Consider the following 57,671-nt stretch of genomic DNA (forward strand, 5'->3'; position numbering starts at 1 on the left):
AGCCTAGAGCCTCGGATGAATCCCAAAAGTGGACACCACTTTTGGGATTCATCCGAGGCTCCCTCTCTTGATTTGCGCATCGGAAGAGGCGGAAAACCGGGTCCACTTTTCCGTCCGATGCGCTAGGCCTCTCTGGGCAAAACGGGCTGCCACCCTTGACAGCGTGCGTCAAAACGGCGACCAATTCCTAAATTTGTATGATATATGGCTTTTGCGCCGCGAGGCGCAGGGAGAGGAACGAGAATGGCCAAGCGATCGCCTGAGCAATTGAGGAGCCACCGTTGGTTCGGCGTCACCGATCTGCGTTCCTTCGGGCATCGGTCCCGGACCCTCCAGATGGGCTATGCGCGCGAGGACTTCATGGGTAAGCCCGTGATCGCGATCATCAACACCTGGAGCGACATCAATCCCTGCCACTCCCACTTCCGCGCGCGGGTCGAGGACGTGAAGCGCGGCGTGTGGCAGGCGGGCGGCTTCCCCATCGAGCTGCCGGCGCTGTCGCTGTCGGAAAACTTCGTCAAGCCGACCACGATGCTCTACCGCAACCTCCTCGCTCTGGAGGTGGAGGAACTCCTGCGCTCGCATCCGATCGACGGCGCGGTGCTCATGGGCGGCTGCGACAAGACGACACCCGCGACCGTCATGGGTGCGATCAGCATGAACCTGCCGATGATCTTCATGCCGGCCGGCCCCATGATCCGCGGCCACCACGGCGGCACGATCCTCGGCTCGGGCTCGGACATCTGGAAGTACTGGGCCGAGAAGGAGGCCGGCACCATCACGAACCAGCAATGGAACGACATGGAGGCGGGCATCGCGCGCTCGCCCGGCACATGCATGACCATGGGCACGGCCTCCACCATGACGTCCATCGTCGAGACGCTCGGCCTGAGCCTGCCCGGCGCCGCCTCCATTCCGGCCGTCGACGCCGCGCATCCGCGCATGGCGAGCCTCACCGGCCGGAAGATCGTCGAGATGGTCTGGGACGATCTCAAGCCCAGCGACATTCTCACCCGGCGCTCGTTCGAAAACGCCCTGATGGTCCACAACGCCCTTGCCGGCTCGACGAATGCGATGATCCATCTCGTGGCGATGGCCGGGCGCGCGGGCGTCGAGGTCACGCTCCAGGATTTCGACGATTTCGCCCAGAAGGTTCCGGTGATCGCCAATCTTCGCCCCTCGGGCGAGTGGCTGATGGAGGACTTCCACATCGCCGGCGGCATTCGCGGCCTTCTCTCGCGGCTCGCCCCGATGCTCCATCTCGACGAGCGCACCGTGGCCGGAACCCTGCGGGACGCGCTCGAAGGCGCGGCCGTCTACAACGACGACGTGATCCGGCCACTCGACAAGCCGATCGCCGCCTCCGGGGGCACGGCCATCCTGCGCGGCAACCTGGCCCCGAAAGGCTGTGTGATCAAGCCGCCGGCCGCGGAAGCGCGGCTGCTGCAGCACACGGGGCCGGCCATCGTGTTCGACACCTATGACGAGATGACGAAGGCCGTGAACGACCTCGACCTCGACGTCACGCCCGATCACATCATGGTGCTGCGCAATGCGGGTCCCATCGGGGGGCCGGGAATGCCGGAATGGGGCATGCTGCCGATCCCGAAGAAGCTCCTCAAGCAGGGCGTGCGCGACATGCTGCGCATCTCCGACGCCCGCATGAGCGGCACGAGCTACGGCGCCTGCATCCTGCACGTCTCCCCGGAAGCGCACATCGGCGGCCCGCTCGCGGCCGTGCGCACGGGCGACCTCATCACGGTCGACGTGCCGAATCGCTCGATCCATCTGCACGTGAGCGACGAGCAGATCAAGGACCGCCTGCGCACCTGGTCGCCGCCGCCGCGCGACTACCCGCGCGGCTACAACAAGCTCTTCGCGCAGCACATCCGCCAGGCGGACGAAGGCTGCGACTTCGACTTCCTCGAAGGGGCCGGCGGCGTGCCGGAACCCGAGATCCACTGATCCTCCCCCTGCCGACGGTCCTGCCTCCCGGTGGTGCCGTCGGCTTTTTCGTGTCCGCCCATGAGCATTCAAAAAACCGCCTTCGGGGCCATCGAGGGCCAGCCGGTCGAGGCCTTCGACATCGAAACCGGCCCTGTCCGCGCGACGATCATCACCTATGCGGCCGCGTTGAGCCGCCTGTTCGTTCCCGACCGCGAAGGAAAAGCCGCCGACATCGTTCTGGGCTACGACGATCCGGCGGCCTACGTGCAGAACCGCGGCTCGGCGGGAGCGATCTGCGGGCGCTTCGCCAACCGCATCGCGGATGCGCGTTTCACGCTCGACGGCAAGACCTATGGCCTGTCGCCGAACGAGCCGCCGAACCACATCCATGGCGGCTTCGGCGGCTTCAGCAAGCGGATCTGGACGGGTGAGCCCGATACGGCCGGCAACGCCGTCAGGCTGACGCTGCACCGGCCCGACGGCGACGAGGGCTATCCCGGCGCCGTGACCACGTCGGTGACCTATCGTCTGACCGATGAACCGGCGCTCGAGATCGTCATGGAAGCGACGACCGACCGCCCGACGGTGGTGAACCTCGCCTATCACGGCTACTGGAATCTCGCCGGCCACGATTCCGGCCATGTCCGCGACCAGCACCTGCTGATCGAGGCCGACCGTTATACGCCGGTCGGACCCGGCAAGATTCCCACCGGCGCGTTTGCGCCCGTGGCCGGCACGGCGTTCGATTTCAGATCGTCACGGCCCATCGGCGCGATGATCGACGACACGACCCAGCTTCCCGAGGCCGGCTACGACCACAATTTCTGCCTCAACGACCGGGGAGCCCCCCTGCGCCGCGCGGCGCGCGCCCTGGATCCCGTCTCACGCCGGGGCCTGGAGATCTGGACCGATCAGCCCGGTGTTCAGTTCTACACGGCCAACCATTTCGGCAAGGTTCCGGCGGTGGGCAAGGGCGGCGCCGTGTACGAGAAGCATGCGGGCTTCGCGCTCGAGACGCAGAACTTTCCGAACGCTCCGAACATCCCGCATTTCCCCTCGGCGGTGCTGCGCCCCGGCGAGACCTATCGCCACGTGATGCGCATTCCGTTCTTCGTCGCGCCCGTCTGATCAGATCCCGGAGGCGAGATAGCCTCCGTCCACGTTGAGCACGGTGCCGGTGACGAACCCCGCGGCCGGAGAGGCCAGATAGATTGCCGCGCCCACGAGCTCTTCAAGCTGCCCGAAGCGGCCTGCGGGCGTTCTCAGGAGCGCATTGTCCTTGCGCGTCTGGCTCATCTTGGCCTGATTCAGCTCGGTCATGAAGAACCCCGGCGAGATCGCGTTGACGCGCACGCCCCGGTCGGCCCATTCGGCGGCCAGCGTCTTGGTCACGCCGACGACGCCGTGCTTGCTGGCGGCATAGACCGACGCCAGCGGCCAGCCGCGATGGGCGGCCAGCGACGCGATGGTGACGATCGATCCCGAGCCGCGCGCGAGCATGTGCCGGCCGAAGCGCGTGCAGGTGAAGAACACGCTGCGCAGGTTCGTCTGCATGATCCCGTCGTACTCCTCCGGCGTGACCTCCTCGGCGGGCTTGAGGATCGTCGTGCCCTGGCATGCGACGAGAATGTCCACCGGCCCGAACTCCGCGAGAACGGATGCCACGAGCCTGTCGATCTCTTCTGGGTGCGCCGCGTCGACCACGTAGCCGCGCGCCGCCGGATCGGTCTCCTGCAGGCGCTCTGTCGCCTCCTGCACTTTCGTAGCGGTTCGCGCCGCGATCGCCACCCTGGCGCCGCTCTCCTGAAAGCCGTGCGCGATGGCGTTGCCGATCCCGCTCGACCCTCCGACGATGACGGCCGTCTTGCCCCGCAGCGCTGGTGTCGATCCTGCCATCGTCACGGTCCTTCGATGCTCAACCAAGTTTCTTCCCCTCGAGACGTTGCGGCTGCACGGACGGGTCCGGCCGCGCCGTGGCGCTTCTGCGCAGGTGCGCCATCCTGCTCTCGGCCCGCCGCCCCTGTGCGAGCAGGTACAAGACCGATCCGATCACCACGAGGGCTCCGGCGAGCACATGCGGCTTCGGCTCGTCGCCGAACACGAACAGGCCGATCGGCAGGGCCCAGACGAGCTTGGTGTACTGCATGGGGGCGACGCTGGACGCGGGCGCCCGGCGCAGGGCTTCAAGCATCAGGAACTGCGCCGACACCATCACGAACCCGGACAAAGTCACCAGTCCCAGGTCGCTCCATGCGGGCGCGTGGCTCAGGTACACGCCCGCCAGGCTCGCGGTCAGCTGCCCGGCCATCACGGCGGCCACCATGACGGCGCGGTTCTCCTGCGAGCCGATCGTGCGCATGATCAGAATGACCCCGGCACCGACGAAGACGTTGAGGAATGCCGCCAGATGCCCGAGGGACAGGGCGGCATGGCCCGGCTGCACCATGATCAGAATGCCGGAGAAGCCCACGAGGATCGCGGCCCATCGCGCCGGCCCCGTGCGCTCGCCGAGAAGCCACGCGGCCGCCACCGTGACGACGAGCGGCGAGCCGAAGGTGATGGCGTAAACGTCGGCGAGCGGCAGGAGCGAGAAGGCATAGAAGCCCGAGACCGTGCCGATCCCGGCCAGGAAGCCGCGCCCGATCAGCATCTTCGGGTTGCGGACGGCCGAGAGCCTGTAGGCCTTGTCGCGCCAGATGACGATGCCCACGACCATGCACGCGACGCCCGCCTGCATGGCGATGATCTGGAAGATGGGATAGCGCAGGGAGAGGAGCTTCACCAGGGTGTCGCTGGTCGCAAACAGACCGTTTGCGGCGATCGCAAAGAGCACACCTGTCAGACGGGGCAAGGGCGTATCCCACCGGGTTCGAGCCCGCCGGCAGCGAACTCATTTTATTTGCATGTCATCATACATGTTTTCGGCTGCCCCGGAATGCCCGGGACGCATAGGTGGGAAGCGCTGCCGGCGCACCGTCCGCTGCTCTGCGCGCCCGGCCGTCGAAGGCCCGGCGGCTATTTTCACGGCTCCGGCCGGGCCATGAAAAAAGGCGGCCCATGGGCCGCCTTCCGGAAGGATGGGATCGAGACCCCTCAGGCCGCGATCGAGGTCTGCGGGGCGGCGGAGCGGACGTCCGAATCCACATGGCCCTCGAAGCGCTTGAAGTTCTCGTTGAACATGTCGATCAGGCGCTTGGCGGTCTCGGCGAACTCCGCCTTGTTCTGCCAGGTCTTCACCGGGTAGAGGATGTGCGGCTCGACACCGGGCACCGAGGTCGGAACCGCGAAGCCGAAATAGGGATCGCGGCGGAAATCGGCCCGGGAGAGCGAACCGTCGAGGGCCGCGGTGAGCAGGCGGCGGGTGACGCGGATCGGCATGCGCCGGCCGACGCCGTACTTGCCGCCCGTCCAGCCGGTATTGACCAGCCAGCAATCCACCGAGTGCTTGGCGATGAGATCGCGCAGCAGGTTGCCGTATTCGGACGGATGACGCGGCATGAACGGCGCGCCGAAACAGGTCGAGAAGGTCGCCTCCGGGTCCTTCACGCCCTTCTCCGTGCCGGCCACCTTGGCCGTGTAGCCGGACAGGAAGTGGTACATGGCCTCGGCCGGGGTCAGCTTCGCGATGGGGGGCAGCACGCCGAAGGCGTCGCAGGTGAGCATCACGATGTTCTTCGGGATGCCCGCGCGGCCCGTGGCGCTCGCATTGGGAATGAAGTCGAGCGGGTAGGCGCAGCGCGTATTCTCGGTCTTGGACGCGTCGTCGAAATCGGGAATGCGGGTGATCGGGTCGATGGTCACGTTCTCCAGCACCGTGCCGAAACGCTCGGTGGTGGAGAAGATCTCGGGCTCCGCCTCGCGGGACAGGCGGATGGTCTTGGCGTAGCAGCCGCCCTCGAAGTTGAACACGCCGTTCGGCCCCCAGCCATGCTCGTCGTCGCCGAGCAGGATGCGGTTCGGATCGGCCGAAAGCGTCGTCTTGCCGGTGCCCGAGAGGCCGAAGAACACGGCCACGTCGCCCCGGTCGCCCACATTGGCCGAGCAATGCATGGGCATGACCTTCTGGGCGGGCAGCACGTAGTTCAGGTAGGTGAAGACCGACTTCTTCATCTCGCCCGCATAGGACGTGCCCCCGATGAGCACGATCCTGCGCTTGAAGTCGCAGGCGATGACCGTCTCCGTGCGGCAGCCGTGACGGGCCGGGTCCGCCTTGAAGGACGGCAGGTCGATGATCGTCAGCCCGGGCACGTAATCGGCGAGCTCGCCGCGATCCGGACGGATCAGCAGGTTGCGGATGAAGAGCGAGTGCCAGGCATATTCCGTGAACACGCGGGCCTTGACCCGATAGGCCGGATCGGCGCCGCCGTAGAGATCCTGGGCGAACAGCTCCTTGCCTTCCGCATGGGACAGGAAGTCGGCCAGCAGGGTGTCGAAATGGCCCGGCGTGATGGCGCCGTTGTTGTCCCACCAGACGGTGCTTTCCGTGGTCTCGTCGCGCACCACGAACTTGTCCTTGGGCGAGCGGCCCGTATGCACGCCGGTATCCGCCAGGAGCGCCCCGCCCTGCACGAGCCGGGTCTCACCGCGGGTCAGGGACTGCTCGTAGAGCGCGGGCGCCTCGAGGTTCCAGTAGACCCGTTTGAGATTGCGGAGGCCGGAGACCTCAGCCCCCTGTGCGCTGTTGAACACGCCGATATTTTCCACGGAAGACTTCTCCTGGTTGGCGGTCGCCGCGCAGCCGGAACAGCCGCCGTCCGATGACCGTCACATGGGGTGGGTCAAACGATCCGGGCAAAACTTTGCCGTCCCGCTTGAACATGGAACCTTCTTTAGGTCAGCTGACGGTGCCGTCAACTCAGGTTGTTTCATCGCATTCTATTTTTCCGGGAACCAGACCTCCATCCGTCGTAATCCCTCGAATTTCCAAGCAATTCTGGAATTCTTTCGTATGATGAGCGGGCTTTCTTACCCGGCTCCGGACCCTTGCCGCGCCGATGCGGGGACGGCCTGGCCAACCTGTCCAAATCGTAACCGGGCGCTCATCGACGGTTGAACCCACGGCTCTTAAGCACCACTCTCTGGACCGCCCCTGGTCACAGACGGGGCGAAAACCATATTTATGCCACGAGAAAGGCGCAGTTGGGACGTTTTAGAGCCCTCTGCGTTGTCAGACGAGTCAGAATGCTGACAATCGTCCGTGCCAAGCTAAGGAAGAGTTCATGCCAACGATCGCCCTTGTCGATGACGATCGCAACATCCTGACCTCTGTTTCCATCGCCCTCGAAGCGGAGGGCTACCGCATTCAGACCTATACGGACGGGGCCTCGGCCCTCGACGGGCTCAAGCATGCCCCACCCGATCTGGCGATCTTCGACATCAAGATGCCGCGCATGGACGGCATGGAGCTTCTGCGCCGCCTGCGCCAGAAATCGGACCTGCCGGTGATCTTCCTGACCTCGAAGGACGAGGAGATCGACGAGCTGTTCGGCCTCAAGATGGGCGCCGACGACTTCATCCGGAAGCCGTTCTCGCAGCGTCTCCTCGTGGAGCGTGTGAAGGCCGTCCTGCGGCGCTTCGCGCCCAAGGACCAGACCGTCCCCAAGGAGGCCGACCCGAAGGCCCTGGAGCGGGGCCAGCTGAAGATGGACCCGGAGCGTCACGCCTGCACCTGGAAGGGCGAGCCGGTCACCCTCACGGTGACGGAATTCCTGATCCTGCAGGCGCTCGCCACGCGCCCCGGAGTGGTGAAAAGCCGCAACGCCCTGATGGATGCGGCCTATGACGATCAGGTCTATGTGGACGACAGGACCATCGACAGCCACATCAAGCGCCTGCGCAAGAAGTTCAAGTCGGTTGACCAGAGTTTCGAAATGATCGAGACCCTCTACGGCGTGGGCTACCGCTTCAAGGAAGCCTGACGCCTTGACGCGCAAGCAACCTGGCAAGGAACCTGGCAAGGAACCTGGCAAGCAACCTGGCAGGCAACCTGGAAAGACGACCATGGTCCGGTGGTCGGAAGCCCGGACCATGCCTTGAACGAGTGGCATGAAGGCTGACCCCATCCACGCCGAGGCGGCATTCGACGATCCGCCCGCTCCTCAGGGGGCCCTGGCCCGGCTGAAGCATTTCGGCCGCATGATCGTGCAGCGCGGCTCGTCGAGCCTCACGCGCCGGATCGTCGTGCTCAATCTGGCCGGGCTCGTGGCCCTGCTGATCGGCTTCCTCTATCTCAACCAGTTCCGCGAGGGCCTCATCGAAGCCCGGGTCCAGAGCCTTCTCACCCAGGGGGAGATCATCGCCGGGGCGATCGCAAGCTCCGCGACGGTGGAGACCAACACGATCACCATCGATCCGGATCAGCTCCTGCAGATGCAGGCCGGCGAGACCGAGCGGTTCACCGACGAGTCCTTCTCGGCCCTGGAATTCTCCATCAATCCGGAGCGCGTCGCTCCCCTGCTGCGCCGGCTGGTGACGCCGACCAAGACCCGCGCCCGCATCTTCGACCGGGAAGGCATGCTGCTGCTCGATTCCCGGTCGTTCTATTCCCGCGGCGACATCCTGCGCATGGATCTTCCGCCGGTCGCCAATGTGGAGAACACGACGAGCTTCATCGAGCGAACCTGGAACAGCCTCCGCAAGATGTTCCGGCGCACGGTGCGGCCCGTCCAGGAGGAGGTCGGCCCCGCCAACGGCAAGTCCCTTCCGGAAGTCCAGCAGGCCTTCGCCGGCCAGCAATCGAGCGTGGTTCGCGTCAACAACCGCGGCGAGACTATCGTGTCCGTGGCCGTGCCGATCCAGCGCTTCCGGACGGTCCAGGGCGCGCTCCTCCTCTCGACCCAGGAAGGCGACATCGACGCCATCATCGCGTCCGAGCGCTTCGCGCTGCTCCAGGTATTCCTGGTGGCGGCCGTGGTGATGATCGTGCTGTCGCTCTTCCTCGCCGGCGCCATCGCGGGGCCGGTCCGGCGGCTGGCGGAAGCCGCCGAGCGGGTGCGCTGGGGCACGAAGTCCCGCCAGGAGATCCCCGACTTCACCGGCCGGGCGGATGAGATCGGCCACCTCTCGGGCGCCCTGCGGGACATGACCAAGGCGCTCTACAACCGCATCGACGCCATCGAGAGCTTCGCGGCGGACGTGGCGCACGAGCTGAAGAACCCGCTGACCTCCCTGCGCAGCGCCGTGGAGACCCTGCCGCTCGCCCGCAGCGACGAGTCCCGCCAGCGTCTCCTGTCGATCATCCAGCACGACGTGAAGCGTCTCGACCGGCTGATCAGCGACATCTCGGACGCCTCGCGCCTCGATGCGGAGCTCGCCCGCGCCGATGCGGAGCCGGTGGACATGGTCCGCCTCCTGGACGCGGTGGTGTCGGTCGCCAACGAGCGCCGGCAGGGCCACGACCCGCTGATCACCCTGAGCATCGACCGGCAGGCTCAGGGACGCGACGCCTTCCTGGTCCTCGGTCACGACAGCCGCCTGGGCCAGGTCTTCAACAACCTGATCGACAACGCCCGCTCCTTCTCGCCGCCCGACGAGCCCGTGAAGGTCTCCATGCGCCGCCGCAGGAACCAGGTGGAAATCCTCGTGGAGGACAGCGGACCCGGCATCGAGCCCGATGCCCTCGACCGGATCTTCGAGCGCTTCTACACGGACCGGCCCGAGCAGGGCTTCGGCCAGAATTCCGGACTCGGCCTGTCTATCTCGCGTCAGATCATCGAAGCCCATCGCGGGACCATCCGGGCCGAGAACCGGCTCGGCCCACCCGACGAGGACGGCGAGCCCGAGCGCCTGGGCGCCCGCTTCGTCATCCGTCTTCCGATCGAAGGCGTGAAGGCCAAGAAGGAGCAGGACCGGAAGGACCGGGCAAGGCGCGATCCGGGAAAGAAGGCCCCGTGAGCGACGCGCAGACGATCCACGGCGGCTGCGTACTGGTCGGCGAGGCCGGACTTCTGATCCGGGGCCCGTCGGGATCGGGCAAGTCGACGCTGGCCCGCGAGGTGGTATCGCTCGCCCTCAGGGCCGGCCGGTTCGGTCGGCTGGTCAGCGACGACCGCACCCGTCTCGAGGCGCTCCATGGCCGGCTTCTGGCGCGGCCCGTGGATCCACTCGGCGGCAGCATCGAGGTCTTCGGCCTGGGCATCGTCCGCCAGGCCTTCGAGCCCGCGGCCGTCATTCGCCTGGTGGTCGATCTCTCGGAGCATCCGGCCCGCTATCCCGACGCCCAGGACGGGCATGTCGTCCTGTGCGGCGTCATGGTCCCTCGCATCCGGATGCAGGCCGGGGCAATCTCCGCGGACGTCGCCCTGGGCTGCCTGAGTGGTCTGCGCGACACGGTCGTGACACTGTGATGAACTTTTCCTCTCAATGCTCTTGCGCTTGGCTTCGCGGTGCACAAAATAGCGGCTCCGCTCTCGGAGCGTTCGGACTTGTAACATTATGATTGGAATGGTGCTCGTCACCCACGGGCAGCTCGCGACGGAATTCAAAGCGGCGCTTGAGCATGTCGTGGGGCCCCAAGAGCAGCTCGAAACGATCACGATCGGCCCCGACGACGACATGGAGACACGGCGCAAGGACATCATGGCCGCCGTGTGCCGGGTCAACTCGGGACAGGGAGTCGTGGTTCTGACGGACATGTTCGGCGGCACGCCGTCGAACCTGGCCCTGTCCTGCATGAACGGGGGCTCCGTCGAGGTGGTGGCGGGCATCAACCTGCCCATGCTGATCAAACTGGCTTCCGTCCGGGACGAGGAACCCTTGTCCGACGCGGTCTCCCATGCCCAGGAGGCGGGGCGCAAGTACATCAACATCGCCTCGCGCGTCCTCTCCGGAAAGTAAGCCTCATGGACCGGCCCTTCGACCAGGACTGCCCGCCTGCCGCCGTGCCGGATGGAGCCGAAGTCCGGGAGCTTCCCATCATCAACCGCCGGGGCCTGCACGCCCGCGCCTCGGCCAAGTTCGTTCAGACCGTCGAACGCTTCAATTCCGACGTCACCGTGACCCGCTGCGGCGAGACCGTGGGCGGACGCTCGATCATGGGACTCCTGACCCTGGCGGCCGCCCAGGGCACCTCGATCACCGTCACGGCCAAGGGGGAGGATGCGGCCCTCTGCCTCCAGGCCATCGACGACCTCCTCGCCAACCGGTTCGGCGAGGACGAGTGATCGAAGTGGACATATAAAGACATCTTTATATCTTGATTGCCTCTTCCCGCGGGCTCTGATAGAGACGGCACCAATTCAACCGAACAGGTGCAAGAGAGAGGCCATCATGGCGCAGGATTACATCGTCAAAGACATCAGCCTTGCCGATTTCGGCCGCAAGGAGATCTCGATCGCCGAGACCGAGATGCCGGGCCTGATGGCCGTTCGCGAGGAATACGGCCCGAAGCAGCCCCTGAAGGGCGCTCGCATCGCCGGCTCTCTCCACATGACCATCCAGACCGCCGTGCTGATCGAGACCCTGAAGGCTCTCGGCGCGGATATCCGCTGGGTGTCCTGCAACATCTATTCGACCCAGGACCACGCCGCCGCCGCCATCGCGGCCGCCGGCATCCCGGTCTTCGCCTACAAGGGCGAGACCCTGAAGGAATACTGGGACTACACCGCCAAGCTGTTCGACTGGCACGGCGGCGGCGTCCCGAACATGATCCTCGACGACGGCGGCGATGCCACCATGCTGGTCCATCTCGGCCTGCGCGCCGAGCAGGGCGACACCGCCTTCCTCGACAAGCCGGGCTCCGAGGAGGAAGAGGTGTTCTTCGCGCTCATCCGGCGCCTCCTCGCCGAGAAGCCGAAGGGCTGGTTCGCCGAGATCGCCAATTCGATCAAGGGCGTGTCGGAGGAGACCACCACGGGCGTCCACCGCCTCTACATCATGGAGAAGGAGGGCAAGCTCCTCTTCCCGGCGATCAACGTCAACGACTCGGTGACCAAGTCCAAGTTCGACAACCTCTACGGCTGCCGCGAGTCGCTGGTCGACGGCATCCGCCGCGGCACGGACGTGATGATGGCCGGCAAGGTCGCCATGGTGGCGGGCTTCGGCGACGTGGGCAAGGGCTCCGCCGCCTCCTTGCGCCAGGCCGGCTGCCGCGTGCTGGTGTCGGAAGTGGACCCGATCTGCGCTCTCCAGGCCGCCATGGAAGGCTATGAGGTCACGACCATGGAGGACGCGGCTCCGCGCGCCGACATCTTCGTCACCGCCACCGGCAACAAGGACGTCATCACCCTCGATCACATGCGGGCGATGAAGGACCGGGCCATCGTCTGCAACATCGGCCACTTCGACAACGAGATTCAGGTGGCCGGCCTGAAGAACCTCACCTGGACCAACATCAAGCCGCAGGTCGACGAGATCACGTTCCCCGACGGGCACCGCATCATCCTGCTCTCGGAAGGCCGCCTCGTGAACCTCGGCAACGCCATGGGGCACCCGTCCTTCGTGATGTCGGCCTCGTTCACCAACCAGACGCTGGCCCAGATCGAACTCTTTGGCCAGCAGGGCAAGTACGAGAAGAAGGTCTACACCCTGCCGAAGCACCTGGACGAGAAGGTCGCATCGCTGCACCTGGAGAAGATCGGCGTGAAGCTCACCAAGCTGCGCCCCGACCAGGCAGCCTATATCGGCGTCTCCGAGAAGGGCCCGTTCAAGCCGGATCACTACCGCTACTGATCGGCCCTCTCCCGGACCACGATCGAAAGCCCGGCCTCGGCCGGGCTTTTTCTTTGTCCGGCGGCCGACGAATCGACAAAGTGTCGCACCGGCATGTGTGTGTCTCAAATGCAATATGGTTCGACGAATTGCGCACAGGTTCTCCAAAGGAAGTTTAAGCCGGTGTTAACCCCCTTCCTGGCGGAGTCAGGGCTAGTCTAGAGTGAACGCGAATCGACCGGCTGTGCTGTGGCTTCGAACCTGCGCCGGCAGTTCCGTTCATGCGTAGACGGTTGACCTCTGCGGCGCGGGAAAGCGCGGCCGGGGCTCGATCCAACTTGGCCTGAATGTCGGGCCGCCAATGAAGAAAGGGCAGCGCGGCATGGCCGGCCAACGGGAGCGTCACGACGGCGGGAAGGACGGGAGGGGCTCTCTCGTCGGTGCCGCCCGCGTTCCCCTGTCCCTGGCGCTCCTGGCAGGCACCGCCCCGGCGGCCCTTGCCAACGGCCTGCTGCTCCCCATCGCGGAAGGCGCCTCGGATCTTCTGGGCTTTCTCCACAGCTTCGACCTGCACAACGCCGCCTATTTCGGCCTCTTCATGGGCCTTGTCGCCTTCTCGACCACCACGGCCCTGCTGCTCATGCGCGAGCAGAAGCGCTCCGCCCGGATGGAGCGGCGTCTCCGGAACGAGCTCGACGCCCTTCGGGGCGCGGACGATCTCGCGGCGCTCCTCATGGGGTCGGAACGTCAGCTCCTGGTGAGCTGGCACGGCCGGGACGGCGAGCCGCGCTTCCAGGGCGATCCCTCCATCGTGGGCGAGAATGCTCCGGCCCAGCGCGCTCTGGCGTTCGGCACCTGGCTCGCGCCTGCCGATGCGGCTGCCGTGGACAGCGCCCTCGAGCAGCTCAAGCAGCGCGGCCAGGGCTTCCGCCTCACCGGCCGGTGCACGGCCGGCCGCCGCTTCGTCGACGTGGAAGGCCGCACCATCGGCGGGCGGGCGATCCTGCGCCTGCGGGACGTGACGGGCGACCGGGCCGAACTCATGACGGCTCAGAACCAACTGGCGACCGCACGCAGCGATCTGCGGGCCATGACGATGCTTCTCGACGACGTCGCCTACCCGCTCTGGATCCGCGACCAGGACGACAAGCTCCTCTGGGCCAATCAGGCCTATCTGCGTTCGGTGGAGGCCAAGGACCTCGACGACGCCATCGCACGCTCCCTCGAACTCCTCGGGGCGATCACCCGGGACGAGGCGCGGCGCCAGCGCCAGTCGGGCACCACCTTCTCGGGCCGCGTGACGGCCGTGGTGGCGGGCCACCGCGCCGTTCTCGACGTGATCGAGCGCCCGACGTCCGGCGGCAGCGCGGGCATCGCCGTGGACGTATCGGAACTCGAAGCGGTCCGCACCGATCTGCAGCGCCAGATGGATGCCCATGTGCGCACCCTGGATCAGCTGCCGACGGCCGTCGCGATCTTCGATGGAACGCAGACCCTGATCTTCAGCAACGCGGCCTATCAGCAGCTCTGGGGCCTCGATGCGGCCTTTCTCGCGTCCCGGCCGACGGACGGCGAGGTGCTCGACCGCCTGCGCGCCGGCCGCAAGCTGCCCGAGCAGGCGGATTTCCGCGCCTGGAAGGCCGACTTCCTGCAGGGCTACCGCTCGGTCGAGCAGCAGGAGACCTGGTGGCACCTGCCCGACCGGCGGACCCTGCGCGTGGTCATCAATCCCAATCCGCAGGGCGGGGTGACCTATCTCTTCGACGACGTCAGCGAGCGCTTCGAGCTGGCCTCCCAGGTGCATTCGCTGACCCGCGTGCAGTCCGAGACTCTCGACACGCTCAAGGAGGGCGTCGCGGTGTTCGGGTCCGACGGGCGCCTCAAGCTGCACAACCGCGCCTTCGCCGAAATGTGGAACCTGCCGCCCGAGATGACGGGCGAGAACCCGCATATCGATACGATCATCAAGACCTGCCGCCTCCTGACATCGCAGGACGAGCCGTGGATCGACATCCGCGGCGCGGTGGCGGGCCTTGCCGACATGCGCATGGGCCTTACCTGCCGCATCGAGCGCCATGACGGCACGGCGCTCGACTGCACCGCGCAGCCCCTGCCCGACGGCGCCACGTTGCTCAGCTTCACCGACGTGACCGCGAGCGTGAACGTGGAGCGTGCGCTCACCGAACGCAACGACGCGCTCGAACGCGCCTCGCGCCTGCGCGACGAGTTCGTGCATCACGTGTCCTACGAACTGCGCTCGCCCCTCACCAACATCATCGGCTTCACGCAGCTTCTCGGCGACGAGACGGTGGGCGCGCTCAATCCGCGTCAGCGCGACTACGCCGACCACATCATGCGCTCCTCGGCGGCGCTGCTCGCGATTCTCAACGACATTCTCGATCTCGCGTCCATCGACACCGGCTCCCTCGAGCTCAGCCCTGAGATCGTCGACATCCGGTCCACCATCGAGGCCGCCATGCGCGGGCTGGAGGACCGGCTTGCGGAATCCTCGCTCACCGTGGTGGTCGATACGCCCGATGACATCGGCACCTTCGTGGCCGACGGCAAGCGCGTGCGGCAGATCCTGTTCAACCTGCTCTCCAACGCGGTCGGCTTCTCGTCGCCCGGGCAGACGATCCGAGTTTCGGCGCGCAAGCGTGGCGGCGAGGTGATCTTCGACGTGAAGGATCAGGGCCGCGGCATCCCGCCCGAGATCAAGGCGCGCATCTTCGAGCGGTTCGAGAGCCACACCCTGGGAACGCGCCACCGCGGCGTGGGCCTGGGCCTGTCGATCGTGCGCTCCTTCGTGGAGCTGCATGGCGGGCGCATCGAGGTGTCGTCCGCCCCGGGCATCGGCACCACCATCACGTGCATCTTCCCGAACGACCGCCACGAGACGCCGTCCGATGGCCGATCCGCGCAATCTGCGCTAACACCGATCGCAGCCGAGTAGGAACAGCGATGGCGAATGGACTGGCTCTCATGCCCGAACAGGATGTTTTGCAGGCCGCATGGATCGTGACGCTTCCCGACCACGAGTCGACGGAGCGCTTCGCGCGGATCCTGGCCGAAGAGCTCAAGCCTGGCGATCTGGTGACCCTCTCGGGAGGGCTCGGCGCCGGCAAGACCACGCTGGCCCGCGCCCTGGTGCGCATCCTGGCCGGTGAGCCGGAGCTCGAGGTCCCGAGCCCCACCTTCACCCTGATGCAGGTCTATGACGGCCCGCGCTGCCCGATCGTGCACGCGGATTTCTACCGCCTCTCCGGCGGCTACGAGCTGACGGAGCTGGGCTGGGACGAGATGACGGAGAACGCCATCGCGCTCGTGGAATGGCCGGAGCGCGCCGCGGATGCGCTCAAGCCCGAGCATCTCGACATCCGTCTCGATTTCATGCCCGGCGGTCAGGGCCGCGGCAGGCTCGCCATGCTGACCGGAACCGGCGCCTTCGCGTCCCGGCTCCAGCGCATGAAGGCCTATCGCAACCTGGTGGAGCGCTGCGGCTGGGGCGATGCCGTGCGCCATCCGATGACCGCCGACGCCTCGGTGATCCGCTCCTACGAGCGCCTGGTGAAGCCTGACGGCTCGACCGCGCTGCTGATGATCTCTCCCCCGCGCCCGGTCGGGCCGGCCGTGCGGCGGGGCAAGCCCTACACCACCATCGCGAAGCTCGCCGAGACCGTGAACGCCTTCGTGGCCATCGACAAGGGCCTGCGGGCCCTGGGCTTCAGCGCGCCCTACATCTACGGCGAGGACCTGGAGGCGGGCCTGCTCCTCATCGAGGATCTCGGGGCCGAGCCCGTCACCAACGAGAACGGGCCGATCCCGGAGCGCTACGCGGAGGCGACGCGGATTCTGGCGCAGCTCCATGGCCAGACCCTGCCGCAGGTGCTGCCCGTGGCGGACGGGATCGATCACCCGATCCCGCCCTACGATCTCGAAGCGCTCCTGATCGAGGTGGAGCTGCTGCTCGACTGGTACGTGCCGCACATCATCGGCACCCAGCTCTCGGGATCGGCGCGGGCCGAGTTCGTCAATCTCTGGACCGAGACCCTGGGCGAGGTCCTCTCCGCCCCGGTCACCTGGACCCTGCGCGACTACCATTCGCCCAACCTGATCTGGCTTCCCGAACGCGAAGGCCTCCAGCGCGTCGGCCTGATCGACTTCCAGGACGCGGTCCTGGGCTCGCCCGCCTACGATGTCGCGTCGCTCCTGCAGGATGCGCGCGTGACGGTGCCGCCGGAACTGGAGCTGAAGCTCATCGGCCTCTATGCCCGGGACCGGAAGGCCGCCGATCGGGCCTTCGACGTGTCCGCCTTCGCCCGCGCCTATGCCATCATGGCGGGCCAGCGCGCGACCAAGATCCTCGGCATCTTCGCCCGCCTCGACCGGCGCGACGGCAAGCCGCATTACCTGAAGCACCTGCCGCGGATCGAGGCCTACCTGGTCCGCAACCTCGCCCATCCGGCCCTGGGAAAGCTCAAGGGCTGGTATGAAAACTATCTGCCGCGGCTCGTCCCCTACGGGGATGACATCCCGCCCGAAGCCTGAGTCATTTCCTTGTCCCAGACCCCTCGCGCGCCCCACACAGCCATCGTCCTTGCCGCAGGCCTCGGCAAGCGCATGCTGCCGATCACCGCCACCCTGCCCAAGCCCCTCGTGAAGGTGGCGGGACAGAGCCTGATCGACTTCGCCCTCGACCGGCTGCACGAGGCGGGAATGAACACCGTGGTGGTGAACGTGCACCATTTCGCCGACATGCTCGAGGCGCATGTCGGCACCCGCGCGGCACCGCGCATCCTCATCTCGGACGAGCGCGCGGCCCTTCTGGAGACCGGCGGCGGCGTGAAGAAGGCCCTGCCGCTTCTGGGCGACGCGCCGTTCATCACGTTCAACTCCGATTCGCTCTGGATCGAGGGGGACGAGCCGAATCTGAAGCGTCTCGTGAAGGCCTGGGATCCGGACAGGATGGACATCCTGATGCTCGTGGCGCCGTTATCCACAAGCATTGGATTCGACGGCCCCGGCGATTTTCACATGGACGAGGACGGCCGCCTGCGCCGCCGCGGAAGGGATCCGGGCGCGCCTTTCGCCTATGCGGGCGTGGCCATCGTGAAGCCAGAACTCGTCCACGGAACGCCCGACGGGGCATTCTCGGCCAACGCCTTCTACGACCGCGCCATCGCCAAGGACCGCCTCTACGGCTTGTGCATGGAGGGGCAATGGCTGCATGTTGGAGAGCCTCAGGCGATTATCGAGGCCGAAAGGTGCCTTGCCGCCAGCAAGCGATGAGGTTTCCGCGTGTCGAGCGTACCGCGCGTCTTTTCCATTCCCCCGGGTTGCGCCTTCCTGCCGACCCTGGTGGATGCGCTGGTCGACGGGCGGCTTGTCGGGCCGCTGCCTGACGACCCTGCCGCCCTTGCGGACATCACGATCTACGTTCCCAACCGCCGCGCCACCCGGGCGCTGATCGCGCTGCTCGCCGAGCGCGGCGACGGCAGGGCGCAGCTTCTGCCGCACATCGTGCCGTTGGGCGAAACGGACGAGGCCGAGTTCGAGCTGACGGGGCTCGAGGGCACGCCCCTGCAGGAGGCCGCGAGCCTCAAGCCGCCGATCCCTCCCCTGGAGCGCCGGCTCATCCTCACGCGCCTTGTGCAGCGCTGGTCGGCCGAGGTGGACCGCGCGTTGCTGCAACTCGGCCCGGAAGTGCCCTTCATGGTGCCGGCCTCGCCGGCCGATGCGGTGAACCTCGCGGGCGACCTCGAGACCCTGATGGATGCCTTCACCACGGAGGGCATCGACTGGCACGCCCTCGAACTGGCGGTGGATTCCGACTATTCGAAGTATTTCGAGATCACCCGCCATTTCGTGCAGATCGCGAGCGAGAACTGGCCCAGGATCCTCGCCGAGCGCCAAGCGAGCGACCCGGCGCAGCGGCGCAACGCGCTGCTCGACGCCGAGGCGCGGCGCCTCACCCGCGAGCGGCCGGAACATCCCATCATCGTGGCCGGCTCGACCGGTTCGGTGCCGGCGACCGCGCATCTGATGGGCGTGATCGCGCGCCTGCCCAAGGGAGCCATCGTGCTGCCCGGCCTCGACACCGATCTCGACGAGGAGAGCTGGGCGACCATCGGGGGCACCGGCGATGACGAGACCGACCCGGTCCATGGGCATCCGCAAGCGTCGCTCCGCCGTCTCCTCGACCGGCATCTGCGCGTTCCGCGCGCCGCCGTCACGGTTCTCGGCGAGGTTCCGGAGGCGGCAAGAGCCCGCAACCATCTGCTCTCGGAAGTCCTGCGCCCGGCCGACACCACGGACCGCTGGTCGCTGATCGACCCCGAGGCGCGCGTCGCCCTGAGCGCGGGCGGCTGCGAGGGCCTCGCCATCATCGAGGCCATGGACGAGCGCGAGGAAGCGCTCGCCATCGCGATCGCGCTGCGCGAGACCATGGCCCACCCGCACAGGACGGCCGCCCTCGTGACGCCCGATCGCGCGCTCGCCGCGCGCGTCACCGCGGAGCTCGCCCGCTGGGGCCTGAGCGTGGAGGATTCCGCCGGCATTCCGCTGTCCGACACGCCCGCGGGACGCCTCGCCCGTCTGGCCGCGGAAGCGGCCGCCGACGACCTGCGGCCCGTGCGCCTTCTGGCGCTGCTCGCCCATCCGATGGTGCGCCTCGGTCTGCCGCGCGAGGCGGTCGAACGGGCCGCCAGCGTGCTCGAGATCGGCGTACTGCGCGGGCCCGCCCCGGCGCTCGGCATCGAGGGCCTGCGCGCGGCCCTCGCCAGCCGCCGCGCCGAGAGCGATCATCGCGCACCGCGTCCGCGCAAGCGCCTCACGGACGCCGATTGGGACCTCGCGGACGATCTGCTGCAGCGCCTCGGCGTCGCCTTCGACGCCTTCACGCCCGCCACCCATGGCGAGGGCCAGCTCGACCTCATGTCCCTGGTGGAGCATCACCGGCGGGCCGTCGAACTGCTCTGGACCGGGCCGGACGACGCGCCCGACGAACAGGACGACGACATCTCCAAGGAGGCGCTCGCCGCCCTCTTCGACGATCTGGAGCATTCCGACATCCGCGCCGAGGAGGGCCATCCGCTCGGCGGGCGCTTCGTGGATTATCCGACCTTCTTCACGGCGCTCGCCAAGCAGCGCTCGCTGAGCCCCTCGCCCCGCGCCACCCATCGCCGCCTGAAGATTCTAGGCCTTCTCGAAGCGCGGCTTCTCGCCGTCGACCGCGTGGTGCTCGGCGGATTGGACGAGGGCTCCTGGCCGCCGCGCACGGTGACCGACGCGTTCCTCAACCGTCCCATGCGCTCGCGCGTCGGCCTGATGCCGCCGGAGCGGCGCATCGGTCAGACGGCGCACGATTTCGTGCAGGCGCTCGGCACGCACGACGTGGTGATCACGCGCGCCCACAAGCGCGACGGCTCGCCCATGGTGCCCTCGCGCTTCCTGCAGCGGCTCAAGGCCTTCAGCGGCAGGGACGTGTGGGATCGCATGATCAAGGCCGGCGAGTCCTACCGCCGGCTCGCGCGCACCCTCGACACGCCGGAGCCCGCCCCACCCCTGCCCCGCCCGCGGCCCAGGCCCGACCCGGCCCTGTTCCCGCGCGCCTTGAGCGTCACCGAGATCGAGACCCTGGTGCGCGATCCCTATTCGATCTTCGCGCGCCACATCCTCAAGCTCGACGCCCTGGACGCGATCGCCGTCACGCCGAGCGCGGCGGAGCGCGGCACGATCATTCACGAGGTGCTCGGGCAGTTCGCCGAGAGATATCCGAAAACCGTTCCCGCGCACGCGCTCGAGGATCTGCTCGCCCTCGGCACGAATGCCTTTGCCGACATCGCCGAGGCCTACCCCGAGCTCTATGCGGAATGGTGGCCGCGATTCACGCGGCTCGCCACGGAGTTCGTGGTGTGGGAGCAGGCGCGCCGCCCGGCTCTTGCCGACGTCTACGCGGAGCGCTCGGGACGGCTGTCGATCCCGCTGCCGGACGGCACGATCTTCAGCCTGCGCGCCCGTGCCGACCGCATCGAGCACCGCCGCGACGGCGGCTTCACCATCGTCGACTTCAAGACCGGCCAGCCGCCCGGCGTGAAGGAGGTCTATGCCGGCTTCTCGCCGCAGCTGACGCTCGAGGCCATGATGCTGATGAAGGGAGCCTTCAAGGGGCTACCCATGGCCAAGGAAGCGCCCGATCTCGTCTACATCCACACGACGGGAGGACGCGAGCCGATCAAGCCGCGCGAGATCGGCCCGACGGGCAAGGAAACGCGAACCGTTGCGGAGATCGTCGAGGAGCATCGCCGCCGGTTCGAGGGCATGATCGTGCGCTACGCCAAGGGCGAGGCGGCCTACGTCTCGCGGCCCTTCCCCAAATACGCCCGCCGCTTCTCCGACTACGACCATCTGGCGCGCGTCAAGGAATGGTCGCTGGCGAGCGCGGGCGGCGGTGAGGGATCCGAATGAGCACCGATCTCGTCATCCCGGACTACACCAAGGACGCGCAGCGCCGCGCCGCCAACCCCCGCGCGTCCGCCTGGGTGTCGGCCAATGCGGGCGCGGGCAAGACCAAGGTGCTCACGGATCGCGTCGTGCGCCTGCTGCTCGCCGGTTCGCTGCCGGGCCGGATCCTGTGCCTCACCTTCACCAAGGCGGCCGCCGCCAACATGGCGATCCGCGTGTTCGAACGCCTCGGGCGCTGGGTGACGCTCGACGAGGAGAGCCTCGTCCGGGAGCTGACGGAACTGGAGGGCGAGAAGCCGACGCGTCAGCAGATCAGGCTCGCGCGCACGCTCTTCGCCCGCGCGGTCGAAACGCCGGGCGGCCTCAAGATCGACACCATCCATGCCTTCTGCGAGCGGCTCCTGCATCTCGTGCCCTTCGAGGCCAACGTGCCGGCCCGCTTCGCCGTGCTCGACGAGAGCCAGACCGACGAGATGCTGGCGCAGGCCACCGCCAACGTGATGGCGGACGCGGCGAGCGGCAACTTCCCGGAGCTCGCCGAAGCTCTCGACATCATCAGCGTCGATGCGGTGGGCGACGCGCTCGCCTCAGCGATCAACGCGGCCCTGAAGTGCAAGGCCTTCCTGCACGATGCGAAGGGCCCCGCGCGCCTGCGCGACGCGCTCGATCTGAGTCCGGACGAGACGCTCGCATCCATCGAGCGCAGGATGCTCGAAGGCGGCCTGAAGCCCGAGGACTGGCCGGCCATTGCACAGGAACTGCGCGCCGGCAAGGCGACCGATCAGAAGCGGGCCGACGCCCTCATGGCCGCCGCCGGGGCCAAGGATGTCCCGGAAAAGCTCGAGAAGTATCTGTCGGTCTTCCTCACCAACGAGGGAACGCCGCGCAAGGGCTCGGCCTTCCTCACCAAGGAGGTCGGCGAGAGCCTGAAGGACGCGCTGCTCGCCGAGCAGGAGCGGGTGTGCTCGCTGATCGACAAGCGCAAGGCCGCACGCGCGGTCGAGCGGACCGCCGCCCTGTTCACGCTCGCGGCCGAGATCCATGCGCGCGTCGAGCAGGCGAAGATGCGCCTCGGCGCCCTCGACTTCCAGGATCTCATCGACAAGACGCTGGCGCTGCTCTCCCGCGGCGACACCGCCTGGGTGCTCTACAAGCTCGATCGCGGCATCGATCACGTGTTGATCGACGAGGCCCAGGACACGAACCCGGAGCAATGGGAGATCCTGCGCCGCATCACCGAGGATTTCACCGCAGGCGCGGGTGCCGCGGGCCACCGCGTGCGCACGCTCTTCGCCGTGGGCGATCCGAAGCAGTCGATCTACGGCTTCCAGGGCGCCGCCCCGCAGGAATTCGAAACCACGCGCCGGAGCTGGTCCCAGAAGGTCAAGCAGGCCGAGCTCCATTTCGAGGACGTGTCGCTCACCATGTCGTTCCGCTCGGCCAGGGCCGTGCTGTCGGCGGTCGACGCCACCTTTGCGGTCGAGCGGCATTTCAAGGGCCTGTCCTTCGAGGACCGGGCGGTCGGCACCGTGCACGAGAGCGCGCGCCCGCATGCGCCGGGTCTCGTGGAGCTGTGGCCGGTCGAGACGCCGGCCGAGGAGGAGGAGCCCGAGGCCTGGGTGCTTCCCGTGGACGAGCCGGAGCAGCAATCGCCGCCCGTCGTCGTCGCGCGCCGCATCGCCCAGGCGGTGAAGTGCTGGACCACCAAGGGCGACGAGACGGGCCGCGTCTGGACCGCGGGGGACGTTCTCGTGCTGGTGAGGAAGCGCGGCGCCGCCTTCGAGGCGGTGATCCGCGCCCTGAAGGAGGCGGGGGTGCCGGTGGCGGGCGCGGACCGGCTCAACATCGGCGAGCACATCGCCGTGCTCGATCTCGTGGCCGCGGGTCGGGCCGCGCTCCTGCCCGACGACGACCTCACCCTCGCCACCGCGCTGAAATCGCCCCTCGTCGGGCTGACCGACGACGACCTCATCCGCATTGCCGCCGACCGCGCCGACGGGGAATCGCTCCACGCCGCCCTGGAGCGCCACGGGGAGGCCGGCGACGGAAAAGCACGGCGCGGCTGCGAGGCGCTCGCCGCATGGCGCGGACTCGCGCGCATCCACGGGCCCTTCGGCTTCTTCGCCACCCTGCTCGGCCCGCGCGGCGGCCGCTCCCTCCTCGTGGCGCGCCTGGGCAGCGAGGCGGGCGACGCCATCGACGCCTTCCTGTGCTTCGCGCATCAGTCGGAGATGACGGAGACGCCCTCGCTCACCGTGTTCCTCAACCGGTTCGAATCCGCCTCCCACACCATCAAGCGCGACCTCGATTCCGTGAACAACGAAGTGCGCGTGATGACCGTTCACGGCGCGAAGGGATTGGAAGCCCCCATCGTGGTGCTCATCGACGGCTGCGAGGTCCTGGGCCGGGATCCGGCGCTGCTGCAGCTCCAGACCCGGTCGGGCGACAGGATCCCGGTCTGGTCGCCGGGCAAGGGGTCCGATTCGAGCACGATGGCTCAGGCGCGCGACGTGCTGCACGCCAAAGGCCGCGAGGAGCACAACCGCCTTCTCTACGTGGCCATGACCCGCGCCAAGGACCGGCTGGTGATCGCCCCCTATCTGACGGGCAAGAAGGAATCGCCGCAGGAAGCCTGGTGCGAGATGATCCGCCACGGCCTCGTCGAAAAGGCCGGCGGCCTGGAGCTGGACGAGGCGCCCTACGGGCCGATCTCGGTGTGGCGGGAGGGCTCGCCGCTGGCCCGCACCCTCGCGGCCGAATCGGACGTCCCGCCGCTCGATCCCGTCGCCGTGCCGGATTGGCTGGTCGCCGCGGCCGCGCCGGAGCCGGAGGCGCTGCCGCCCATCCGCCCCTCCAGCGCGCTCGGCGCCGCCGACCGCATGACGCGGCCGGGGGACGGCCCCTATGCGCCTGAAGCCCGCCTGCGCGGGACCCTGGTGCATGCCCTGCTGGAACGCCTGCCCGGCCTCGCGCCGGAGCACCGGGAGAGCATGGCGCGGGCTTACGTGAAGGCCCGCGCCCCGCGCCTCTCGCCCAATCTGCGCGACTCGATCCTGTCCAACGCCCTCGCGGTGCTCGAGCATCCCGACCTCGAGCCCCTGTTCGGCAAGGGCTCGCGCGCCGAGGCGCCGATTGCCGGACGGGTGGCGACGCCCGCGGGCGACATCCTGGTGTCGGGGCAGATCGACCGGCTCGCCGTCCTCGACACGGAGGTGCTGGTGGCCGATTTCAAGACCACGGCGCGGCCGCCGAAGGCCGGCCAGCCGCCGCCGCAATCCTACGTGGCGCAGCTCGCCCTCTACCGGACGCTGCTCGCCGCCATCTATCCGGGCCGGCGCATCCGCACCTTCCTGGTCTGGACCGCAGGGCCGGTCGTCCATGAGCTCATGGAACCCGACCTGGAATCGGCACTTACCCTCATCAAAGCGGCGTGAGGGCCCTGGCCCTTGCTTGATTCCCTCAGGCCGGGTTCTTACCTTGGCCCCATAGCCGAGCGGCTCGGATCCCGAGTCGCGTTCAACGTCAAAGGTGATGGTATGGCGACCGTAAAGGTGACCGACTCAAGCTTCGCGCAGGACGTCCTGCAATCCTCCGAGCCCGTGGTGGTCGATTTCTGGGCGGAATGGTGCGGTCCCTGCCGCATGATCGGCCCGGCCCTGGAGGAGATTTCCGACGAGATGGCCGGCAAGGTCAAGATCGCCAAGCTCAACGTGGACGAGAACCCGCAGATCTCCTCCCAGCTCGGAATCCGGTCGATCCCCGCTCTGATGCTGTTCAAGGACGGCAAGGTCGTCGCCCAGAAGGTCGGCGCCGCCCCCAAGGGCGAGCTCTCCCGCTGGATCCAGGCCTCGGCCTAAGTCCGACCGGGTTTCGACAACGACGCGAAGGGGCCGAAAGGCCCCTTTTCTTGTGCGCCGGTGATGACCGGGAGGCCTATTCCGGCAGCGTGCCGTTCGCCGCCAGCACCTCGCCGGCCAGGTACAGCGAGCCGCAGATCAGCACCCGGGGCGGGTGGTCCCAGACGTAGTTGTGGAGCGAGGCGAGCGCCGATTCGACGCTCGGCGCCGTCGAGGTGGTGAGCCCGACGCTGCCCGCGATGGCCGCGACCTCGTCGGCCGGGCGCGCGGCGATCTGGCCGGCGATCGGCACGGCGATCACCTCGCGGGCGAGGCCGGAGAAATTCTTGAAGAAGGCTTGGCTGTCCTTCGTGCCGAGCATGCCGGTGATCAGGACGAGCGGCGCGTCCGAGCGCTCGCTCCGGTCCGCCATGGCGGCGGCGAGCACCCGGCCGCCGTCGGGATTGTGGCCCCCGTCGAGCCAGAGCTCGCAGCCCGGCGGGGCGATCGCCGGCAGGCGCCCCCGGTTGAGCCGCTGAAGGCGGCCCGGCCATTCGGCCCGGGTGAGCCCCGCCTCGAAGGCCTGCGTCTCGAACTGCTCGAAGCCGGCCGCCCGCAAGGCCGCGATGGCCGTGCCGGCATTGGTGAACTGGTGGCGTCCGATGAGTTTCGGTCGCGGCAGGTCCAGAAGGCCCTTCTCGTCCTGGTAGACGAGCCGGCCGCCCTCCTCGTGCACCGAGAAATCCTGCTGGCCGACGAGAAGCGGGGACGCCCCGACGCGCTCGGCCGCATCGCGCAGGGTCTGGTCGGCCTCCAGATAATCCTGAGGGGCGATGACCGCCGGGCAGCCGCGCTTGAAGATGCCGGCCTTCTCCCCGGCGATGGCCTGGAGCGTCGTGCCGAGATATTCCGCATGGTCGTGCCCAATGGGCGTGACCACGGCGGCGGCCGGCCGGTCGATGACGTTGGTGGCGTCGAAGCGGCCGCCGAGACCGACCTCCAGCAGGAGCACGTCGGCGGGCTCCTCCGAGAAGATCAGCAGGGCCGCCGCGGTCGTGATCTCGAACACCGTGATGGGCTCGCCCGCATTCACCGCCTCGCAGCGGCGGAAGGCTTCCACGAGCCGCTCCTCGCTCACGTAGCGCCCGCCTCCGAACCGGCCCAGGCGGATGCGCTCGTGGAAGCGCACGAGATGGGGGGAGGTATAGACATGGACCGCGAGCCCGGCGCTCTCCAGGATCGCCCGCATGAACGCGATGGTCGAGCCCTTGCCGTTGGTGCCCGCCACATGGATCACCGGGGGCAGCCGGCGCTCCGGATGGCCGAGCTGGGCCAGGAGCCGCTGGATGCGCCCGAGGGAGAGATCGATGGTCTTCGGGTGCAGGGCGAGAAAGCGCGCGATCAGCGCATCGGAGGATTCCATCGCCCGGGTCTCACTTATTCGGCGGCCACGGCCACGGCCGCGGTCTCGGGCGCGGAAGCCGGCGCCTTGGTGAAGAGCCGCGACAGGCGCGCGACGGTGGCCTTGAGGTCGTGCCGGTGCACGACCGCGTCCACCATGCCGTGCTCCTTCAGATATTCGGAGCGCTGGAAGCCGTCGGGCAGCTTCTCGCGGATGGTCTGCTCGATCACGCGCGGGCCGGCGAAGCCGATGAGCGCGCCCGGCTCGGCCAGATGCACGTCGCCGAGCATGGCGTAGGAGGCGGTCACGCCGCCGGTGGTCGGGTTGGTGAGCACGACGATGTAGGGCAGCTTCGCGTCGCGCAGGCGGCGGATCGCCACCGTGGTGCGCGGCATCTGCATGAGGGACAGGATGCCCTCCTGCATGCGCGCGCCGCCGGAGCCGGCGAAGAGCACGTAAGGGGTCTTCTTGTCGAGGGCCGTCTCGGCCCCCTTGATGAAGGCCTCGCCGGCCGCCATGCCGAGCGAGCCGCCCATGAAGCCGAAATCCTGGACCGCAATGGTCATCGGCAGCTCGTCGACCCGGCCGAAGCCGACCTTGAACGCGTCCTGCTGGCCGGTCTTGGCGCGGGCGTCCTTCAGGCGGTCGACATAGCGCTTCTCGTCACGGAACTTGAGCGGATCGACCGGCACCTCCGGTACGGCCACGTCGAGCCAGGTAGCCCCGTCGAACATGAGCTGCAGGCGCTGGGTGGCCGAGATGCGCATGTGGTGGTTGGAGCCCGGGATCACCCACTGGTTCGCCTCCACGTCCTTGTGGAACACCACCTGCCCGGTCTCCGGGCACTTGATCCAGAGATTGTCCGGCGTCTCGCGCTTGAAGAGCGTCTTGATCTTCGGACGGACGACTTCGGAAATCCAGTTCATTGCTGATCCTTCTCTGTCAGGAGCTTCCTGAACGCCCTCGCCCCGAGGAGGCCACGACGGTGACCGTCTCGAAGGATCAGAGCGTCTCCAGAGCTCTCCGGCCCCTGCTTCGGGAGGCAGCTGCGCCGCTCCCCGGGACGAGGACCGTCTCTCTATGTATTAGGCCGCCGCGCGCTTTGCCACCGAGCGCACGCCGTCGCTCAGTTCCTTCACCAGCTTCGTGACCGCCTCGATGCTGCCTGCCGTTGCGCGACCCTCGGAATCCAGGGTGCCCTTCAGGGCGTCGATGAGGGCCGAGCCCACCACGACGCCGTCGGCCCCCTGGGCGACCGCGGCCGCATGCGCCCCGCTCTTGACGCCGAAGCCCACCACCACCGGCAGGGGCGTATGGCGCTTGATCCGCTCCACGGCCGTGGCGACCTTGCCGAAATCCGGGGTCGCCGCGCCGGTGATGCCGGTGATCGAGACGTAATAGACGAACCCGGCCGTGTTCCGGAGAACCGCCGGCAGGCGCCTGTCGTCGGTGGTCGGGGTGGCGAGCCGGATGAAGGCGAGCCCGGCCTTGAGCGCCGGCAGGCACAGCTCGTCGTCCTCTTCCGGCGGCAGGTCGACGACGATCAGGCCGTCGACGCCGGCCGCCTTCGCGTCGGCCAGGAAGCGGTCGACGCCGTAGACGAAGATCGGGTTGAAATAACCCATGAGGATCACGGGGGTGTCCTGGTCGTCGGCCCGGAAGCGCCGGACGAGGTCGAGGGTCTTGACCGTGTCCTGCCCGACCTTGAGCGCCCGCAGGCCCGCCGCCTGGATGGCCGGACCGTCGGCCATGGGATCGGTGAAGGGCAGCCCGAACTCGACGATGTCGGCGCCGGCCTTCGGCAGGCTCTTGAGGATCGCGAGCGAGGTCTCGGGATCCGGGTCGCCGGCCATCACATAGGTGACGAGGGCGGCGCGGCCCTCCTGGCGGCATTGTTCGAAACGGGCTTCGATGCGTTGGGTCATGGGCGGGTCTTTAGCATGGGAGGGAGACAGGGCAAACCAATAGCATGCACGGTTTCCCCGCCCCCGGGGACGGGGCTCGGACCGCGCCCCCGTCAGACGATCTGGTTGCCGAGATGCTCGGCGATCTGGAACAGGTCCTTGTCGCCCCGGCCGCTGATGTTGACCACCATCAGGTGATCCTTGGGCTTCTGCGGCGCCAGTTCCATGACCTTGGCGAGCGCATGGCTGGGCTCGAGCGCGGGCAGGATGCCCTCGAGCCGCGAGCAGAGCTGGAACGCCTCCAGGGCCTCCTCGTCGGTGGCGGAGATGTATGTCACCCGGCCCATCTCGTGCAGCCAGGCGTGCTCCGGGCCGATGCCGGGATAGTCGAGGCCGGCCGAAATGGAATGGGCGTCCTGGATCTGTCCGTCATGGTCCATGAGCAGGTAGGTCCGGTTGCCGTGCAGCACGCCGGGGCGGCCGCCGGAAAGCGACGCCGCATGCAGCTTGTCGAGGCCGTGGCCCGCCGCCTCCACGCCGTAGATCTCGATCTCCTTGTCGTCGAGGAACGGGTGGAACAGCCCGATGGCGTTGGAGCCGCCGCCGATGCAGGCGACGAGCGAGTCCGGGAGGCGCCCTTCCGCCTGCATCATCTGCTCGCGGGTCTCGTTGCCGATGACGCACTGGAAGTCGCGCACCATGGCCGGATAGGGATGCGGACCCGCCACCGTGCCGATGCAGTAGAAGGTGTCGGCCACGTTGGTGACCCAGTCGCGCAGGGCCTCGTTCATGGCGTCCTTGAGCGTGCGGGTGCCGGACTGCACCGGCACCACCTTGGCGCCGAGCATGTTCATGCGGAACACGTTGGGCTTCTGCCGCTCCACGTCGACGGCGCCCATATAGACCACGCAGTCGAGCCCGAACCGGGCGCAGAGGGTCGCGGTGGCGACCCCGTGCTGGCCGGCGCCGGTCTCGGCGATGATGCGCTTCTTGCCCATGCGGCGGGCGAGAAGGATCTGGCCCAGCACGTTGTTCACCTTGTGGGCGCCCGTGTGGTTGAGCTCTTCGCGCTTGAAGTAGATTTTTGCACCCCCGAGATGCTCGGTCATGCGCTCGGCGAAATAAAGCGGGCTCGGGCGGCCGATATAGTGGGTGGAGAAATGGGCCATGTCCGCATGGAAGGCAGGGTCGTTCCTCGCCTCCTCGTAGGCCTTCTCCAGCTCGAGAATGTTCGGCATCAGGGTCTCGGCCACGAAGCGGCCGCCGAACTGGCCGAAATGCCCGCGCTCGTCGGGACCGGTGCGGAAGGAATTGGGTTGGGCTTGAGCTGACACGGCCTGTCCTGCCTTGAAGGTCTTGAAGGCACGCCGGAAGGACGTGCCGTCTGAATTAGGGGTGGGCAGCGGCGAAGGCTGTCCGGGCGGCCCTGATGAAGGCCTCGATCCTGGCCGGATCCTTGAGGCCCGGACCGCTTTCCACCCCGGACGACACGTCGACGGCCTGCGGCTTCGTGAGCCGGATCGCCTCCGCCACGTTGTCGGGGTTGAGCCCTCCTGACAGCATGAAGGAAAGTCTGGGGTCAAGTCCGTTCAGGAGCCGCCAGTCGAACGAGATCCCGTTGCCGCCGGGCAGGGCCTCGGGCGTGCGGGGCGGCTTGGCGTCGAGCAGGATGTGGTCGACGCCGCCGGCATAGGGGTGAAGCGCCCGCAGATCCGACGCCTGCGCGATGCCGACCGCCTTCATGACCGGCCGTTTGACCATCGAGCGGATCTCGGCGACGCGCTCGGGCGTCTCGCCGCCATGCAGCTGGATCAGGTCGGGGTTGAGCGCCTCGATGGCCTGCGCGATGGCCTCGTCGGTCGGATCGACCAGCAGCACCACCCGCTGGGCGCGGCCACGGGCCTGGATCGAGAGACGGTGCCCGAGATCCAGGCTGACATGGCGGGGGCTCTTGGGGAAGCGCACGAAGCCCACCATGTCGGCGCCTGCTCCGAGGGCGACATCGAGGGTTTCGGGCGTGGAGAGCCCGCAGATTTTGATCAGGTTATCCATAAGGGCTATTTTACAACGCTTTTCAGCGAGCGCCACACCAGCATCGCCGCAGCCAGATCCTCCAGCGCCGCACCCACGGATTTGAACGCCGTGACGGCCTCGCGGTCGCGAGGGGGCGCGTGCCGGCACAGATCCGCCAGGGTGCCGCGGATGTGGCTTTCAGCGATGGCGCCGCTGTGGAGCGCAACAGCCACGTCGCCGCCCTCGGTCTTGGCGGCCGGCGTGTCGATATAGACCTGCGCGCGCCGCAGGGCCTCGTCGTCGGCCTCGCGCATCTTCAGGTTGAACGCGCCCACGAGATCGAGATGCGCGCCCTGCTTCAGCCAGCCCCCCTTGACGATCGGGGCGGTCGAGAGCGTCGCGCAGGAGACGAGATCAGCCTGCCGCACGGCGGCCTCCAGATCCGTGACGGCGGTGACGGGCAATCCCTCGCGGGCGAGCTCGTCGGCAAGGCTCCTGGCCTTGGCGTCGTTGCGGTTCCAGAGCGCCACCTCGCGGATCGGGCGCTGGCTCAGATGGGCGCGGATCAGGAACGGCGCGAGCGCGCCTGCCCCGACCATCACCATGCGGCCGGCATCCTGGCGCGCCAGATGGCGGGCCGCCAGCGCGGAGGCGGCGGCGGTGCGCCAAACCGTCAGGCGGGTTCCGTCGAGCACCGAGACGGGCGCGCCGGTGGCGCCGTCCATCAGGAGATAGGAGCCCATCACGCTGGGCAGGCCCCTGGCGCCGTTCTCGGGAAAGACCGACACGATCTTCACGCCGACGAACCCGTCCCGCATGGCGGGGCCGGTCCAGGACGGCATGAGCAGGAGCGTGCCGTGGGCGCCCGGCCGCTCGATCTCGTGGTGATGGCGCACCGGCGTCACCATGTCGCCGCGAAAGGCCTCGGCGAGGGCATCGATCAGGGCAGGAAAGGACAGGACCCGATCGATCTCGGCGGAGGATACGACGCGCATGGAACTGTCTTAGAACCTGGGGCCGGGGGACGAGGGCACCGTGGCCGGCAGCGTGTTGCCCGAAGCGCCCTGCGACTTGAGGCGCTCGGTCTCATAGCGCAGCTGGCGCGCTTCGCGGCGCGACTGCCGTCCCTTGCGACGGTTCTTGCCCTGGGCGAGCCAGCTCGCGGTGCCGCCGATGATCACGCCGAGCATGACGGCCGCGAAGATCACGGCGAACAGGGGCAGCTGCGTGGCGAATTCCGGCGCCTCCTGCGAGAACGGGTCGAGCGACAGCGTGACCGGCGCGCGGTTCGCGACCGCGAGCAGAACGACCAGGATGGCCACCGGCAGGAGAATGAGCGCCTTCAGGAAGCGAATCACGAACACCTCTCATGAATGACTTCAAGGATCATGGACAAGGACCGTGGGCAGACCTCACTGCGCGGCCGCGGCCTTGAGCACCTTCGGGGCCGGAGCATTGAGCCGCTGCCGCATTTCCTTGCCCGTCTTGAAGACGGGAACGACCTTTTCGGAGATGGAAACGGCCGCACCCGTGCGCGGGTTGCGGCCCGTACGGGCATCGCGCTTCTTCACCGAGAACGCACCGAAGCCGCGCAGCTCGACCCGATCGCCTCTGGCGAGCGCGTCCGCGATCGTATCGAGGATGGCGTTCACGATCTTCTCGACGTCGCGCTGATAGAGATGCGGGTTCTGCTCGGCGATCTTGAGCACCAGTTCGGATTTGATCATGGAGTGGCTATATCTTTGACGTTGCTTTATTTTTCCGAAGGTTGCCAGACAGCCAGGAGGCCGTCAAGTTGCGCAATCTCGGCATGGGACGATGTCCTGCGTAAGGTTTCGGCCACGCGCTCGAATCCGAAGAGGTCGGCAACCGTCGCGCTCATGGCGAAGAGGGAGAGATCCCGGTCGCTGCTCGGCTTCCAGTCGCGAATCGGCAGATCCTTGGCAACACCCTTGTTCTGCTCCAGCCAGGCGACCGCGTCGCGCTCGCCGCCGATCCTGTCGACGAGCTTCATGGGTACGCCCTGACGGCCGCTGAAGACCTGGCCGGTGGAGGCCGCAGCCAGCTCGCCCTCGTTGAGCCGGCGACGCTCGCGCACCAGAGCCTTGAACCAGTCATAGGTGTCGTTGACCACCGCCTGCATGGCCGCGCGGGCCTCCGGCGAGGTCGGCTTGAACGGGCTCGGCTCCGCCTTGAGCGGCGAGGATTTCACCTCCTCCAGCTTCACGCCGACCTGGCCCATGAGGCCGGACAGGTCGGGATACTGGAACAGCACCCCGATGGAGCCGACGAGCGAGGTCTCGCGGGCGACGATGTAGTCGGTGGCAATCGCCGTGATGTAGCCGCCGGACGCCGCCGTGCCGTCCACGAAGGTGACCACGGGCTTCTTCTCGCTGAGCCGGCGGATATTGCGGTAGAGCTCCTCGGAGCCCGTCGTGGTGCCGCCGGGGCTGTTGATGGAGATCACGACGCCGGAGACCGCGCTCGAATCGCCCACGCGCTGCATCAGGTCGGCCAGGCGCTGGTTGCCGGTGATCACGCCGTCGACGGAGATCCGCGCGATCTGGCTCTGGATCGCCCCGTAGCCCGCCCGGTCCGCGGCGGCGTAGCCGAGGGCGGCCACGGCGGCGATCAGGCCGGAAAATCCGGCGACGCGCCAGAAGGACAGCTTGCGGCGCAGACGGCGGCGGTCGGCGATGGCTTCGGCATCGATGGACATCGATTCGTCTCTTGCTGGTTCCAGGTCGGATGAGAAGGGCAGCACCCTAGAGCGCTTCGGACGCAATTTCCAGGTGGCGAACGTGAATCCGCCGTGGCTGAAAATGCCTCCGCGCGCAAGCAGATAGGGCGGAAAGGGAGATGGCCAACAAAAATCGGCTCGGGATAGCGGGCCCGAAGACAGACCCAAGCTCCCGGGCCGGCGCCTCCCTGGTCATGGCCGGGCGTGTCCCGGCCATCCCGGTGACGTGAAGCGCCGCGGTTTTTGGATCGGGATCACCGGCACAAGGCCGGTGATGCCAGGTCGAGCTGAGCTCGCAAACAAAAAAATCCCCGGGCTTTTCAGCCCGGGGATCCATCCGTCTCCGACGTGCGGAGGCCGATTACTTCTTGTCGGTGCGGGCCTTGAGGGCGGCACCCAGGATGTCGCCGAGCGACGCGCCCGAATCGGTCGAGCCGTACTGGGCCATGGCCTCCTTCTCCTCGGCGACCTCGAGGGCCTTGATGGAGACGGTGACGCGGCGGGCCTTGCGGTCGAACTGCGTGACGCGGGCATCGAGCTTCTCGCCGGGGGCGAAGCGCTCGGGGCGCTGGTCGGCGCGGTCACGAGCGAGCTCGTTGCGCTTGATGAAGGTGGTGAGGTCGGTGTCGACGATCTTCACCTCCAGGCCGCCGTCCTTCACCTCGAGAACCTCGCAGGTGACGATCTGGCCCTTCTTGATCTCGCCGGCTTCGGCGAAGGGATCGCCCGCAAGCTGCTTGATGCCGAGCGAGATGCGCTCCTTCTCGACATCCACGTCGAGAACCTGGGCGCGCACGACGTCGCCCTTCTTGAAGTCGTCGATGACCTGCTCGCCCGGACGGTTCCAGTCGAGGTCCGAGAGGTGGACCATGCCGTCGACGTCGTTCTCGAGACCGATGAACAGACCGAACTCGGTCTTGTTCTTGACCTCGCCTTCGACTTCGGTGCCGACCGGGTGCTTCTCGGCGAAGGCCTCCCACGGGTTCTGGAGCGTCTGCTTCAGGCCCAGCGAGATACGGCGCTTCACCTGGTCGACCTCGAGGATCACGACCTCGACCTCCTGAGAGGTGGAGATGATCTTGCCCGGGTGGACGTTCTTCTTCGTCCAGGACATCTCGGAGACGTGGATCAGGCCTTCGATGCCGGGCTCGAGCTCGACGAACGCACCGTAATCGGTGATGTTCGTGACGCGGCCCTTCAGCTTGGCGCCGACCGGATAGCGGGCGGCGATGCCCTCCCACGGATCGGCCAGCAGCTGCTTGATGCCCAGCGAGATGCGGTGCGTCTCGTGGTTGATCTTGATGATCTTCACCTTCACCGTCTGGCCGATGGTTACGACCTCGGACGGATGATTGACGCGGCGCCATGCCATGTCGGTGACGTGCAGCAGGCCGTCGATGCCGCCGAGGTCAACGAACGCACCGTACTCGGTGATGTTCTTGACCACGCCGTCGATGACCTGACCCTCTTCGAGGTTGGCCACGAGCTCGGAACGCTGCTCGGCGCGGCTCTCCTCGAGAACCGTACGGCGCGACACGACGATGTTGCCGCGGCGGCGATCCATCTTGAGGATCTGGAACGGCTGAGCCACGCCCATGAGCGGGGTGACGTCGCGCACCGGACGGATATCGACCTGCGAGCGGGGCAGGAACGCCACGGCGCCGTCGAGATCGACCGTGTAGCCGCCCTTGACCTGGTTGAAGATGGTGCCGTTGACGCGCTCGCCGGCCTCGAAGGCCTTCTCGAGCTTCACCCACGACTCTTCGCGGCGGGCCTTGTCACGGGAGATGACGGCCTCGCCCAGCGCATTCTCGATGCGCTCGACATAGACCTCGACCTCGTCACCGACATTGACCGTCTGGTCGCGGTTCGGGCCGGCAAATTCCTTCAGGGCGACGCGACCTTCGGTCTTGGCCCCGATATCGATGACCGCGACGTCCTTTTCGATCGCGACCACCTTGCCCTTCACGACCGAGCCTTCGCTGATCTCGGAGGTGCGGAAGGATTCTTCGAGCAGGGCCGCGAAATCTTCACGGCTCGGCTGTTGCAAAGCTGCAGACATAGGTTCTCCTGAATGGCCCTCGTTCAAAGGGGCAACGCCGGCGGCTCGTGTTAACGGGCCGTTTCCAGCCGCCGCTGCCCGAGGACGCCCCTTTTAGGGCCATGTCCAGGGCATGCCGCTCTCCTGAGCGGGCCGGCGTATCATCGACGGATGGAAACGCTTGATCCGGCAAGACTTTTCGGGACGCCACAAGGGCGCGGAACACGCGCCCTACGCTTGATAAACCGTCAATGTCCTGTCGGATGGGGGTTCTTGTATCCCATGTGGCCCCGGATCACAAGACTTTCAAGGATTTGCGCGGATCCCGCGGCGGCCCGGCTCCTCACCCGGGCCCGGCCCCCTGCGTGTTCACGTAGACCGCGTAGAGCGACTGGCTCGCGGCCATGAACAGACGGTTGCGCTTGGGCCCGCCGAAGCAGATGTTGCCGCACACCTCGGGCAGGCGGATGCGCCCGATGAGCTTGCCCTCCGGGGTCCAGACGGTGACCCCGTTGTAGCCGACCGCCCGGCCGGCATTGCTCGAGGCCCAGAGATTGCCGTCCACGTCGCAGCGCAGCCCGTCGGGCCCGCATTTCACCCCGTCGATCACGCAGTCCGAGAACAGCCGGCGGTTGGAGAGCCGGTTGTCGGTGCCCACGTCGAAGACGTGGATGTCGCCCTTGCCGCCCGGCCCCGTGTCGCCCGGGCCCTTGCCCGTGCTCGCCACGTAGAGCCGCTTGTAGTCGGGCGAGAAGCACAGCCCGTTCGGATCGGGAACCTGGTCCTCCGTGACCACCAGGTCGACGCGGCCGCTCGGGTCGATCCGGTAGCAGTTCGTCGGCAGCTCGCGCCGGGCCGTGCCGATGCCGGCCGCCTGGCCGAGCCTCGGGTTGAGCCGCCCGCCCGCATTGCTCGGCCCGCCCTGCACGTCGGGCGCGCCCTCGTAGAGCTGGCCGCCATAGGGCGGGTCCGTGAACCAGTAGCTGCCGTCGGGGTGGGCCACCACGTCGTTGGGCGAGTTGAGGCGCTTGCCCTCGAAGGAATCGGCCAGCACCGTGACGGAGCCGTCGAGCTCGTAGCGGACGACGCGCCGGGTGAGGTGCTCGCAGGAGAGCTGGCGGCCCTGGAAGTCGAAGCTGTTGCCGTTGGAGTTGTTCGACGGCAGGCGGAACACGCTCACGCGGCCGTCGTCCTCCAGCCAGCGCATCTGGCGGTTGTTGGGGATGTCGCTCCACACGAGATAGCGCCCCTGGGCGTTCCAGGCCGGCCCCTCGGCCCAGAGCGTTCCGGTCCACAGGCGGGTGATGGCGCTGTTGGGCTGGGCGTATTGGTTGAAGAGCGGATCGACCGTGATCACGTCCGGGTCGGTGAAATAGGTGGTGGGGGCGCCCCGGGGGCTGAAGTCGCGCGGGGGATTGGTCACGGTGCTGGGCGGCTGCGCGGGAGCCTGGGCCAGGGCGCGGCCGGAGCCCGCCCCCAAGGCCCCAGCTCCCAAGGCCCCTGCTCCCATGGCGGTGATGAGACTGCGTCTGGACAGGACAGCACGGTTCCCGCCCGGTGCATGGCGTTGCGAAGTCATGGATACCTCCCTGTGTCGGCGTTCTTGTCGCCCACGGGTCAGCCCGACCGCGAGTCTCGCTTGGGGATTAGAATCTCATATTTCCGCCGCGCCGGAACTGCTCTTAGGAGGGATCGACAGGCCCGCCGCGGCAGGCGGGGCCCGAAACGAATCACCCTCCGCTTCAGGGAAGCGGAGGGTGCGAATGGATCGGCCGAGGCCGGCGAGCCGTTTCTCAATCCTCGTGGATCAGGCTGTGCTGGCGGGTGTCCCGCATGCGCAGGTAGACGACGAGCGAGACGGCGATCATGGCGGTCACGTACCAGAAGAAGCCGTATTCGATCCCGGCCTGCTTGAACCACAGCGCCACGTACTCGGCCGTGCCGCCGAAGACCGTGTTGGCGATGGCGTAGGGCAGCGCGACGCCGAGAGCCCGAATATGGGCCGGGAACATCTCGGCCTTCACCACTGCGTTGATCGACGTGTAGCCGGTGACGATCACGAGGGCCGCCAGGCTGAGGGCGAAGGCCATGTACGGGTCCTTCGTGCCGGCGAGCGTCGAGAAGATCAGGTAGGTAAACAGGACGCCGAGGATGCCGAAGCCCACCATCAGGGGCTTGCGGCCGATCCGGTCCGATAGGGCGCCGGCCGCCGGCTGCAGCAGCATGAAGACGAACAGGGCCGCGGCCGTGATCTGGCTCGCCGCCTCGCGGGAGAAGCCCGAGGTGTTGACCAGGAACTTCTGCAGGTAGGTGGTGTAGGCATAGAAGGCGAGCGTGCCGCCGGCGGTGAGCGCGATCACCGTGAAGGCCTCGCGCGGGTACTTCGTGAACAGCGCCAGGCCGCTGGAGCGGGGCGCCTTCGTGCCCTCGGCCTGCGTGCCCTGCGCGTTCTTGTAGGATTCCGTCTCGGCCAGACCCCGGCGGAGATAGAAGACGAGCACGGCCAGGATGCCGCCGATGAAGAACGGGATGCGCCAGCCCCAGGTCTCGATCTGCTGCTCGGACAGGAAGAGCTGCAGGATCAGCAGCACGGCGAGCGCGATGAGCTGGCCCGAGATCAGCGTCACGTACTGGAAGCTCGAGAAGAAGCCGCGCCGGCTCCTGCCTGCCATCTCGCTGAGATAGGTGGCGCTGGCCCCGTACTCGCCGCCGACGCTGATGCCCTGGAGCAGGCGCGCCAGGACCAGGACGATCGGGGCGAACACGCCGATCCGCTCGTAGCCGGGCGTGACGGCGATCATCAGCGAGCCCGTGCACATGAGCGTCACCGACAGGGTCAGGCCGGCCTTGCGGCCCTTCCGGTCCGCATAGATGCCCATGATCCAGGCCCCGATGGGGCGCATGAGAAACCCGACCGCGAAGACCGCGGCGGCGTTCAGGAGCTGGGCGGTCTGATCGCCCTTGGGAAAGAAGATCGGGGCGAAATAGAGCGTGAAGGCGGAATAGACGTACCAGTCGTACCACTCGACCATGTTGCCGGCCGATCCGCCGAGGATCGATTTGAGGCGGCCTTTCTGGTCGGCGACAGTGTTTTTCATCAACATCATGCGTCTTGTTTTCCAACGGGGACACGCGCTCCCGGGAGAGGAGCGCATGGCGTGAGGGTGAGGATGCAAGGATTTCGGACGGGGGCCGGCGATTGGCGTCTCGCCGCGGCTTCATCCCGTCGGGGTCGACGGAGAGCCAGCTCGACCGTGGGTCAAACCGGCCAGTCCGAGCGCCGCGCCTGGGCGACCGCCCAGTCGAGGGCCTGTTCGAGCCGGTCGTTGCCCCAGAACATCTCCCCATCCTCGGTGAAGAAGGTCGGGGCCCCGAAGAGGCCGCGGGACTGGACCTCGTCGCCCATCCGGCGCAGGCGCATCTTGTTGGTCTCGCCCTGCGCCTCCGCCAGGACCGCCTCCGCATCGAGGTTGAGGTCGTTCAGGAGGCTCGCCAGCACGGCCGGATCGGCGATGTCGCGGCACTCGCCGAACTCGGCCGTGTACACGGCCTTGGTGAAGGCCGGCGTCCAGCCGGGCTCGACGCCGACCAACGCGACCCGCGCGGCCAGAAGCCCGTTCTGGGGGAAGGTCTTGGGGCGGTAGAAGGGCAGCCCGAAGCGGGCCGCCTCCCGCTCCATGTCGCGCCACATGTAGCGCCCCTTGGCCGGATAGGCGGCGAAGGGGGAGGTGTCCAACCCCTGCGCCTTGAAGACGGGCCCGAGCAGGAACGGGCGCCACAGGAGCCCGACGCCCGCCTCCGCGGCGGCCGTCTCGATGCGCATGGCCGCGAGATAGGAATAGGTGGAGGCGAATTCGTACCAGAACTCGAGCTGCGGCTGACGGATCATGGGCGCCTTTCACTGCCGGATGCCTGGAGGAAGAAACGAGCCGCCCCAAAGCCGGTTCTTCGCTCCATCATGACGCCTATCGCATTCCCTGGAGTTATGGCAGCGCCTGACTTTCCGGTCAGGAATGCACCTGACACATACCGCCTTCTTCGACCAACAAGAAGCTTCCCCTTTGAAGCCCGATGTTCTAAGTCGCGAGCACCCTTATCATCGGAACCTTTGCTATGGCTGAGAAGCGCGTGAACAAGGTCGTGCTCGCCTATTCGGGCGGCCTCGACACCTCCATCATCCTCAAGTGGCTGCAGACCACCTACGGCTGCGAGGTGGTGACCTTCACCGCCGATCTCGGCCAGGGCGAGGAGCTGGAGCCCGCCCGCAAGAAAGCCGAGCTCCTGGGCATCAAGCCCGAGAACATCTTCATCGAGGACCTGCGCGACGAGTTCGTGCGCGATTACGTGTTCCCGATGTTCCGCGCCAACGCCCAATACGAGGGCCTGTACCTGCTCGGCACCTCCATCGCCCGGCCGCTGATCGCCAAGAAGCAGATCGAGATCGCCGAGAGGGTCGGGGCCGACGCGGTCGCTCACGGGGCCACCGGCAAGGGCAACGACCAGGTGCGCTTCGAGCTCGGCTATTACGCCCTGAAGCCCGACGTGACCGTGATCGCCCCCTGGCGCGAATGGGACCTGCGCTCCCGCGAGCAGCTCATCGCCTTCGCCGAGCAGCACCAGATCCCGATCGCCAAGGACAAGCGCGGCGAGGCCCCGTTCTCGGTCGACGCCAACCTCCTGCACGCCTCCTCGGAGGGCAAGGTGCTGGAGGATCCGGCCATGGAAGTGCCGGACTACGTCTATTCGCGCACCGACGGTCCGGAGACCGCCCCCGACACGCCGACCGTGATCAAGATCGCCTTCGAGAAGGGCGACCCGGTCGCCATCGACGGCCGGACGATGGGCCCGGCCGACCTGCTGGCGAAGCTCAACGAACTCGGCAAGATCAATGGCATCGGCCGCCTCGACCTCGTGGAGAACCGCTTCGTCGGCATGAAGAGCCGCGGCATGTACGAGACCCCGGGCGGCACGATCCTTCACCTGGCCCATCGCGGCATCGAGTCGATCACCCTCGATCGCGGCGCCGCGCACCTGAAGGACGAGCTGATGCCGAAATACGCCGAGCTCATCTATAACGGCTTCTGGTTCTCGCCCGAGCGCGAGATGCTCCAGGCCCTCATCGACAAGAGCCAGGAATTCGTCACCGGCGAGGTGACGCTCAAGCTCTACAAGGGCGGCGTCCACCTCATCGGCCGCCAGAGCCCCTACACGCTCTACGACCAGGACCTCGTCACCTTCGAGGAAGGCGCCGTCGCCTACGACCACCGTGACGCCGCCGGCTTCATCAAGCTCAATGCCCTGCGCCTGCGCACGCTCGCGCAGCGCAAGAAGAAGCTCGGGCTGTAAGCCATGCATGCGTCGGTCACGGCCGTCACCGCAGGCCGACGCATTCCATCCCGGCCTGACCGTGAAAAGCGTTCGGCTTCTGGCCGGGATGGTCGCAGCCCGTCCCGCCAGGGGGCCGAGCGTGCTGAGCGATCCTTACCCCTCCGGCCGCCGGAACGGGCCCTGGATCACTGTGCCGCGTCCGATCGGCTCCGGGGCGGTCCTCCGGGTCGAGCGGCTGCGGCTCGCATCCGTGCCAAGTCATCACCGGCTCACACCACTTCCACGTCATCACCGGGCTCGCCCCGGTGATCCCGATGAATTGAAGCGCCGGACCTTTCCGGTCGGGATGGCCGGGACAAGCCCGGCCATGACCTGGGAGGGTGGCAGGAAGGGCGGAGGCTGCCCTTCGGAGAAGACCTGGAACCTAACGGAATCTCGGCCGTAGACATCAAGTCCCATCGTCCGAGAGAGGCCCGATGCCGTCGCCCCAAGTTCCGTACCGGCCGTCGCGAGCGGCGGTTGCCGGGCATATGATCCAGCGATTGCTGGCGTCGTTCCCCGTCGCGTGCTTCATCCTGGCGCTCGCCGCCGACATCGCCTATTGGCGCACGTCGAACCTGGTATGGGTGGAGTTCTCCGCCTGGCTCCTGCTCGCGGGCATTACGGTCGGGGTGGCGGCCGCCGTGTTCGGGGCGATCTATTATCTGGTCCGGTTCCGGACCCGGGCCGTGCGGTTCGGCTGGCCCGCCGCCATCGGCACCCTCGTGGTCCTGATCCTGGCCTTCTTCAACAACCTGGCCCATGCGGCCGACGGCTGGACCGCGGTCATGCCCTGGGGGCTGACCCTGTCGGCCCTGACGGTGCTGGCCGTGCTCGTCACGCTCTGGCTCAGCACGTCGTTCGCCTACGGACCTGCCCTGGGAGAGCACGCCTATGACTGATCGCTTCCGCGTCCGGCCCGTCTCCGCGCTCGCGGGAACGGGCCTCCTGGCCCTGGCGCTCGCCGGCTGCAACGACGGCAACGGCAATTTCGACGTCGCGAGCCAGATCGGCCCCGATCCGGCCCTGCCGGCGCCCAGCACGGAGCTCATGCCCGACCTGAAGGTCGCCGAGGTGGTGGGCTGGAAGGACGGACAGGCGCCGAAGGCCCCGCAGGGGATGACCGTGACGGCCTATGCGAAGGACCTGGTCAGCCCGCGCCTGGTGCGCACCCTGCCGAACGGCGACGTGCTCGTGGTCCAGTCGCGGGCGCCCGAGGGCAAGCCCCTGTCGCGGCCCAAGGACTACATCCGGCAATGGATCATGGCGATCGCCAAGGGCGACAGCGGCGGGCCGAAGAAGGAGAGCAACCTGATCACTCTGTTGCGCGACACCAACCGCGACGGCACGGTCGACGAGCGCCACGACCTGCTCAAGGGGCTGAACTCGCCCTTCGGGGTGGTCTGGCACGAGGACATTCTCTATGTGGCCGCCGCCGACGCGATCCTGGTCTATCCCTACCGGCTCGGCGAGACCGCGATCACGGCCGCCCCCCGGGTGCTGGCGCCGCTTCCCGGCGGGCCGATCAACCATCACTGGACCAAGGACCTGGCCCTGAGCCCGGACGGACGGTTCCTCTACGCGTCGGTCGGCTCCAACTCGAATGCCGGCGAGCGCGGGCTCGAGGCCGAAAAGGGCCGGGCCGCCATCTGGCAGGTGGACCGCGCCACCGGCCTGTCCCGCGTCTACGCGTCGGGCCTGCGCAACCCCAACGGGTTGACGTTCCATCCCGAGACCGGAATCCTCTGGACGGTGGTGAACGAACGCGACGAGCTCGGCCCCAACCTCGTGCCGGACTACCTGACCTCCGTGCAGGAGAACGCCTTCTACGGCTGGCCCTGGAGCTATTACGGCAACCACGTGGACGAGCGCGTGCACCCGCCCCGTCCCGACATGGTGCAGAAGGCGGTGAAGCCCGATTACGCGCTCTCGAGCCACGTGGCGGCGCTCGGCCTGACCTTCTCGATGAACTCCACCCTGCCGGAGCCCTACCGGAGGGGAGCGTTCATCGGCGAGCACGGGAGCTGGAACCGCCAGGCCTTCAACGGCTACAAGGTGGTCTACGTGCCGTTCGAGAACGGCCGGCCGTCCGGCGAGGCGCAGGACGTGGTCACCGGGTTCATCGAGGGCGATCAGGCCCGCGGCCGCCCGGTGGGCGTGGCCATCGACGGCACCGGCGCCCTCCTGGTCGCCGACGATACGGGCAACGTCGTGTGGCGCGTGGCGGCGAGCGCCCCGGCTCCGAGCCAGTAACGGCCGGGACGGGTCCCCGCAAAAAAAGGACCGGCTTCGCGCCGGTCCTTTCCAGGGCCGTAAAGCCCGAGCGCCTCCCGCAGAAATCTCAGGGCGTCAGCTGAAGGCGCTCGCTCGCGGCCTTCTCCACCGCCTCGCGGGAATAGACCAGCGGCACGTAATCGCCGGTCGCCCAGAGGGGCGCGAGATCGCGGTAATGCGGGCTGTAGGGGTCTCCCGACTGGCCGGGCGTGTTGATCGCCCGGCTGGCGTCCCAGTTGCCCACGTCGAGCACCATGCGGAACGAGGCGCCGGACGTCACCTTGAACGTGGACGTGCTGTAGCCCGCCGCGTGGGGCACGTTGTTGCCGCCGCCCATCACCAGCGGCCCGACGGTCATCTGCGCCTGGGTGGCCTTGTCGGCCAGCGGCTTCAGGGCGTGACTGAACTCGGCCTGGTGCAGGTTGCCCCACTTCCACTGCGCCATGTCGTCGCCGAGAAGCTTGCCGACCTCGTCGGCCGCCGCCGTGAGGCTCTGGAGCAGGACCCTGTCCCGGGCCGTCGCCTGATCGGCCCCGAGGGCTTGGTCGGGCTTCTCGAGGTAGTCGACCACCGCCGAGAGGCTGCCGTTGCCGATGATGGCGCGGGCCGCCTCGGGCGTGGTCGCGGCCACTGTGGCGCGACCGAGATGCTTGCTGGTCCAGACCTCGAACAGGGCGGCGGCGGCGCTGTCGGCGGTCTCCCGGGCATCCCAGCCCTGCAGGAGCTCGAGCGCGGCCCGCTGCTTCGGGTCCTCCGAGCGAAGCGGCTTCACCAGCGCGACGAGCCTGCGGCCGAGCATGCTCGTGTCGTCGTTCTGCAGGTCCATGGCGTCCGCCAGGGTGAATTTCGGCTTCGCCTTCAGCACCTCCGTGATCCGCTCGAACCGGGCCGGATCGGCCCATTGGTCGAAGCCGATCCTGCGCTCGTTGACCGGGTAATCCGGCGGCAGGTTGTTCTGGTTGGCGGTCGCGAAGAAACCCTGGGCCGGGTTGTACTCCTTGGGCAGGTCGGACAGGGGGATGAACCCCTCCCACTCGTAGCGCCCGTCGCCCGGCACGGGCATGAGACCGTCATAGCTCACGCGCCTCGGCGTGAGGCCGCCCGGCACCCAGCCGATATTGCCGTCCGTGTCGGCATAGACCTGGTTTTCGGACGGAGCGCCCCAGCGGTTCATGGCCTCCAGGAAGCCGGTCCAGTTCTGGGCCGTCATGTAGTCCGACGAGCCGAAATAGGCCGAGGTGCCGGGATCGAACCAGACCGACCGCATGGCGAAGGCCCGCTGGCCGGCGTCGTCCTTCGAGAGAACCGGCCCGTGGCGCGTGAAGAGCAGATCGACATCGCGCGGCTGCTCGCCCTTCACCTCGATGGTCTCGCGCACGACCTTCATGTCCTCCCAGCCGTCGCGGAACTTGTACTGGTTGGCATTGGCCGGGTTGAGCTCGTAGACGTAGAGGTCCTCCTGGTCGATGGCGAAGATGGTCAACCCGAAGGCGATCTTGCCGTTGTGCCCGATGGAGACGCCCGGGAGGGCCGGCTCGCCGGCCCCGATCACCGACATGCCGGGCGCGTTCAGATGCACGATGTAGCGCAGGGACGGCACCCCGTGGGCCCGGTGCGGGTCGTTCGCCAGGATCGGCCGGCCCGTGGCCGTGCGGGAGCCCGCCACGACCCAGTTGTTCGACCCGATCCGGTCGATATTGGCCATGGCCTCGTTGAGGAAATCCTCGTGCGAGTCGAGGTAGGCCTTCTTCTGCGGCGCCACGAACGAGACGTCCTTGGTGCCGAGCTCGTAATCCTTCAGCACGTCCTTGGGGATGGAGCACGGGTCGAGGCCCGCCGGGACCTTGGTCTGCCATTCGGGCTCGAACTTGGTGCGCAGGCGGTCGGCATCGAGGCCGGCCGCGCAGGCGACCTGCGCGCGCCGCACCTCGGAGGCCACGTTGCGGGTCAGGCCGTGGCTGCGGATGCGGACCACGTCCTCGGGCTTCCACGGATCGGGCTGCGTGCCGGCGATTCGGAACTCCGCCGGCGCCGGCCGGGTGCCGTCCCGGACCTCCTGGACGAAGGCGTTCACGCCCTCGACGAAGGCCTCCGTGTAGGTCTTGGCGTTGGGCCCGTAGGCGGCCCATTCCTTGTCCATGTCGCCGCGGTAGAGGAACATGCGGGCGGCCCGGTCCTGCTCCGCGTAGTCGGGGCCGAAATCCTTCGCGAGCAGGCCGAGCCCGCGCTTGCGCCACAGGTCGATCTGCCAGAGCCGGTCGCGGGCCGCGTTGTAGCCCTGCATGAAGAAGGCGTCGTGCTGGTTCGCCGTGTAGATGTGCGGGATGCCCCAGTGATCGACGATGATTTCCGCCGGGGCCTGCAGGCCCTTCACCTGCTGCGACGTGGTCCGGACGGCGCTCGACATGTCGGCGAAGGCCGGAATGGCCGTGCTGGCGAGCAGAATGCCCACATACGGCATCAGGCGTGCGGTTCCGGTCAAAGCTCCCATCGCGTTTCCTCCTTGAGCGACATCGACCGTTCCCTTGTTCTCCAGGATCGGAGTGGCGTTCGGGAATCGGCCACCCGCGATGCTCGGCCCTTTGTCGGGCCGCGGACAATTGCATTCCTGACGGGGCAGATGTCCGGATGGGGAAGCTTGTCGCTCCGGGCCTCGACGCTATCTGGGCGCACGCGGGAAAAACATCGTGCCGGACGGAGAGCTGGCGCCTCCTTGGCGCCCGCCTGACCTTCTCGCCCAGCCGCCTCTCGCATCGAGACAAGCCCGGAGATGACCGCGGTGGCGAATGGCCGCCACGTTCCCGTGACGACGGCGCTCTCCCCTCACGACCGCAAGGCCAAGCCCGGCCTCACTGCTCAATGGGCTGAAGGGAGCTCCGCCGTCGCGCCCGTCTCGGTCAACGGAACGTTCATCACACAGACGACGCCGGTGGGCGCGTAGGTCAGCCGGACGTCCCCGCCGATGTCCTGCGCCAGGCTCCGCTCGATCAGCCGCGTGCCGAAGCCGCGGCGGGTCGGAGCGGTGACGCGCGGGCCGTCGCGCTCCTGCCATTGTAGCACCAGGCGCGGAACGTCGCCCGGCTCGACCGTCCAGGTGATGTGAACGCATCCCGACGGGACGGAGAGCGCGCCGTACTTGGCCGCGTTGGTGGCGAGTTCGTGGATCGCCATGGCGATGGCCAGGGCCGTCCGCGGGATGAGGCGCAGGCGCGGGCCCTCGATGTCGAGGTGCTTCGTCTTCTGCCGGAGATAGGGCTCGACGACCTCGTCGATGATCTCCCGGAGCTCCGCGCCTTCCCAGTTCTCGCGCGTGAGCACGTCATGGGCGCGGGCGAGCGCGAACAGGCGATCCTCGAAGGCCTGGAGCTTGGGGCGGCTCTCCTCGCTCAGCTGCCGCAGGCTCTGGGCGGCCATCGACTGCACGATGGTCAGGGTGTTCTTCACCCGGTGGTTCAGCTCGTTGATGAGGAGTTCCCGATGCTCCTCCCATTCCTTGCGCTCGTGGATGTCGACGCTCACGCCGAACCATTTCGCGATGGCGCCCTCCGGGTCGAGATGCGGCATGGCCCGGAAGGCGTGCCAGCGGTACTCCCCGTCCCGGCGCCGGTAGCGCACCTCGCCCTCGTAGATCTCGCCCGTCTCGCGGCAATGCTGCCAGTAGGGCAGGATGCGCGCCGCATCCTCGGGGTGCATCGCGCTGACCCATCCGTAGCCGAGCGCCTCCCCGGTGGGCTGTCCGGTGAACTCGTGCCAGCGCTCGTTCATGTAGAGGATGCGGCCGTCCTCCGACCCGACCCAGACCAGAGCGGGCGCCGCATTGGTGACGGTCTGGAACTCCGCCGCGCTCGTCCGCAGGCGCTCCTCGATCTCCTTGCGTTCGGTGATGTCGAGAACCGAGCCTACATAGCCCAGGAAGGTGCCGTCCTCGCCGATGCGCGGCGCGGCCGTGTCGATGGCCCAGCGATAGGTCCCGTCCGCCCGGCGGAGCCGGTATTCGAGCTGGAACGGCGCCTGCCGGGCATTGGCGGACCGGAACGTCTCGCCCGACCAGGCGCTGTCGTCCGGATGGACCGCATCGAGCCAGCCGAAGCCGAGCCCGTTCTCCGGCGACTGCCCGGTGAACTCGTACCAGGAGCGGGACAGGTAGGAGCAGGCCCCGTCCGGCTCCGTCACCCAGACCATCACCGGGGCGTTGTCGGCCAGATTGCGGAACCGGGCCTCGCTCTCGCGGACGCTTTCCTCCGCCTGGACCCGCTCGGTGACGTCGTATCCCTCGGAGAAGATGCCCGTGACATTGCCGTTGCGGTCCGTGATCGGCTGGTAGACCAGGTCGACGAAGCGGTCCTCGACGGGGCTTCCCGGGTGTCGCTGGAGGCCGACCCGAAGGTTGCGTCCGACGAACGGCTCGCCCGTCGCGTAGACCTTGTCGAGCAGCTCAAAGAAGCCCTGGCCGGCCACCTCGGGCAGGACGTCCCGGACGGGCTTGCCGATAATGTCGCGACGGTGGCCCACGAGCTGAAGATAGGCGTCGTTCGCCAGCTCGAAGACATGGTCGCGCCCGCCCAGCATCGCCATGAAGCCGGGCGCCTTCCGGAAGAGTTCGCGCAGCCGCTCCTGCTCCGCCCGCAAGGTGGCCCGCAGCTTGACCTCCCCGGTCGTCTCCGTGCAGGCGCAGAACATGCCCCCGATGCCGCCCGTCTCGTCGCGCACGGGCGAGTAGGAGAAGGTGTACCAGGTATCCTCCGGATAGCCGTTGCGCTCCATCACCAGGTGCAGGTCCTCGTGGAACGTCGCCTCTCCGGCGAGCGCCTTGGTGACCAGCGGCTCGATATCGGGCCAGATTTCCGACCATACCTCCCGGAAAGGCAGACCCAGGGCGTGCGGATGCTTCGCCCCGAAGATGGGCCGGTAGCCGTCGTTGTACAGGAAGGCGAGGTGCGGCCCCCAGGCGACGAACATGGGAAACTTGGAGGTGAGCATCAGGCTCACCACGGTCCGGAGGCTCTGCGGCCAGCGCTCCGGCTGACCGAGGGGCGAAGCGGCCCAGTCGTGAGACCGCATGAGAGCCCCCATCTCGCCGCCTCCGCTCAGGAAGTCGAGATTGGGCGCCGGCTTATGGTGCATCGTGACTGCCTGTCGCAAACGACCCGGCCTTTCGGTCGTGAAGTCTGGCGGAGCTGTCGGGATGCCGACGACGGGTGGACACGACCGTGCCGGGTCCGCCGGCGTCGCGGCCATGAACCCTGGCTTGCACGGAAGCCGGGAGTGGGGGCGCGGGCGGAATGTTCGAGATAGGGGTGGCCGACATGCCGACTTTCGGGAAGCAGAGAATATCCTGCCATTTAGGCCGTCGCACTGTTCATTCAATGATCTCCGGTCCTTGGGCGCCGAGCCCGGAGTGGCGTTCCCCTCGCCTCACCCGACACCCCGGGGCTTCCCGGCCACCCTCCGCCCGCCATGGCACCCTCCCCGTCACCCTCCGCCCGTCCTAACACCCTCCACGTCATCACCGGCCTTGTGCCGGTGATCCCGATCCGGTGAGGCGCGGCGCTTCTCAGAAGCGGGATGGCCGGGACAAGCCCGGCCATCCCGATCCGAAAGGCTCGGCGCTTCAGACAAGCGGGATCACCGGGACGAGCCCGGTGATAACGTGGCGGGGAGACACGGCCAGACCGATCCGGTGAGGCTCAGGGCTCCATGGCATCACGTTCAGCGGGACGAGCCCGGGAGGACGGAGGATGGCCGCATCCGCTTTGCTCAGAAAGGTTCCAGCCCGCCCTATTGCCGCCGCAGACTAATCACTATATTGCAGCGCATCAGATTTATCGCCCGGTACGAGCCAGGGGCGCGGCCAAGCTTGCCGCGTGCCGGGCCGCTTTGCTTTGAAAGACCCCGTATGAAACTCCGCAATATCGCCATCATCGCCCACGTCGACCACGGCAAGACCACCCTGGTCGACAAGCTGCTCCAGCAATCCGGCGCCTTCCGCGAGAACCAGCGCGTGGAAGAGCGCGCCATGGACTCGAACGACCTTGAGAAGGAGCGCGGCATCACCATCCTGGCGAAGGCGACCTCGGTGGTCTGGAAGGACACCCGCATTAACATCGTCGACACCCCCGGCCACGCCGATTTCGGCGGCGAGGTGGAGCGCATCCTGAGCATGGTCGACGGCGCCATCGTGCTCGTGGACGCGGCCGAGGGCCCGATGCCCCAGACCAAGTTCGTGGTGTCCAAGGCCCTCAAGATCGGCCTCAAGCCCATCGTGGCCATCAACAAGATCGACCGCCCCGACGCCCGCCATCAGGAGGTCATCAACGAGGTGTTCGACCTGTTCGCGGCCCTCGACGCCACCGACGAGCAGCTCGACTTCCCGATCCTCTACGGGTCCGGCCGCAACGGCTGGATGGCCAAGTCGCCGGAAGGCCCGAGCGACCAGGGCCTGGCGCCGCTGTTCGATCTCGTGCTCGAGCACGTGCCGCCGGCCAAGACCGAGGAAGGTCCGTTCCGCATGCTCGGCACCCTGCTCGAGTCGAACCCCTTCCTGGGCCGCATCGTCACCGGGCGCATCAGCTCCGGCTCGGTGAAGCCGAACCAGTCGATCAAGGTGCTCGACCGCGAGGGCAACGTGGTCGAGACCGGCCGCGTGTCCAAGATCCTGGCCTTCCGCGGCCTGGAGCGCCAGCCGATCGACGTCGGCGAGGCCGGCGACATCGTGTCCATCGCGGGTCTCGTGAAGGGATCGGTGGCCGACACCTTCTGCGCCCCTGAGAACGACATCCCGATCCAGGCGCAGCCGATCGACCCGCCGACCGTGACCATGTCGTTCATCGTCAACGACAGCCCGCTCGCCGGCACCGAGGGCGACAAGGTGACGAGCCGCATGATCCGCGACCGCCTGTTCAAGGAAGCGGAAGGCAACGTGACCCTCAAGATCGAGGAGGCGGCCGACAAGGATTCGTTCTATGTCTCCGGCCGTGGCGAATTGCAGCTCGCCATCCTGATCGAGACCATGCGCCGCGAGGGCTTCGAGCTCGCCGTGTCGCGCCCCCGCGTGGTGTTCGAGAAGGACGCGGACGGCCAGCTCCTCGAGCCCATCGAGGAAGTGGTCATCGACGTGGACGAGGAGCATTCGGGCGTCGTGGTGCAGAAGATGTCCGAGCGCCGCGCCGACATGATCGAGATGAGGCCCTCCGGCGGCAACCGCCAGCGCCTCGTGTTCTACGCCCCGACCCGCGGCCTCATCGGCTACCAGAGCGAGCTTCTCACCGACACCCGCGGCACCGCGATCATGAACCGCCTGTTCCACGCCTACGAGCCCTACAAGGGCGAGATCGCGGGACGGCGCAACGGCGTGCTGATCTCCAACGATTCCGGCGAGGCCGTGGCCTACGCCCTGTGGAACCTGGAGGATCGCGGCCCGATGATGATCGAGCCCGGCTGGAAGGTCTACCAGGGCATGATCGTGGGCGAGCACAACCGCGAGAACGATCTCGAGGTCAACGTGCTCAAGGGCAAGAAGCTGACCAACATCCGCACCACCTCCAAGGACGAGGCCGTGCGCCTGACGCCGCCGATCCGCATGACCCTGGAGCGCTCCCTCGCCTGGATCGAGGACGACGAGCTCGTCGAGGTGACGCCGAAGTCGATCCGCATCCGCAAGGCGATCCTCGACCCGAACGACCGCAAGCGCGCCGAGAAGCAGAAGGAAGCGCTGAGCGCCTGAACCACCGCTTCCCGCCACGACGAAAGGCCGCCCCGAGGGGCGGCCTTTTTCATGGGCTCTCTTTCTGATCTGGCGCACCTCGCGGCCGCCGGCCAGAGGTGTTTCCACAGGCGTGGAATCACCTCTCGTCTTGGCCGTGCCGCATTTTTGATGGCGAACCGGATCCACTTCGCCGAAAAATGCTCTATGCATGCGATGCAATAAAGATGCAGGGGCGTCATGCTGAAGATCTACGGCCAGCCGAAATCCATCAATGTGAGGAAGGTGCTTTGGACCTGCGCGGAGCTCGGCCTTCCGTTCGAGAGGGTCGATTGGGGCGGCGACACCCGGCCCGTCACGGACCCCGCGTTTCAAAGGCTCACCCCGGTCGGGATGATCCCGGTGCTTGAGGACGCCGGTCAGATGTTCTGGGAGTCGAACAGCATCGTCCGCTATCTCGCGGCCCGCGAAGGTCGCCGTGATCTCCTGCCCGGCGCACCGGCCGAGAGGGCCCATGTCGAGAAGTGGATGGACTGGCAGGTCTCCGACTTCAACAACACCTGGCGCTATGTTTTCCTCGGGCTTGTCCGCAGGAACCCGAATTTCCAGGACCCGGCGCAGATCGCCCGATCCTGGGATGGTTTCTGCTCCGCCGTTCGCGTGATCGACCGGGAACTGGCGCGCACCGGCGCCCATGTGGCCGGACCGCATTTCACCTGCGCGGACATCGTGATCGGTCTCTCGATCCACCGCTGGAAGAGCATTCCGCTCGAACGGCCCGATCTGCCGGCGATCGAACGCTACTACGATCGTCTCTGCGAACGGGAGGGATTTCGCACCTACGGCCGGGACGGTGGAGTGTAGAGGGGAGAAGTCGGCATCGGCTCCTCCCCAGACGCGAAGGGTGCTCCGATCACCCTCCGATCACCCCTCTGATCACCCCTCTGATCACCCTTCCGCCTTGCTGCTCTGGCCCTTCTTCGCGCCCTCGCCCATCGGGTTCGTCGAGTCCTCGCCCGAGGCCTCCGGATTCTCGCGGCCCTGCGGGGTCAGCCGGGGGGCGCTGATATCTTCCTCGGTGGCCTGCTTGGACTTGTCGTCGGTTTTTCCCATCGCTGCTGTTCCTTCTGATGCGTTCAAGATCCTCAGACGTGTCATCGAACTCACGCCCGATGCTTCAAGCTTTCGTTTTGGAGCATCTTTTCACTCAAAACCGGTTCCCACTTGTGCGTCCGATGCTTCAAGCTTTTGTTTGGGAGCATCTTTCCACGCAAAACCGGTTCCCACTTGTGCGTCCGATGCTCAAGTGGGGCCGCCGGAGCCGCCGGTCGGGCCCGAGCCGGAATCGGAGCCTGCATCCCCTTCGTTGCCGAGGGAGCCCGAGCCGCTCGGGTCGGTGAGCCCGGTCGCCCGTCCGCCCGCATCGGTGCCGCTCGTGGGGCTGCCCTTCGGCCCGCCGGGAATGGTGCCGGAGCCCACCTGGGTCTTGTTGGAGGGATCCACCGCGCCGCCGAGATCGAAGCCGGGGCGGTCCTGGGCGCCGGGGCCGGGATCCCGTCCGGCTTCGTCAGGGTCAGGACGTTCCGTCGGGACGCGGGGCCCCGCGTTGTGGTTCTGGGTCATGATGATCGGGTCCGTTCCTACGAGCTCGTGGAATCCGTCGCGTCGTGGTCGCCGACGTCCGGCAGGGCGCCCGTGCCGGGCGTCGAATCCGGGTTGGTCAGCGACGACTTGCTGTGGGGTCCTGCCGCCGGCTGCTTCCCGCCCGGGCCTTGTTCGGTCGACCTCTGCTGGCCGCCCTGCGGGTCGAGCCGCTTGGACTCCACGTCCTTCTTCGTGTCGTCGGTGTGATTGCCGTAGCCTGCATTGCCCATCGCCGTGTCCTTTCAGCCGTCCTGTTTGCCGTTCACGGCGGTGGCGCGCTCGATGGCTTCGGCGGTCGCGTCCTTGTCCTCGGGCGAGAGGCTCGCGTCGCTCAGGTGCCTGGTGGTCTCCGGCGTCTCGGCGGCCGTGAGCTCGTCATGGCCGTCCATGCCGGCCTTGCTGGTCTGGCCGGTCTGCCCCTGGCGGTAGTTGTAGGCCTCGCCGCCGGGCTCGCTCCATACGCGCCTCAGGGTCGCGTTGCCTTCGATGCCGCCGTCGCGGTTCGGATCGACGGGACTGTCGATGCCGCCGCGCTGCTCGTTGCGGATCTGATCCGCCGTCTGATCCTTGAGTGAATGAGGCGCCTTGCGTTCCGCCATGATGAACTCCTTGAAACATCGTTCGAATTTCGTGCGTGCAAGGAGAACCCGGCGGGCGGGGCGAAGTTCTGGCCACGCTTGCGCGGAGCGCCAACAAAAAGGGCGGCCGTGAAGCCGCCCCGATGGTCTGCGTGCCGAGAGGATCAAAGCCCTTCGAACAATGCGCTCGAGATGTAGCGCTCGGCGAAGGAAGGCGCGACCGTGACGATGCGCCGGCCCTTGAACTCGGGGCGCGCCGCCACTTCGAGCGCGGCCGCCACGTTGGCGCCGGTCGAGATGCCGCCGGGAATGCCTTCGAGCTTCGCGAGCCGGCGCGCAGTGTCGAAGGCCGTCTGGTTGCCGACCGTCACCACGTCGTCGATGAGCGAGCGGTCGAGGACATCCGGCACGAAACCGGCCCCGATGCCCTGGATCTTGTGCGGACCTGGCTGGCCGCCGGAGAGCACGGGAGAATCCTCCGGCTCCACGGCGATCACCTTCATGGCCGGCAGGCGCGGCTTGATCACCTGGGCGACGCCGGTGATCGTGCCGCCGGTGCCGACGCCCGCCACGAAGGCGTCGAACCGTCCGTCGGTGTCGTTCCAGATCTCCTCCGCGGTGGTCCTGCGGTGGATCTCCGGATTGGCCGGGTTCTTGAACTGCTGCGGAATGACCGAGTTGGGGATCTCGGTCAGGAGCGCCTCGGCCCGGGCCACGGCGCCTTTCATCCCCATGGGGCCGGGGGTGAGCACGAGTTCCGCGCCGAGATAGGCCAGCATCTTGCGACGCTCGATGGACATGGTCTCGGGCATCACCAGAATCAGCCGGTAGCCTCGCGCCGCGGCCACGAAGGCAAGCGCGATGCCGGTATTGCCGGAGGTCGGCTCGATCAGGGTCGTGTCGGGATTGATCGTACCGGCAGCCTCCATGGCCTCGATCATGCTGACGCCGATGCGATCCTTCACGCTGGAGATCGGGTTGAAGAACTCGAGCTTGACGAGGATCTCGGCGTCGATCCCGCGCTCCTTGGGCAGCCGGTTCAGGCGCACGAGCGGGGTGTTGCCGATGGTTTCCGTGATCGAGCCGTAGATGCGGCCGCGCCCGGGCTTGGCGTCGGAGCCCGACAGATGGGCGGTGTCAGCCATGAATATCCTCCTTCAGTTCGGCGGAAATTTAGCCTTTCCCATACGGAGTGTCGATCTTTGCCCCTATTCACATTTCAAATGGTGAAATCGACGGCCGGGGTCGTCTCGACAGCCGACTCAGCCTGCGCCTTCTGGCACAGATCCTCCACCGTCACCTTGTCGAGCTCGGCCAGGAACGCCTCGGTTCCGCGCTGCACCAGGGGCGACACGACGGCCTCGGCGAGGCGCGATTCCGGCACCGGAGAGGCTGCGTCCTCCTCAAGGGCCGACATGGCGATGCGCACGATGTCGCCGGCTGTGATCCGGCGTCGCTCGCGGGCGAGCTCGTAGCCGCCCCGGGGGCCGCGCACCCCCTTCAGGATGCCCTGACGGACCAGAGCCTGCAGGACCGGCTCGAGATAACGCGGCGGCAGGTTGTGCCGGGCCGCGAGCGCCTTGGCCGAAACCGGCATCGGCCGGGCGTGGAGCGCGATGTCCGTGACGGCGGCGATGGCAAGAAGCGAGCGGCGCGAGAGGAAATTCATGCGAGTGCTTCCCTACCCCAGCCCGGTCGATCCGAAGCCGCCTGCCGCGCGACCCGTTTCGTCGACCTGGCTCACCTCGACCAATTCTACCATGGTGACCGGGGCGACCACCATTTGGGCGATGCGCATGCCGCGGGCGATGGAAAAAGGCTCGGAGCCGAGATTGACGAGAAGCACCTGCACCTCGCCGCGGTAATCCGCGTCGACGGTGCCCGGCGTATTGAGCACGGTCACGCCATGGCGAAAGGCCAGCCCGGAGCGGGGCCGCACCTGGGCTTCGAAGCCGGGTTCGAGCTGCAGGACGAGGCCGGTGGGAACGAGCGCCCGCTGCATCGGCTGCAGGACGATCGGCGCCTCGGCCGGATGGGCGGCCACGAGATCCATGCCGGCGGCTCCGGCCGTCTCGTAGCGCGGCAGCGGCAGATCGGCCGCATGGGCGAGCCGCTGGATGCGCAGGCGCCGGCTCATGGCTGTCCCCCTTTCGCCATGGCGCCCAAGCGCTCCACGAGCTTCTTGGCCACGTCGGCTTTCGACAGGGTCGGCCAGGTCTCCACGCCTGACGCGCTGACGAGATGCACCGTGTTGCTGTCGCCCCCCATGACGCCACCCGCCGCGGACACGTCGTTGGCCACGATGAGGTCGCAGCCCTTCTTCGCGAGCTTCTGCCGGGCATGCTCGATCACGTGCTCGGTCTCGGCCGCGAAGCCCACCATCAGCGGCGGGCGGTCCTCGCTGCGATGGGCGATCGTGGCGAGAATGTCGGGATTCTCGGCGAGCGACAGGTTCGGCAGCGCGCCGTCCTTCTTCTTGATCTTCTGCTCGCCCGCGTTGGCCACGCGCCAATCGGCGACGGCCGCGGCGAAGATTCCGATATCGGCCGGCAGGGCTTTCTCGACGGCATCCAGCATCTCGCGGGCGCTCTCCACATGGACGGTCGTCACGCCGGCTGGATCCGGCAGCGTCACGGGGCCCGCAATCAGCGTGACCCGGGCCCCCGCGTCGGCGGCTGCCTTCGCGATGGCATGGCCCTGCTTGCCCGAGGAGCGGTTGGCGATGTAGCGGACCGGATCGATGGGCTCGTGCGTCGGTCCCGAGGTCACGATCACATGCCTGCCGGCCAACGGCCCGGACGGGGCGAGAAGGCGCTCCGCGGCAGCCGCGATCTCGAGCGGCTCGGCCATGCGGCCGGGGCCGAACTCGGCCTCTGCCATGGCGCCGTCATTGGGCCCCACCACATGAACACCGTCCTGTCGGAGGATCGTCAGATTGCGCTGCGTGGCCGGATGCTGCCACATGCGCACGTTCATGGCCGGAGCGATCAGGATCGGCAGGATCGTTGCGAGCAGCACCGTGGAGGCGAGATCGTCCGCATGGCCGCCGGCCATCTTGGCCATGAGATTGGCCGTGGCCGGCGCGACGATCACGAGATCCGCATCGCGGGCGAGCTTGATATGGCCGATATCCGCTTCGTCCTCACGGTCGAAGAGATCGGTATGCGAGCGCTGGCCCGTGAGGGCGGAGGCCGCGAGCGGGGTGATGAAGGCCTGCGCGCCCGCGGTCAGGATGCAGCGGACGGAGGCGCCGCGCTCCCGCAGGCGGCGGATGAGGTCGAGCGACTTGTAGGCCGCGATGCCGCCGCCGATGACGAGGAGGATGCGTTTGCCCGAAAGCGCCGTCATGCGAAGCCCCTGAACAGCATGATCATCAGCGAGGCCGCGATGATCCACAAGGCCGCCACGCCCCAGCGGTTGCCCCGCGCCTCGGCCCGGCCGATGGCCGCGACGCTGTCCTGGTCGAGCGCCACGCCCCGGGCCGTCACGTCCTCGAGCTGGTTGAGCACCCGCTCGGCCCGCAGGGCCAGCTCGGGCAGGTCGCCGATGACGCCGGCGAGCGTCCACAGGCCGCGGCCCGCCTGCTCGGCGCGGCCCAGCGGCCCGAGGTTGCGCTCGATCCAGTCGCGCACCACGGGCTCGGAGGTGGTCCACATGTCGAGCTTCGGATCCAGGTTACGGGCCACGCCCTCGACCACCACCATGGTCTTCTGCAGCATGACCAGCTCGATGCGGGTCGCCATGTCGAACAGGGCCGTGATCTCGAACAGGAGCGTCAGGAGCTTCGCCATCGAGATCTCGTCGGCGCGGCGATCGTGGATCGGCTCGCCGATGGCGCGGATGGCCTGGGCGAAATCCTCCACCGAATGGTGCGGCGGCACGTAGCCGGCCTCGAAATGCACCTGCGCCACCCGCAGATAGTCGCGGCGGATGAACCCGAGCAGAATTTCGGCGAGGAAGCGCCGCTCCTTCAGGCCGAGACGGCCCATGATGCCGAAATCGACGGCCACGAGGCGCCCTTCCGCATCCACGAACAGGTTGCCCGGATGCATGTCGGCGTGAAAATAGCCGTCGCGGATGGCGTGGCGCAGGAAGGACTGGATCACCGTGCGCCCGAGCGCGACCCGGTCGAGGCCCGCCGCTTCGATCCCGGCCAGATCGTTGAGGCGGATGCCTTCGATCCACGTGGTGGTGAGCACGTCGCGGGCGGTGAGGTCCCATTCCGGCTTCGGCACGCGGAAATCCGGGTCGTCCTTCGTGTTCTCCGCCAGTTCCGAGACGGCCGCCGCCTCGAGGCGCAGATCCATCTCCACGGCGACGGAGCGGGCGAGCGCCTCCACGATCTCCAGCGGCTTGAGGCGGCGGGCGTCGGGAACCACGCGCTCGAACAGGCGGGCGGCCGCGCGCATGGCCTGAAGATCGCGGGCGAAGCCCTCGCGCACACCGGGGCGCACGACCTTGACCGCCACCGTCTCCTCGCCTTCCGCCGTGCGGATGCGGGCCCGGTGAACCTGCGCGATGGAGGCGGCCGCGATCGGCTCGCTGAATTCCAGGAACAGCGCATCGATGGGGCGGCCCAGGGCGATCTCGACCATGCGCACCGCCTCCGCCCGCGGGAAGGGCGGCATGCGGTCCTGCAGGCGCTCCAGATCGCGAGCCGCCGCCACGCCGACGATATCCGGGCGGGTCGCGAGGAACTGGCCGAATTTCACGTAAGACGGCCCGAGCCGCGTCAGGGCCTTGGAGAGCCGCGCCGCTCCGTCGCCGGCCTGCGGCCGCTCGACGAGGCGCGCCATCCTCAGGCCGAAGCGGGCGGAGGGCGGCAGGGCGCTCGGATCGACGAGCGCCAGGGCGCCTTCGCGGGCCAGGACGAACCCGGCGCGCAGGTTGCGGGCAAGATGAACGAGGCTGCCGATCACGTGTCAGATCTTCCAGCCGGAATGAATGGCGACGACGCCCGCCGTCAGGGACCGGTGCGTCACGCGCCGGAACCCCGCTTCCTCGATCATGCGGGCGAAGGCAGCCGGGGGCGGGAAGCGGCGGATCGATTCCACCAGATATTGATAGGACTCCGCGTCCCCCGTCACCATGCCTCCGAGGCGCGGGATGACGT

Annotated in this window: 46 protein-coding genes and 1 pseudogene (1 of these 47 cut by a window edge); 19 read left to right on the top strand and 28 right to left on the bottom strand. The window is 67.7% G+C overall.

What is annotated here, in order from left to right:
* Positions 1–243 precede the first annotated feature (243 nt).
* Positions 244–1,965, top strand: a complete 1,722-nt coding sequence (araD, locus tag OCW50_RS07720) for an L-arabinonate dehydratase (protein WP_262297047.1) — start codon at positions 244–246, stop codon at positions 1,963–1,965.
* A gap of 60 nt (positions 1,966–2,025) precedes the next feature.
* Positions 2,026–3,075: an aldose epimerase family protein gene (locus OCW50_RS07725; protein WP_262271653.1), complete on the top strand. Its 1,050-nt coding sequence runs from the start codon at positions 2,026–2,028 to the stop codon at positions 3,073–3,075.
* Here the strand turns inward: OCW50_RS07725 and OCW50_RS07730 are convergent, their stop codons facing one another.
* The 3 genes from OCW50_RS07730 to OCW50_RS07740 form a co-directional block, all read right to left on the bottom strand.
* Positions 3,076–3,843 (bottom strand): SDR family NAD(P)-dependent oxidoreductase, encoded by a 768-nt coding sequence (locus OCW50_RS07730; RefSeq protein WP_262297048.1) that lies wholly within the window; start codon positions 3,841–3,843, stop codon positions 3,076–3,078.
* A gap of 19 nt (positions 3,844–3,862) precedes the next feature.
* On the bottom strand, positions 3,863–4,798 hold the full coding sequence (locus OCW50_RS07735) for a DMT family transporter (RefSeq protein ID WP_262297049.1): 936 nt from the start codon (positions 4,796–4,798) through the stop codon (positions 3,863–3,865).
* A gap of 242 nt (positions 4,799–5,040) precedes the next feature.
* Positions 5,041–6,651, bottom strand: coding sequence for a phosphoenolpyruvate carboxykinase (locus OCW50_RS07740; protein WP_262271650.1), 1,611 nt, complete (start codon positions 6,649–6,651; stop codon positions 5,041–5,043).
* 515 nt (positions 6,652–7,166) lie between these two features.
* Here OCW50_RS07740 and OCW50_RS07745 point away from each other — a divergent pair.
* From OCW50_RS07745 to trxA, 12 genes are all read left to right on the top strand, one after another.
* Positions 7,167–7,865: a response regulator transcription factor gene (locus tag OCW50_RS07745; RefSeq protein ID WP_009490427.1), complete on the top strand. Its 699-nt coding sequence runs from the start codon at positions 7,167–7,169 to the stop codon at positions 7,863–7,865.
* Positions 7,866–7,992: 127 nt separating this feature from the next.
* Entirely contained in the window at positions 7,993–9,840 is a 1,848-nt protein-coding gene (locus tag OCW50_RS07750; RefSeq protein WP_315974404.1) for a sensor histidine kinase, read from the top strand.
* Positions 9,837–10,292: an HPr kinase/phosphorylase gene (locus OCW50_RS07755; RefSeq protein ID WP_262297050.1), complete on the top strand. Its 456-nt coding sequence runs from the start codon at positions 9,837–9,839 to the stop codon at positions 10,290–10,292. Before OCW50_RS07750 ends, OCW50_RS07755 begins: the two co-directional genes overlap by 4 nt.
* A gap of 88 nt (positions 10,293–10,380) precedes the next feature.
* Positions 10,381–10,782, top strand: a complete 402-nt coding sequence (locus OCW50_RS07760; protein WP_036360951.1) for a PTS sugar transporter subunit IIA — start codon at positions 10,381–10,383, stop codon at positions 10,780–10,782.
* 5 nt (positions 10,783–10,787) lie between these two features.
* Entirely contained in the window at positions 10,788–11,108 is a 321-nt protein-coding gene (locus OCW50_RS07765) for an HPr family phosphocarrier protein (RefSeq protein ID WP_173946788.1), read from the top strand.
* Between the two features lie 106 nt (positions 11,109–11,214).
* Positions 11,215–12,615 carry an adenosylhomocysteinase gene (gene ahcY, locus OCW50_RS07770; RefSeq protein ID WP_262271648.1) on the top strand — a complete coding sequence of 467 codons (1,401 nt, stop codon included), beginning with the start codon at positions 11,215–11,217 and terminating at the stop codon, positions 12,613–12,615.
* A gap of 361 nt (positions 12,616–12,976) precedes the next feature.
* The gene (locus tag OCW50_RS07775) at positions 12,977–15,547 is read left to right on the top strand and encodes a sensor histidine kinase (RefSeq protein WP_373371349.1); all 2,571 of its coding nucleotides are present in this window, start codon (positions 12,977–12,979) and stop codon (positions 15,545–15,547) included.
* 8 nt (positions 15,548–15,555) lie between these two features.
* Positions 15,556–17,142, top strand: a complete 1,587-nt coding sequence (gene tsaE, locus OCW50_RS07780; RefSeq protein ID WP_262297052.1) for a tRNA (adenosine(37)-N6)-threonylcarbamoyltransferase complex ATPase subunit type 1 TsaE — start codon at positions 15,556–15,558, stop codon at positions 17,140–17,142.
* Between the two features lie 9 nt (positions 17,143–17,151).
* Positions 17,152–17,883 (top strand): nucleotidyltransferase family protein, encoded by a 732-nt coding sequence (locus tag OCW50_RS07785; RefSeq protein ID WP_262297053.1) that lies wholly within the window; start codon positions 17,152–17,154, stop codon positions 17,881–17,883.
* 9 nt (positions 17,884–17,892) lie between these two features.
* On the top strand, positions 17,893–21,060 hold the full coding sequence (addB, locus tag OCW50_RS07790; protein ID WP_262297054.1) for a double-strand break repair protein AddB: 3,168 nt from the start codon (positions 17,893–17,895) through the stop codon (positions 21,058–21,060).
* A complete protein-coding gene (addA, locus tag OCW50_RS07795; RefSeq protein ID WP_262297055.1) occupies positions 21,057–24,491 on the top strand; it encodes a double-strand break repair helicase AddA in 3,435 nt (1,144 codons plus the stop codon). Before addB ends, addA begins: the two co-directional genes overlap by 4 nt.
* 102 nt (positions 24,492–24,593) lie before the next feature.
* Entirely contained in the window at positions 24,594–24,914 is a 321-nt protein-coding gene (gene trxA, locus OCW50_RS07800) for a thioredoxin (protein ID WP_262271642.1), read from the top strand.
* A gap of 76 nt (positions 24,915–24,990) precedes the next feature.
* Here the strand turns inward: trxA and OCW50_RS07805 are convergent, their stop codons facing one another.
* From OCW50_RS07805 to OCW50_RS07865, 13 genes are all read right to left on the bottom strand, one after another.
* Entirely contained in the window at positions 24,991–26,316 is a 1,326-nt protein-coding gene (locus tag OCW50_RS07805; protein ID WP_262271641.1) for a bifunctional folylpolyglutamate synthase/dihydrofolate synthase, read from the bottom strand.
* A gap of 14 nt (positions 26,317–26,330) precedes the next feature.
* Positions 26,331–27,221, bottom strand: a complete 891-nt coding sequence (gene accD / locus OCW50_RS07810) for an acetyl-CoA carboxylase, carboxyltransferase subunit beta (RefSeq protein ID WP_262297056.1) — start codon at positions 27,219–27,221, stop codon at positions 26,331–26,333.
* 159 nt (positions 27,222–27,380) lie between these two features.
* A complete protein-coding gene (gene trpA, locus OCW50_RS07815) occupies positions 27,381–28,220 on the bottom strand; it encodes a tryptophan synthase subunit alpha (protein ID WP_262297057.1) in 840 nt (279 codons plus the stop codon).
* A gap of 92 nt (positions 28,221–28,312) precedes the next feature.
* Positions 28,313–29,533 carry a tryptophan synthase subunit beta gene (trpB, locus tag OCW50_RS07820; RefSeq protein WP_262297058.1) on the bottom strand — a complete coding sequence of 407 codons (1,221 nt, stop codon included), beginning with the start codon at positions 29,531–29,533 and terminating at the stop codon, positions 28,313–28,315.
* Between the two features lie 55 nt (positions 29,534–29,588).
* Positions 29,589–30,251, bottom strand: a complete 663-nt coding sequence (locus tag OCW50_RS07825; protein WP_262297059.1) for a phosphoribosylanthranilate isomerase — start codon at positions 30,249–30,251, stop codon at positions 29,589–29,591.
* Positions 30,252–30,256: 5 nt separating this feature from the next.
* On the bottom strand, positions 30,257–31,207 hold the full coding sequence (lhpI, locus tag OCW50_RS07830) for a bifunctional Delta(1)-pyrroline-2-carboxylate/Delta(1)-piperideine-2-carboxylate reductase (RefSeq protein WP_262297060.1): 951 nt from the start codon (positions 31,205–31,207) through the stop codon (positions 30,257–30,259).
* A 9-nt stretch (positions 31,208–31,216) separates the two neighbouring features.
* A complete protein-coding gene (locus tag OCW50_RS07835) occupies positions 31,217–31,570 on the bottom strand; it encodes a lipopolysaccharide assembly protein LapA domain-containing protein (RefSeq protein WP_262297061.1) in 354 nt (117 codons plus the stop codon).
* Between the two features lie 54 nt (positions 31,571–31,624).
* Positions 31,625–31,939 (bottom strand): integration host factor subunit beta, encoded by a 315-nt coding sequence (gene ihfB, locus OCW50_RS07840; RefSeq protein WP_262271369.1) that lies wholly within the window; start codon positions 31,937–31,939, stop codon positions 31,625–31,627.
* A 26-nt stretch (positions 31,940–31,965) separates the two neighbouring features.
* The gene (sppA, locus tag OCW50_RS07845) at positions 31,966–32,931 is read right to left on the bottom strand and encodes a signal peptide peptidase SppA (RefSeq protein WP_262271370.1); all 966 of its coding nucleotides are present in this window, start codon (positions 32,929–32,931) and stop codon (positions 31,966–31,968) included.
* A 382-nt stretch (positions 32,932–33,313) separates the two neighbouring features.
* Positions 33,314–35,014 (bottom strand): 30S ribosomal protein S1, encoded by a 1,701-nt coding sequence (gene rpsA / locus OCW50_RS07850; protein WP_262271371.1) that lies wholly within the window; start codon positions 35,012–35,014, stop codon positions 33,314–33,316.
* A gap of 322 nt (positions 35,015–35,336) precedes the next feature.
* Positions 35,337–36,572 carry an SMP-30/gluconolactonase/LRE family protein gene (locus OCW50_RS07855; RefSeq protein WP_373371331.1) on the bottom strand — a complete coding sequence of 412 codons (1,236 nt, stop codon included), beginning with the start codon at positions 36,570–36,572 and terminating at the stop codon, positions 35,337–35,339.
* A 214-nt stretch (positions 36,573–36,786) separates the two neighbouring features.
* Positions 36,787–38,097, bottom strand: coding sequence for an MFS transporter (locus tag OCW50_RS07860; RefSeq protein WP_262271399.1), 1,311 nt, complete (start codon positions 38,095–38,097; stop codon positions 36,787–36,789).
* A gap of 155 nt (positions 38,098–38,252) precedes the next feature.
* Complete coding sequence (locus tag OCW50_RS07865; protein WP_262297062.1) at positions 38,253–38,882, bottom strand: 2-hydroxychromene-2-carboxylate isomerase; 630 nt, start codon at positions 38,880–38,882, stop codon at positions 38,253–38,255.
* Between the two features lie 224 nt (positions 38,883–39,106).
* Here OCW50_RS07865 and OCW50_RS07870 point away from each other — a divergent pair, with 224 nt between their 5' ends.
* From OCW50_RS07870 to OCW50_RS07880, 3 genes and pseudogenes are all read left to right on the top strand, one after another.
* Positions 39,107–40,339 (top strand): argininosuccinate synthase, encoded by a 1,233-nt coding sequence (locus tag OCW50_RS07870; RefSeq protein WP_262271373.1) that lies wholly within the window; start codon positions 39,107–39,109, stop codon positions 40,337–40,339.
* A 458-nt stretch (positions 40,340–40,797) separates the two neighbouring features.
* Positions 40,798–41,262, top strand: coding sequence for a DUF2231 domain-containing protein (locus OCW50_RS07875; RefSeq protein ID WP_262271374.1), 465 nt, complete (start codon positions 40,798–40,800; stop codon positions 41,260–41,262).
* A pseudogene (locus tag OCW50_RS07880) lies at positions 41,255–42,592 on the top strand (PQQ-dependent sugar dehydrogenase); the annotation flags it as partial. The gene OCW50_RS07875 and the pseudogene OCW50_RS07880, both read left to right, overlap by 8 nt.
* Before the next feature lie 109 nt (positions 42,593–42,701).
* On the opposite strand, the gene OCW50_RS07885 reads toward OCW50_RS07880, so the two are convergent.
* Complete coding sequence (locus OCW50_RS07885; protein WP_262297064.1) at positions 42,702–45,125, bottom strand: penicillin acylase family protein; 2,424 nt, start codon at positions 45,123–45,125, stop codon at positions 42,702–42,704.
* A 365-nt stretch (positions 45,126–45,490) separates the two neighbouring features.
* Complete coding sequence (locus OCW50_RS07890; protein WP_262297065.1) at positions 45,491–47,758, bottom strand: PAS domain S-box protein; 2,268 nt, start codon at positions 47,756–47,758, stop codon at positions 45,491–45,493.
* A 772-nt stretch (positions 47,759–48,530) separates the two neighbouring features.
* Here OCW50_RS07890 and typA point away from each other — a divergent pair.
* Entirely contained in the window at positions 48,531–50,357 is a 1,827-nt protein-coding gene (typA, locus tag OCW50_RS07895; protein ID WP_262297066.1) for a translational GTPase TypA, read from the top strand.
* A 219-nt stretch (positions 50,358–50,576) separates the two neighbouring features.
* Positions 50,577–51,200: a glutathione S-transferase family protein gene (locus OCW50_RS07900; RefSeq protein ID WP_262271379.1), complete on the top strand. Its 624-nt coding sequence runs from the start codon at positions 50,577–50,579 to the stop codon at positions 51,198–51,200.
* Between the two features lie 84 nt (positions 51,201–51,284).
* On the opposite strand, the gene OCW50_RS07905 is transcribed toward OCW50_RS07900, so the two are convergent.
* From OCW50_RS07905 to ubiE, 10 genes are all read right to left on the bottom strand, one after another.
* Entirely contained in the window at positions 51,285–51,449 is a 165-nt protein-coding gene (locus OCW50_RS07905) for a hypothetical protein (protein WP_262271380.1), read from the bottom strand.
* Positions 51,450–51,638: 189 nt separating this feature from the next.
* Complete coding sequence (locus OCW50_RS07910; protein WP_262297067.1) at positions 51,639–51,959, bottom strand: hypothetical protein; 321 nt, start codon at positions 51,957–51,959, stop codon at positions 51,639–51,641.
* Positions 51,960–51,976: 17 nt separating this feature from the next.
* Positions 51,977–52,210 carry a hypothetical protein gene (locus tag OCW50_RS07915; protein ID WP_262297068.1) on the bottom strand — a complete coding sequence of 78 codons (234 nt, stop codon included), beginning with the start codon at positions 52,208–52,210 and terminating at the stop codon, positions 51,977–51,979.
* Between the two features lie 12 nt (positions 52,211–52,222).
* Positions 52,223–52,579 carry a hypothetical protein gene (locus OCW50_RS07920; protein WP_262297069.1) on the bottom strand — a complete coding sequence of 119 codons (357 nt, stop codon included), beginning with the start codon at positions 52,577–52,579 and terminating at the stop codon, positions 52,223–52,225.
* Between the two features lie 143 nt (positions 52,580–52,722).
* Positions 52,723–53,703, bottom strand: coding sequence for a cysteine synthase A (gene cysK / locus OCW50_RS07925; RefSeq protein ID WP_262271384.1), 981 nt, complete (start codon positions 53,701–53,703; stop codon positions 52,723–52,725).
* 74 nt (positions 53,704–53,777) lie between these two features.
* Positions 53,778–54,227 carry an RrF2 family transcriptional regulator gene (locus OCW50_RS07930; protein WP_262271385.1) on the bottom strand — a complete coding sequence of 150 codons (450 nt, stop codon included), beginning with the start codon at positions 54,225–54,227 and terminating at the stop codon, positions 53,778–53,780.
* A gap of 12 nt (positions 54,228–54,239) precedes the next feature.
* Positions 54,240–54,695, bottom strand: a complete 456-nt coding sequence (gene dut, locus OCW50_RS07935; RefSeq protein WP_262271386.1) for a dUTP diphosphatase — start codon at positions 54,693–54,695, stop codon at positions 54,240–54,242.
* Complete coding sequence (gene coaBC / locus OCW50_RS07940) at positions 54,692–55,906, bottom strand: bifunctional phosphopantothenoylcysteine decarboxylase/phosphopantothenate--cysteine ligase CoaBC (RefSeq protein ID WP_262271387.1); 1,215 nt, start codon at positions 55,904–55,906, stop codon at positions 54,692–54,694. The genes dut and coaBC overlap by 4 nt, the downstream gene beginning before the upstream one ends.
* A complete protein-coding gene (gene ubiB, locus OCW50_RS07945) occupies positions 55,903–57,477 on the bottom strand; it encodes a 2-polyprenylphenol 6-hydroxylase (protein WP_262271388.1) in 1,575 nt (524 codons plus the stop codon). The genes coaBC and ubiB overlap by 4 nt, the downstream gene beginning before the upstream one ends.
* Before the next feature lie 3 nt (positions 57,478–57,480).
* Positions 57,481–57,671, bottom strand: the end of a protein-coding gene (gene ubiE, locus OCW50_RS07950; RefSeq protein ID WP_262297070.1) for a bifunctional demethylmenaquinone methyltransferase/2-methoxy-6-polyprenyl-1,4-benzoquinol methylase UbiE. Its footprint extends 559 nt past the window's final position; the window shows 191 of its 750 coding nt (coding positions 560–750); its start codon lies beyond the right edge, outside the window — the gene reads right to left on this strand; the stop codon is at positions 57,481–57,483.

It is taken from the genome of Microvirga sesbaniae (genome assembly GCF_025460805.1).
Classification (GTDB): domain Bacteria; phylum Pseudomonadota; class Alphaproteobacteria; order Rhizobiales; family Beijerinckiaceae; genus Microvirga; species Microvirga sesbaniae.

Coding starts and splice junctions, on each gene's coding strand:
- araD (WP_262297047.1), top strand. CDS start 244: ATGGCCAAGCGATCGCCTGAGCAATTGAGGAGCCACCGTTGGTTCGGC.
- OCW50_RS07725 (WP_262271653.1), top strand. CDS start 2,026: ATGAGCATTCAAAAAACCGCCTTCGGGGCCATCGAGGGCCAGCCGGTC.
- OCW50_RS07730 (WP_262297048.1), bottom strand. CDS start 3,843: ATGGCAGGATCGACACCAGCGCTGCGGGGCAAGACGGCCGTCATCGTC.
- OCW50_RS07745 (WP_009490427.1), top strand. CDS start 7,167: ATGCCAACGATCGCCCTTGTCGATGACGATCGCAACATCCTGACCTCT.
- OCW50_RS07750 (WP_315974404.1), top strand. CDS start 7,993: ATGAAGGCTGACCCCATCCACGCCGAGGCGGCATTCGACGATCCGCCC.
- OCW50_RS07760 (WP_036360951.1), top strand. CDS start 10,381: ATGATTGGAATGGTGCTCGTCACCCACGGGCAGCTCGCGACGGAATTC.
- OCW50_RS07765 (WP_173946788.1), top strand. CDS start 10,788: ATGGACCGGCCCTTCGACCAGGACTGCCCGCCTGCCGCCGTGCCGGAT.
- ahcY (WP_262271648.1), top strand. CDS start 11,215: ATGGCGCAGGATTACATCGTCAAAGACATCAGCCTTGCCGATTTCGGC.
- OCW50_RS07775 (WP_373371349.1), top strand. CDS start 12,977: ATGGCCGGCCAACGGGAGCGTCACGACGGCGGGAAGGACGGGAGGGGC.
- tsaE (WP_262297052.1), top strand. CDS start 15,556: ATGGCGAATGGACTGGCTCTCATGCCCGAACAGGATGTTTTGCAGGCC.
- addA (WP_262297055.1), top strand. CDS start 21,057: ATGAGCACCGATCTCGTCATCCCGGACTACACCAAGGACGCGCAGCGC.
- trxA (WP_262271642.1), top strand. CDS start 24,594: ATGGCGACCGTAAAGGTGACCGACTCAAGCTTCGCGCAGGACGTCCTG.
- OCW50_RS07805 (WP_262271641.1), bottom strand. CDS start 26,316: ATGGAATCCTCCGATGCGCTGATCGCGCGCTTTCTCGCCCTGCACCCG.
- accD (WP_262297056.1), bottom strand. CDS start 27,221: ATGAACTGGATTTCCGAAGTCGTCCGTCCGAAGATCAAGACGCTCTTC.
- trpA (WP_262297057.1), bottom strand. CDS start 28,220: ATGACCCAACGCATCGAAGCCCGTTTCGAACAATGCCGCCAGGAGGGC.
- OCW50_RS07825 (WP_262297059.1), bottom strand. CDS start 30,251: ATGGATAACCTGATCAAAATCTGCGGGCTCTCCACGCCCGAAACCCTC.
- lhpI (WP_262297060.1), bottom strand. CDS start 31,207: ATGCGCGTCGTATCCTCCGCCGAGATCGATCGGGTCCTGTCCTTTCCT.
- ihfB (WP_262271369.1), bottom strand. CDS start 31,939: ATGATCAAATCCGAACTGGTGCTCAAGATCGCCGAGCAGAACCCGCAT.
- sppA (WP_262271370.1), bottom strand. CDS start 32,931: ATGTCCATCGATGCCGAAGCCATCGCCGACCGCCGCCGTCTGCGCCGC.
- rpsA (WP_262271371.1), bottom strand. CDS start 35,014: ATGTCTGCAGCTTTGCAACAGCCGAGCCGTGAAGATTTCGCGGCCCTG.
- OCW50_RS07855 (WP_373371331.1), bottom strand. CDS start 36,572: ATGACTTCGCAACGCCATGCACCGGGCGGGAACCGTGCTGTCCTGTCC.
- OCW50_RS07860 (WP_262271399.1), bottom strand. CDS start 38,097: ATGTTGATGAAAAACACTGTCGCCGACCAGAAAGGCCGCCTCAAATCG.
- OCW50_RS07865 (WP_262297062.1), bottom strand. CDS start 38,882: ATGATCCGTCAGCCGCAGCTCGAGTTCTGGTACGAATTCGCCTCCACC.
- OCW50_RS07870 (WP_262271373.1), top strand. CDS start 39,107: ATGGCTGAGAAGCGCGTGAACAAGGTCGTGCTCGCCTATTCGGGCGGC.
- OCW50_RS07875 (WP_262271374.1), top strand. CDS start 40,798: ATGCCGTCGCCCCAAGTTCCGTACCGGCCGTCGCGAGCGGCGGTTGCC.
- OCW50_RS07885 (WP_262297064.1), bottom strand. CDS start 45,125: ATGGGAGCTTTGACCGGAACCGCACGCCTGATGCCGTATGTGGGCATT.
- OCW50_RS07890 (WP_262297065.1), bottom strand. CDS start 47,758: ATGCACCATAAGCCGGCGCCCAATCTCGACTTCCTGAGCGGAGGCGGC.
- typA (WP_262297066.1), top strand. CDS start 48,531: ATGAAACTCCGCAATATCGCCATCATCGCCCACGTCGACCACGGCAAG.
- OCW50_RS07900 (WP_262271379.1), top strand. CDS start 50,577: ATGCTGAAGATCTACGGCCAGCCGAAATCCATCAATGTGAGGAAGGTG.
- OCW50_RS07905 (WP_262271380.1), bottom strand. CDS start 51,449: ATGGGAAAAACCGACGACAAGTCCAAGCAGGCCACCGAGGAAGATATC.
- OCW50_RS07910 (WP_262297067.1), bottom strand. CDS start 51,959: ATGACCCAGAACCACAACGCGGGGCCCCGCGTCCCGACGGAACGTCCT.
- OCW50_RS07915 (WP_262297068.1), bottom strand. CDS start 52,210: ATGGGCAATGCAGGCTACGGCAATCACACCGACGACACGAAGAAGGAC.
- OCW50_RS07920 (WP_262297069.1), bottom strand. CDS start 52,579: ATGGCGGAACGCAAGGCGCCTCATTCACTCAAGGATCAGACGGCGGAT.
- cysK (WP_262271384.1), bottom strand. CDS start 53,703: ATGGCTGACACCGCCCATCTGTCGGGCTCCGACGCCAAGCCCGGGCGC.
- OCW50_RS07930 (WP_262271385.1), bottom strand. CDS start 54,227: ATGAATTTCCTCTCGCGCCGCTCGCTTCTTGCCATCGCCGCCGTCACG.
- dut (WP_262271386.1), bottom strand. CDS start 54,695: ATGAGCCGGCGCCTGCGCATCCAGCGGCTCGCCCATGCGGCCGATCTG.
- coaBC (WP_262271387.1), bottom strand. CDS start 55,906: ATGACGGCGCTTTCGGGCAAACGCATCCTCCTCGTCATCGGCGGCGGC.